Origin of the sequence: Denitrobaculum tricleocarpae (assembly GCF_007004665.1) — a bacterium.
GTDB lineage: Bacteria > Pseudomonadota > Alphaproteobacteria > Kiloniellales > Kiloniellaceae > Denitrobaculum > Denitrobaculum tricleocarpae.
The window spans coordinates 563,449-618,857 of sequence record NZ_ML660054.1 but is presented as its reverse complement, the minus strand read 5'-3'; the positions used below and the strand labels follow the sequence as shown (position 1 = coordinate 618,857).

Genomic DNA, 55,409 nt, shown 5'->3' with positions numbered 1-55,409 from the left:
CACTGCCAGATTTCGACTGCGGCGTCTTTAACCGGCGTGCCATCCGCGAATCGTACCTGGCCATAAATGTGCGTAGGTTGGCCGAGAGCCTGGCCTGGTCTGCCCGCGACGAACAGAAGATCGTTGTCACTGTCGAGCGGCAGTTTGTCCGGATAAAAAGGGCCTAAGGGTTGTCGCGGCGTAGCCGGTGCTGTCATTGCCGAGGCTTGCAAGCCGACGGTCAGGGCGGCAGAGCCGACCGCAAGCCGGCCGGTATGTTTGAGCAGGCTGCGTCGGTTTAAAGGGGCAAAGGCAGGTGTCATTCGAATTCCCCGTATCTTGGTCGCGTCTGCATGCGCTAGCCGGCCGTAATCGGCAACACGATTGAAATGGGGTGAAGACCTGCCGGAATCAATCGATAGAGCTCTGCGATGCGGTTCGCACTTGAACTTTCGGGGGAGCTGCCCAATGCGTATCGCCAACGGTTATCGGTAGTGATCGTTGGCCATAGTGATTGAAGACACTTAGAGCAAAGGGGGGGGCGATGACGCAACCATATGGGGGATGATGGCACATCGTACAACAACCCAAAGCACCTTGTTTTCCCCGGGGACGCTAGCGGGAAGTACGAGCGAGGTAGTTGATAGTAAATAGAATTTTAGCGGAAAAGCGCCGAGAGATGATGATCCATGGGAATTGCCCGAAATTTATATAAAATTCTATTTACCTTTCGGTCATAGATCGCTGTCAGACTTGCTGTCCTACGCGAAACCGCAGGAAACGCAACATGTCAGTTATGCTGAAAAGCCCTTTGCCGAAACAGCCAGAAGCGGTGGGTTCCGACTCGACATCGCTTTCTGAACTGGAAGTGGAGCGTTTGACGGCGATGGGCGATAAGATGATCGCACTCGGACTGGCGGGCCATTGTGTGCCGCTCGCGACGGATGCGGGTGAGCAGGTTGTTGCCATTCTCGATACCGAGGGCGAGCGGATTCTTTGCGCGTTCGGCAAAATCGGTGCGGTCTATTGCGCAATCGACGCCGATTCCAAGGTTCTCGGTCACGGCGAAACTCTCGAGGATGTGCTGGCCGTCTTCCCTTATGTTTTCGGCCCGCACCCTGAGTTGGCCGACATCCCAACATAGCGCCGTCGAGGGGGGGGCTGGGGCCCTGAGATAGAAGTCTCTGAAGTCCCAGTTTTGCGGTGGCTGGTCTATCGCAGTCTTAGCGATTTGTTCAAGCTCTCGAGCGCTTGCAGATTGCGGAGTTGAGCTGCGGATGTCTGGGCCTTCCGGTAACGGTGCCACCAATGACGGCAATCGTCTTCGTATCGCCGGCGTGTGGCCCGGTCGATAGGCCGATTGCTTCTACGGGCGCGCTGATTGGCCCGGAACATTCTGCGGGCAAAGACAATCTCGCCTCTCAGTGCGTTGTGGCGAACAGAAAGTACATCCGCGCGCCCGTTACGAAACCTCTGTATAATTTCGGGTGGCATTGCGTCGTAACGTGCCTCGAGGGTTTCAAGTTCATCCATCTTGGTCTTCCTCCGTTTAACGATACTCCGCCAGTCATTTGTAAATTGAAAATACAATTAAATGGCGAATTCAACCGAAGTAAGCTTGCTAAATTCCTGCAGTGAATTCAACAAAAGATCCAAAATGGGTACAAATTGTGATTTGGCGTAAAACAGCCAAGGACGTCGCCGTATCTCATGATGCGCCGCTTCAGATGACGGCAGTCGCATTCAAGGCCGGCAACTAAACGCCCAGAAGTTCCGACGCGGTCAGGATTCGGTACATTGCGCGGATATTGTCGTTGTCGAAGGAGATATCGTCCCGGGCCGGATTAAACTGCTGCAGTACAGTGCGTGTCGGGGTCTTCTTGACCAGCCGTTTAATGTAGCATTGGCCGGGGTCGCCATTGTGGCCGTGCAGCTCCACAATCACATCGCAGCCGCTTGTGGCCGGACGGCCGGGGTGTACAAAGACGATTTCACCCTCTTCAAAGCGCGGCGACATAGACTGCCCGACAACATAGATTGCAAATACGTTTGACGCCCCGGCAATTCCGGGAGGACGGCGCACGCGATCAACGACTTCACCATTGAATTCAAAGCAACTTTCGTTTCCGCCGACAGCTACGCCCCGAACTTCGACATCCCGGAGCAGGCTGGCTGTCGAGGGGACTGAAACCGATGCCGGGGCCGCCTCACCGGAATGCGGTGCGAACTCTGCTTCCATGCCGTAAGACCCCGACGTATGTGCCTGAACGTGCCGGTCGAAAACGCCACTCTCACTGGAACGTTCCAAGGCAAACGAAGCGTCAGCTTCGGTCTCACCGAAGCCATCTGTCATGGGCTCATCCAGGAGAAGGTCTGCCGGGTGACACTCAAGAGCCCTGGCAAGGCGGCGCATCCATTCGACCGTCAGGCGCCGTTCGCCGCGCTCAAGTTTGACAATCTGAGAACGGCCCGTGCCCGCCAGCTTTCCAAGGTTGTCCTGAGTGAGGCCGCGCAGGCGCCTCAATTCTTTGATGCGATTGCTCATGCGGTCACTATAACGGATCTCCAAAGTGGGTACAATGTGCAAAATGGGCACAACTTCATCTTGTGAAATCACCACATAATGGGTACAAATTAATTCTATCATATGTAGTAAAAACCGAAAGGCTTCACATGATCCGTTTTGCGCATGCAAATCCCGGTGCCGCAGTGCCAATCGTTGCTCAGGACTCTGGTTCTTGTGTTTCAGGCATCGCTCCCGGGGCAGGCGTCCCGCAGCCGCGCCGATTGGGAGTTTCTGATGGTTGGGGAGTTTCTGGCAGTGAATGATGATTCGGTGCTGCATTCCGGACTTTTCCTGACCAAAACCGAGGCCTTCGTATTGGAGTGCCGGGCGCGGGGGATGAGCAATACGGCCATCCGGCGTCTGCTCCAGTTGTCTGCCGCGGAAGCGGCCGCTGTGGGCGTCATTCCAAGCCAGGCGCCGGATAGATCGTCATTGGAGACCGCGGGAGACGCTGGTCAATCCAACAAGTGCTGGCCGGAGAGGCAGGGGAGGTGCCGTGTTCACCCTCGGCGAGCGCGGATATCGGCTAACTCGGCAAAGGGTTCGTCGCGCGCCCGGCGAGGCTGCGCGCAGAGGCGTAGACAGGAACGAAATCCATTGCGCCAGGGAGCGTCGCGGAGCGGACAAAAGATAAAAACCAGAGGAGAAATTGTATGAGTGGCTATGAGCAGGATCGGTACAGTTCAAGTGATGGGCGGGCGACGGTCCGGATCGGGGGGAGTACTTCTTCTGCCGGATACGCGGGACGCGCAGCCATTGTTACGCCTGAACGGATCTTGAGTGTCATGGCGGAGGAGAGCGGAATCTCGCTTGAGCTTCTCTTGTGCGCCCGACGGGACCGTAAGATCGCCCGTCCGCGTCAGTTGGCTATGTATTTGATGCGTAAACTCTGTTTTGAGCTGTCACTGGCGAAAATCGGTGCAAGCGTGGGCGGGCGGGATCATAAGACCGTCATGCATGCCTGCGATCTGATGGACTATTTGTTGACCCGGGACCGAAATCTGCAAGACCTGCAGCAGCGGGTTCTCAACCGGCTTTATGGCTCCGCACAGTGAAAACCAGGCCCTTCCAGTCCATTTCATAAAATTGCGAGGTGAACGCTGAGCTATGAAGAAGAGCAGTGACAACGAACCGTCATTTGCGAGTGACCGAGACCCATCGGTTTCGAACAAGGCAACTCGAGAGAAACACCTAAACACTGATGTCCTGGCAGTGAGTGACTTTGGGTCGCGGAGCAGGGCTCGTCATCATGGCGGTATTGTCGTCGAGACCCGAGAAGTGTCCGTTCAAGGCAACATCCTTATGCTGGGGGCGAGAGCAAAGTACGAGTGCCTGTTGGATCAACTGCTGGACCAGGAGGTGATTGCGCCGGAGCTTTATGATGCGGGTGTCTGGTTGCGCTCGCTTTATCTCCGGACACGCTCAAATGAAGGAGTCGCCCGCTACGGCGATCTCGGTTTTGATCGCGACGGCGGACGGTCGAGCTTCGGACCGGAAATGTCGGACGAGCTTGCCTGGAACCTGCGCGCAATGCGCGACACTATGCTCAGCCTAAAGGAACACTGGTTCACGCTCCGCCGGCTCTGTTGCGACGATCGCATGCCGCGGTCGCGCCGCGCGGTTATCGAAGGACTAAGTGCTTTGGCAAAGCTCAGAGGTTTTGTTTGAGTCGTACCCCTATCGCGCTTAAGTCTGTAAGATAGGCATAAGCGTTGCGCGCAGGCGCCGAGTTTCAAAAGGTAGAGCGATGTCCGATGGAGATGAGACTGACGGATTAGATGAAGCGGGAGAGGATCGTGAGGGTGTCGTATTCGCACGTATCATCCGCGGCGTCGCCGATCATTTCTCAAAGCTGAACGTCGACGAGGGACCCCAGGACATCGAGCAGATGCTTAGGGTGTTCTCCGAGTTGGCCGACGCGTTCGATACTACCAACGGGTTTGAGTTTGACCGTGAGCAGGCTCTGCCGCTCAGTTACGCCTTCACCATGCTGGAAGCAGGCATGCGTGTGATGTCGGAGCAGGCCACCGAGGGTGGCTACTTCAATGCTGCGGCCAAGATGGAGTGGGCTGCCATACAGGCCAAGGGTATGATCGGTGAGTTGGAACGCCGGCACCAGTCGAACGAGGGTGGCGTCATTACCTTCGACGATGCAGACGAGATGATCGAGGAGGATTTTTTCGATCTGGACGGCGAAGGGATGACAAAGCACTAAGCCGTTGCCGGTTTTTCTGCGGCGTTCGCTGCGCCGGTAACAAATCTGTCGGATCTGGGATTAACGTCGATGAAGATGTCCGGTTCGTTCGTCACTCTGTGTGCGTGGATCTCCTGGTGCTCGCGCGTCTTGGCCTTGTCAGCTTGTCTGGCTTTTGCGAATGGCTCACTGCAGGCCGATTACTACGCCGGTGTGTCGGCCTATGACAGCGGCGATGTCGCCCGGGCGGTCGCCGAGTGGCGCGAGAGCGCGAACAGAGGTGACGCGCGGTCTCAGACGGCGTTGGGTAACGTCTATGCCATGGGCCTTGCGGTCGGGGTCGATCACCGCGCAGCATCGGAATGGTACCGGAAGGCTGCGGATCAGGGGAATGCCGCAGCGCAATACAGTCTGGCGACGAATTTTGCTGCCGGGCTTGGCGTCAAGCGAGATCTGGCAAAGGCGATCGAATTGTTTCGCGCGGCTGCCGAGCGCCAAGAAGTGCGCGCTCAGTTCGAGCTCGCCCGGCGTTATGAAAAAGGAGATGGCGTCGCAGCGGACGCCGTTCGCGCGACGAAGTGGTATCTCGCTGCCGCGACTCAGGGGCATGTATTGGCGCAGATCGCGGTCGCGAAGCGCTTTGAGCGAGGCAGTGTCGGCCGGATCAGTCTTACCGAAGCCTACACCTGGTATTACATTGCCAGCCGCAGGGACACGACCTTTGCCCGACAGGTGGCGGAACCTCTGAGACAGATTGAAGAACGTCTTGCGCAGGTAGATCTCGCCGATGCCCGGGAGCGGGCAGAGACCTGGTTGCGCGAAAACCTCTAGGATGTGTGCATTAACGAATTAATCGCTATGTAGGCATATGATATTTGGCTGTTTTTATATTCGCGGCTGTAGGCAGCGCCAGGCTGCCGGTGGTATAGTAGGCAGGATTGCCATGAGAACGGCGCATATCTGAAATACAGCGAGATCGTCATTCCTGAGACCTTCACAGATGCCGAGCGGGACCGGTTTCACAACCTGTTGATGCTAGCGGCCGAGAGCCCTTTCGAGGGTGAGCGGGAGAATGCTCTGGCCGCGGCAAAACGCATGGCCGAGCGCAAAGGTCTGACACTCGATGAGGCGGCGGCAATGCGCGAGCAGGCCGCCAAGGAAAAGCCGAAGCAGGAAGCAAAGGGCCCGTCGACGGAGGCGGAGCGGGAGTTCGCCAATCGCTTTGCGACCGCGACCCATTTGATGGATCAGGAAATCCGTCGTGAGAAAGCCCGGCGGGAAGCGGCGCTGAAAGCCGCCCAGGAGCGTGGCCTGGATGCTGAAGAGCGACGTGCCGAGGAACGCCGGAGCCGGCAACGCAGCTCAAATCGCTCGAATAGCAAGGCGCGGATGAATCCCTATCGGCATGCCGCCGTTCTGCTGGCGGAGACGTCCCTGCCGTTCCGCGAGGTGGCCAGTATAACGGGTTTGGATATCTATCAAATCGTCGGTATGAAGTTGAAGATGCGGAACGTCGCGTGAAGTTAACCCCCATCTTCTGCGGTCACGCAAAATTATGACGTTCATCCACCAGCTAACGCTCGTCGAATTTCTGGCCTTGGATGTATCCGGCAAGCCAAAGCCCGATCAGCCGATAGATCAGGATATGGGGGCATTGCGGGCGGCCTATGCGGATCACTGGCGGATCGACACTCTTGTTCCGATCCAGGGGCGCGACGGCCGCTATGCCCTGGCTGCCGACTGGTTCAATGCCGCATTCCTGCTTGTCCGTGGCCGATGGAAGGGAAACCCGCCCGCCGATCCTCGTGAGTCCTGGAGTGTGGCCGGGATTTTCTCGGACAACCTTTTGTTCCTCGATCGACCGCATCGCGGGGCCTTGCTTTCAGCCGAACTGCAGATTTTTGGGTTCGAGGTCCGTGGAGGACGGGTGGGCCGCCTTCCGCCTTGCACGCCAATCGGCTTGATCTCGCGAAAGTGCGCCTTTCGTGTCGCCATCCGTCGCGCAATCGCCGCGGGCGCGGAGATTTCAGAAGAAGTACTGGCGGATTACCGCGATCTGGTAAACGAAAAGAAGACGAGGGATGAGACCGGTTTGTCCTCTCTTCAGGACACGCTTCCGTTAGCCTGATGGAGCCAGAAAGCAAGGTGTGACGGGGGCATTTGTGCTCTGATGTTATCGATGACAACAAAGTGTGTACGCCAGGCCGAAACAGCGGCATAGACTTGGGGCGTGATACGGGGTTTCCTTTGGGCGGTGAATCCGATCAGACATAATAGAAGATCCAGGGGCAGCGAGGGGCGTGCAGGATGACGAAGCAAAGGTTTGAACGCGGGGATATCGTGTTTCGTGAAGGCGGCCTGAGCGACAGCGTATTTCGCGTTATATCCGGGGAAGTCGAGATCGTTAAGGAACTGCAGGGCCGCGACATTGCACTCGGGCGCGTTGGACCAGGCGAATACTTTGGCGAGATGGGTGTTATCGAGGGGCGTCCGCGCAGCGCCACCGTGAAGGCGGTCTCGAATCTGGAAGTCGAGACGATTGAGCGCGACGATTTTCTGCACCGGGTGAGTGAGGATGCGGACACTGCATTCGAACTGATGCAGCGGTTGAGTGAACGCCTACACACACTGGACGATGCCTTCGCGGCTTCCGTCGTCGTGGGCGGCCGCAGAAAGACCGACCCGAAGGTCGAAGACCTCTCGAACGACCGTCCGGCAACGGGGCAGGTTAAAATCCTTGCCGATTCCGATGCGGTGACTTCGGTTCTGCCTGCTGAGGGTCTGACACCTCAGGTTTTGCCGTTTTTTGTGGGGAGGCATCCTGTAGGCGATGAAGCCCTGCCACCCATTACAATTGACCTGCCGCTGCACGACAGCGAACCACACAGGCTGGCGAAGGTTCATTTTTCAGTGGCAAAAACGGCGAAGGGCTTTGCTATCAGGGATTTCAGAACCGAACTGGGGACAAAGGTCAACGAAGTCTCGCTGGGCGAGCACTTCTCGCGTGACGTCACTCTGTTGAATCCGGGGGAGAACTCGATTGTCGCCGGCGGCGGTGACTCGCCTTTCCGGTTTCGAATCGTCGTTGGAGAGAGTTAGCTGCTCGCTGGGACAGGTGCCCGGTTCGCCGCTGGAGCAATTCACATTTAAATGGACTCAAAATTCACTGCCTCTCGATCAACAAACGGCTGATCTTGAACGCGATTTTTGAGGAGCTACGTTTCAAGATGAATGTGAAACGCTCTCATTCCCGTCGCTCAGATGGTCTTTGTATTCTTCGCGCAAACGGTTTTTAAGTATCTTGCCCGTCGCACCGAGAGGCAGAGATTCCACAAAAATAATATCGTCCGGGAGCCACCACTTCGCGACCTGGCCCGCGAGGTAGTCTCGAACCGCATCCTGATCGGGTGTTGCGTCCGCCTTCGGCACGATCAGCAAGAGTGGCCGCTCGTCCCATTTATGATGATGAACCCCGATCACGGCTGCCATCATGACGTCCGGGTGTCCGGTCGCCGCGTTCTCCAGATCGATTGAACTGATCCACTCACCCCCTGATTTGATCATGTCTTTCACGCGATCGGTGATTTGCACGTAGCCCTCTGGATCGATGGTCGCGACGTCTCCGGTGGAAAACCAACCCTCCTCGTCGTGCCGGTTTCCCTGATCTTCACCACTTTCTGCTTTAAAGTAGGCGCTACAGACCCAGGGGCCGCTGATTTTCAGTTCACCCTGTGCCTGGCCATCATGGGGCAGAGCAGATCCGTTTTCGTCGACGATTTTCAGGTCAACGCCGAAAAGCTTTCTACCTTGCTTGATCTGGATTTCATGGCGTTCGTCGTCGGGCAGGTCGAGATGGGACTGCTTGACGACGTTTATCGTACCGACCGGGCTGGTTTCGGTCATTCCCCAGCCTTGCCGGACTTCCACGCCGAAGTCTTTTTCGAAGTCTTTGACCATCGACTTCGGCGTAGCCGAGCCGCCAATGACGACAAACTCCAAATTCGCCGGTGCGCGGCCTCTCTCGCGCATGGCCCTCAGGAGGTCCAGCCAGATGGTCGGAACTCCAGCCGATGCAGTCACGCCTTCCGTTTCCATGAGCTCCCAAAGGCTGTCGCCGTCAAGCTTCGGTCCCGGATTGACAAGCTTGGTCCCGGTAAAGGGGGTGGCGTAGGGGATACCCCAGGCGTTGACGTGAAACATTGGAACAACCGGCAAAACAGCGGCTTTCTCCGAAAAATTCATGATGCCCGGTAAAGCGATGGCCATAGAGTGCAGCAAAGTTGAACGGTGGCTGTAGAGAACGCCTTTGGGGTGACCCGTCGTGCCCGAGGTGTAGCAGAGCGAAGATGCAGAGTTTTCGTCAAACTCCGGCCAGTCGAATTGGTCCGAGGCGTTTGCCAACAGCTCTTCGTAGCACAACAGTCCCGGGATCTTGCTCTCGGGCATGTGCGCATGATCGGTCATCACAACGATGCCGCGCAGAGATTCAAGCTGTCCTGCCATCGCCTCGATCAAAGGCATGAAGGTCAGATCGATGAAGAGGTACTTATCTTCCGCATGATTCAGGATATAGGCGATCTGTGAGGGATGGAGCCTCGGGTTTAGTGTGTGACAGACCGCGCCAAACCCGGAAACCGCGTAATAGATTTCAAAGTGCCGGTACCCGTTCCATGCCAGCGTGGCGATGCGGTCGCCACGCTCTATGCCAAACCTGCCAAGAGTGTTTGCCAGGCGCTGAGCACGTTTGTGAGCTTCCTCATAGCTATAGCGGTGCAGGTCCCCCTCGACCGCGCGGGACACGATCTCCTGCTGACCGTAAATCTCGGCGCCATGTTTTAATATAGACGAGATCAGAAGGGGCTTGCCCATCATCAGACCGAGCATCGTTTTGTCTCCGGAGACTTCTTTGCGAACTCAAGCACAAACGCGCAACCGGCCTTCATCCGGTTGCATTAACTTCAACATGGAACACCGATCCGCTCAAGCCTCGAGCTGTTTCGGGCCGGCATCTGATGTCGAACAGGCTCAAGCGCTCTTATTGTGCGCGCGGAACCAAGCGCCTGCCAGTTGACGATGCTCTTCATCGGCGGAATTTGCGTAGATGTGCGCTTGGGCATCGCAGGAGATCTCGCTCTCATCAATCTGGTTCAGCGTCTCCGTAACGATGGCTGGAAAGACTTCGCAAAATTCTCCGAAATCCGGGATCATTTCCTTCAGGTTTTCATGAAATTCATTCATCAGCAGGATGCGTTCTTCCCAACCCAAGGGTTTGAGTTGGCGTGCCCAGATCTGGGCTAATTCCGTTGGTAGTTGCTCTGCTTGCATCGTTCCCCCAGCGATAAGCGCTCGAGTCACAATGTAACGAGGGCGGTGCCACGGCAATACGCCAAGCGTGACTGATCCAATGAACCCGCATCGGGGCAGTGTTCGCCGCTGCCGCAATCGTTCAAGAGAAGAACGATATCTGCTGTTCCGGTGCCGCCGGTCAAACCCTCGTTTACACTGCTTCTCACAAGGACAGACTACAGTGTATCACAGTCTTGACCAATGGTCGTTAACGGCGCTGAATCAACAGGTTGTAGGCCTATTCAATTTTTGACGGGCTTTGTGTTAACCAAAAGAGCCGCTCTATCGCAGTTGAACGACAGGTCATCGCCGCCGCCAAAACGTGAGGTCTGAGGCTGCAGTCCTCAAACGGCTTTGGGGCAACTTAGCCCTTGGCGAGTGCAACCAGATGATCAAACATCAGGAAGAGTCCGGTATAGCCCAGGCCCGCGATCGCAAAGAGTGTGCAAAGAGCGAAGTACCCGCGCAGCCGGCTGGCCTTTACCTCACCGGAGGCAGCTGCAAATTCGGTTGTCGGCGATGACTGCGTAGATCCATCGGCAACAGCTTCGAACTGGTCTAAGTCAATGGCCTGTAAAGTGGGCATAGTCGCCAGTCCCCCCTTTTGTCACGCTCGTCGCGGGACGAGCCCAACGCTCAAGTCAATTCACATGGATGTCTGATTAGAGTCATCGAACACCTGATGATATTAGTGCTCGTTTGTGACCATACGATGGCGGGATGCAAAAAATCCTGTGACATTGCAGTGACATAGTTCCCGTGCGGCGCGCTGAGTGAGGCGGGCGTGCGCCGGAGGATAACCGGATGGGAGATGGTCCCGGCTATTGCGAGCTTGTCGGCCCTGAGTGTGACGAGAGGACCGACAACCAGTTTTCTATGCCCTCAGCTGCACAGGCGGCGGTTGCAAAGGTGCCTTGCAACAGATAGCCACCGGTCGGTGCATCCCAGTCCAGCATCTCGCCGGCAACGAACACGCCGGGCAGGTTCTTGATCATGAGCTCATGGTTCACAGCGTCCAGTTCCAGCCCTCCCACGGAAGAAATTGCCCGCTCCAGAGGCTGACTGCCGGTCAGAGCAACAGGAACGGCTTTCACGGCTGCTGCAACCTGCTCCGGCGAAGAGAGCTCGGTGCCGGCATGACACTCGCGTAACAGCGCGGCGGCGGCGGGGGCAAGTTTTATGGACTTACGCAGTCTGCTGGACAGGCTGTCTTTAGTGCGCTGCGATGAGAGGCGTTGTTCTATTTTGTCACGGTCGAGGTCCGGTTTGAGATCGAGGACAAGGCGAGCTTGGGTGTTTTCCCGAAGTTCGGTGCGGAGAGCCCGACCCAAAGCATAGACGCCGCCGCCTTCGACTCCGTAATCAGCGATCATGATCTCACCCTTGGCATGGGCGCCTCCTGCGGTCAGACCAAGGTTTTTGAGAGCGGTCCCCGCGTAACGCTGCTTGAAGCTCTCGCTCCAACTCACATTGAAGCCGCAGTTGCTTGGCTGGAACTCTGTACATGGCACACCCATCTGCTTAAAGCTCTGGAGCCATTTCCCGTCTGATCCCATCCTGGGCCAACTTGCTCCTCCGAGAGCAAGCAGGATTGCGTCCGCAATCACCGTAAATTCAATGCCGTCACGGTTCAGAATTCTGAGTTCAAGCGGCGCGTCTCCAGGCTTTGCGTCGCGCGGCGGCAGGCTTTTTATGCCTTGCCATCTGCAGTCAGTTTGTAAGACGACACCTTGTTCCTGCAGGCGTCTCAGCCAGGCGCGCAGGAGTGGCGAGGCTTTGAAAGTTTGGGGGAAGACACGACCACTGGAGCCGACGAAGGTCTTGATGCCTAGATCTTCGCTCCAGCTCCGCAGGTCATCCGGCGAGAAGCGAGCAAGCTTTTCTTGAAAGAAAGTGGCCGACGGACCGTAACGCGCTATGAATTTTTTGGAGTCTTCGGAGTGCGTAAGGTTCAGGCCGCCCCGACCTGCCAGAAGAAACTTACGGCCAAATGAGGCTTTGGCTTCGTACAGTGCAACATCGAAGTTTTTGGCAGAGAGGCGTTGCGCAGCCATCAATCCCGCGGGTCCACCTCCGACAATGGCGATCCTCGGTCGCGCGGATTCCAACAAACTATCTCCAAGAACGATTCTGATGTCCCGGCCTTGTGGCGAGCGGATCAGGACGATTGGCGGACTGATATTACCTCTTGTTACACTCGCACGCGCTTACCGCGCAAGCGTTAGAAGCATAGTCTCCTTGCGACCTCACGAATGATCAAATTGACTAATAAGAACAGTAAATAGCCACCCCTTTGACACAGCTTTCCGGCTTAGTACTGGTATCTCTTTTAGTGTGCCGATGAGATTTAATACCCGCGGGATTTTATTGGTGAGGGTTCAACATACCGCACCTTGTTTTGGACCCGGTAGCTTAGGGACAGTTATGAAGCTCTTGCGCTTTCTCAAGAGTTGGTGGAACGAGGTACCGGACAGCCAGCCCGGTACCGAGGCGCGTGCTCCAGTCCAGAGCGCTCAGGCAAGGCCGCGTGTTCATCGCAAAATGCTGCCTGTCGTTCGATATCTCGAGAAAATTCGTAACAGCACCGGTGATTTGAACTTTCGCTACGTTGGGCCGAATCAAATGAATGGCGATGCAGAGGAGATACAGATCTTCATTTTGGACCAGAACCATGAACGCGGTGTCACAGTCCGCTATCTAGATCACCTAGAGCTCTACTTCATTGATGGTCCAAGCGCTCAGAAACTTCATCAGAAGACGGCGCGGGAAGTCCTCGCAAGCCTATCGGAGATTCTGACTGATGCCTTTCCGGGGCAAGAGCTGTGGGGGGCTCCATCCGCCCAGGACCGAAAATATCAGAGTTGACAGCCACACCTGCGGAGGTATCGCAAGCGGAAACTCCTGCCAGCCCCCGTGTTACGGCTGTGGTGCGGTCTTGGCTTTCCGGATGCGGGCGTGTGCGTGGATCGATGTGGCGATGGCACTGGTTGCAAGGATGGTGAGAATCATTGGAAGCGCGCTGTCGCTCTGCAGGTAACCGACAAAAAGAGTGATGCAGGCCGAGAGTGTCATCTGCATAAATCCGGCAAGACCGGCTGCGGCACCGGCGATTTTAGGATTCACGCTCACGCTTCCCGCAGTTGCGCTTGGCAGGCTGAGTCCATTGCCAAAGGTGATCAAAGCCATCGGGCCAAATATCGTGACCAGGTTGATGTTGCCTGTGAGCGCAAGGAGACACATTGTAACCGCGCCGGCAAGGGAGAGGCTGCTGCCCAGCGTGATCATCGTATCCGTACCCATGCGCTCCGCCAGACGGCCGGTCAGGAAATTACCAGACATATAGCCAAGCGCGACGAATACGAAACAGATCCCGTAAACCGATGTTGGCTGTGCCATCAATTCGATGGCGATAAAGGGCCCCCCTGAGAGAAAGGCAAAGAAGGCGCCCGACGTAAAAGCTGCATTAAACGCGTAGTGCCGAAATTCGCGCGATTTCAGCAACCCGCTATAGCTCAACAGTATTCCTCTGAGACCCGGTATGGGGCGCAGGTCGAAGTTGGTTTCAGGTAGTTTCAGGAGCGTCGCAAGCAGGACGATAAAGCCGGCTGCAGTGACAAAGAGGAAACCCGCCCGCCAGTTGAACCATTGATCGAGAACGCCGCCAATAAGGGGAGAAATCATTGGCACGACGACCATGCCGACGGTGATGTAACCAATCATGCTTGCTGATTTTTCGCGGCTATGCATGTCCCGTACGATGGCCCGGCTCAGCACCAAACCCGCGCACCCGCCAACCGCTTGCAGGGTTCGGGAGATCAAGAGCCAGACTATCGAGGTTGCGAAGGCCGAGGCGATGCTGCCCAGCAAAAAGAGGCAGAGGCCGATCAGGAGCACGGGCCTGCGGCCAAAGCGGTCGGAGAGGGGGCCGTAAAGGAGTTGCGCGACAGCCGTACCAAAGAGGTACAGCGTAATTGTCAGCTGGATCGTGCCATAGCTTACGTCAAAGACGCGCTGCATGCCCGGCATCGATGGCGTGAATATATTTAACGCAAGCGGACCGACCGCCGCGACGGCGATCAAAATGGCAAGGGCCGGGCGGGGTGGACGAGACGTCACTGTGCGCAGGAGCCTCCCTGGCAAACGCGGGTTGGGCGGACAAAGACTGGGAAGAGGTTATTCAACTCGGGACGTATCAGATTACATGGCACGGATTAACTTGTCGCCCCAAACGTCAGGCTGCAGTGCGAATTTCCGCTTTGAGATCGTTCCGGTGCGCGTTGCGTCACTGGGGAATTGAAATTAGTTCCTCAATTTAAAGTCGATATGTGCGCAGGAAATAAAATTTTTACTGTGTTAAGAGTAAAAGTGCGATCATGTATTATATGTTTCACTTCTTTGAAAGGTAGTTCAATACAGGATTAATGAAAAATTCTTTGCATTTCCTCATGTAGAGTGTATAGCCGACTGGTTTGGTGATTTCCTATAAAGAATTTCTATGTTTGACGTCAAACAATCGGCAAGTGCATTTCGAGATACGATCAAGTCTCAACCATTAGCAAGACTCTATGATTATTGGGTGTCCAAGTCTCGTGGGGGGCGCCTACCGAGCCGTGCTCAAATCGACCCCTTGGACGTTCCCGAATTGCTTCCCATTATCTTTCTCGTCGATGTGGCTTGGTCGAGGGGCGAGCCGGATTTCCGCTTCCGGCTGGTTGGCAGCAAGATCACGGAGATCGTTGGGTCTGATCCGACGGGCCGGAATTTCTCATCCTTTTACGACGACGCCAACCTGGCGCCCATGACAGAGCTCTACAGTCGTGTGGCCCGGCACGGAGAGCCCTTCGTTAACAACTCCTCTGCGCCCTTCTCGGATAAGGACTTTGTCAAGCTCGCGCGTTTGTTGCTGCCGCTCTCCGAGGATGGCGAGCAGGTCGACATGATCCTTGGGGCACTGGTTTTCGAGAACGTTTAAGTCTAGAGAAGCTTCTCGATCACTTCAGTGAGTTCGTCTTCTTCGACGTGAGTCTTTTGAGCGCCTTCGGCATGGACGAAGTTGAAGGCGAGAGCACCTTTCCTGTCGAATACGAAGACGGACGGAATACGGCTTACGGTGCCGAAGTCGGCTGATATCTCTTCACCCTTTCCCAGAGTCTTGAAGCCGGGGTTTTTGAGATCAAGGAAGCTCTGCAAGCGGGCGTCACTGCCCAGGCCGGAGAAAGACTCGAAGATGTTTACCGCGAGGATTTCAACCGCTTCGCCGTCGAACTTGGTCCGAACAGCTTCAAGATGATCGAACTCCGGATTGCAGGGCGGGCACCAGCTGGCGAAGAACGCGACAACGACAACCCGGTTTTCCAGGTCTTGGGCCTCGATGCCACTGCCACGCAGGGTCGGAAGTGCAGCAATTGCTTCACGCTTTGGCGCGTCCAGAACGGTCGTCTCCGCCTGTGCCATCCGATCAGTAAAGGGGCCGGCCAGGAACCCTGCCAAAAGGGCAATAGCTGCGGTGTTGCGCAATTTTTTCCAGGAGTACTTTGACATACTGCAAACATGGCCGCTGAGAGTTTGTCGATCAACATGGCAAGGACTTCCCTCACGCAGAGTTTATGCGCTGTGACAGGAGAGAATGACGTCATTCCTAATTGTTTCGCACGCCTCTTAAGCTGGTTTCCGGGCACCGGCAGCAAGGAACTGCAGATAATCCCGGGCTACGGCCGCCGCAGCCACGCTGATAAGCTCTGCTCCGTGGGCGGGCGTTGCAAGCGCCGAATGGGATCCCACCCGTCCATCTGGAAAACGCTTTCTATGCTCGTCCGGAGGGCCATGCCGGTCGCCTGAGTGCGCTTGCAGGAAGCCATCGGGCAGGGGCTCGGGCGGCGTTTCAGAGAGCGGATGCGGCGGCACAAGACGGTGCGCTGCCTGGGTGATCGCAACCTCGGAAGGCGTCCCGTGCATTCCTTCCCAATGACCGTAGTATCTGTCTCGCAGAACGTTCACGTCATCGAAGTCCCACCAACTGCGGATCCGGATACGCGCGTTGGCGTGCCGCGCCGCCACGGCTTCAAGAGGCGCAAGGTTTGCGCCATGACCATTCAAAAAGTAAATGCTCTCGAAGCCATGGTGCATGAGCCCTTCCATGATCTCACTCACCAGGCTTTCGAAGACATCTGCGGAGAGCGAAAGGGTACCAGGAAAATCCATGTTAAAGGGCGCCGGTGTGAGTGCCAGTGTGGGGGCAACGATGGCGCCGGCAGATTGCGCGGCGGTTTCAGCGATTTTTTCGGCACATAGCGCGTCCGTTCCTATCAATCCGATCGGGCCATGCTGCTCGGTTGAACCGGCCGGCATGATGATACCGCGCGACCTTCTCAAGTAGTCCTCTACCTCGGGCCAGGTCATCATCTGCAGTTTCATGGCGCAATCAGCTCATCCGTGTCTTTGCGGCTTACTGAAACGAAAAAAGGGGGCTTAGCCCCCTTCTTTTGCTATTCGGTCAAACGCCATTTCTTTCCGAGCTCTTCAAAGAAACCCGACTCTTTTTTCAGCGTGATCCAGGTGTTGACGTAATTGATCCAGACCTGATCGTCCTGTGGCAGAAGCATCGCGATCGGTGTGCGCGCCCGCGGCGCAGAGACCGGCACGATTTTCAGGTCCGCGTACTTTTCGACCAGCTTGAAAGCTTCGACGTTCGAGGTGATGTGTGCATCCGCACGACCGGCCAGAACCTCTTGAAAGTCGCGGGCCGGCGCCTCAACGATCCTGTGGCTGGCGTTCGGGAAGAAGCTTTTGACCTGTTTCTCCTGGGTCGTGCCGAGCGTTGCCGCCACGGTGACACCTTCCACGTCCAGATCAGCCCAGTCTTTGAACTTGTCGCCGCTCTTTGCGTTCACCAGCGGCACGGTTGCCAACGCGAAGTAACTGGCGGAATAGCCCGCGGCCTTTGCCCGGGACGGCGAAACCGAAGCCGATCCGGTGATATGGTATTTACCGGCGGTGACGCCGCTGACCAGCGTTTTCCAGTCCGTCGGCACGAACTCAACCGTGACCCCAAGGTCTGAAGCGAGCTGAGTCATGACGTCAATGTCGTAACCGGTATAGCTGTTGCTTGCCGGGTCTTTCATGGTCATGGGATTCCAGTCACCGGTCGTCCCGACCTTGAGCACGCCTTCGCTCAAAATGTCTTTCAGAGCCGATTGTGCCTGAACCTGCGTTGTTGCCAACAGCAGCACGACCGCTGTCGATGCCAGTTTAAGAAACTTCATTGCCTTCTCCCAGTTTCCCTGTGCCTAAAAGGATGTCCTGCAGCAAAACTCAAGTTATCGAGCCTTAAATCCGGGTTGCACGCCAGCAAAATTTGCGTGTTTCTCACGTCTTAAGTTGCCGAGCGCTGCGATCACAAAGCAGGACCAATCACATTGCTTCCGTAACGCGATATCATCCTGTCGAAGTCTCGAAATTGCAAGAAAATGAATTTATTGCGTGTGGCGTTATATTGCAGATAGACTTTCCGCGAAAATAAATCCCGCGAGAAGCGCAGGAAAAAGGGGGACGAGCCGTGGGAGAGGGTGCGGTGCCGATTATCCGTTTCGAAGCGGTCGACAAGTTTTTCGGCAGCTTCCAGGTGCTCAAAAAAATTTCACTGGAAGTCGCGCTGGGGGAACGTGTTGTCGTCTGTGGCCCGTCCGGCTCGGGAAAATCCACGTTAATCCGCTGTATCAACGGGCTGGAGCAGCATGAGTCCGGCACCTTAAGCGTTGAGGGCACGAAACTCGGCCACGACCATGCAAGTCTGAATAAAGTGCGTTCCAGCGTTGGAATGGTCTTTCAGCAGTTCAATCTTTTTCCACACCTGACAGCGATCGAAAATCTCATGTTGGGACCCGTCCGGGCGCGCAAGCTGCCCCGCGAGGAAGCCCGGGATCTCGCGCAGCGCTATCTGGAGCGGGTACGCATTCCCGAGCAGGCCGATAAGTATCCCCGGCAGCTCTCAGGTGGTCAGCAACAACGTGTGGCGATTGCTCGGTCTCTTTGCATGGAGCCGCGCATCATGCTGTTCGATGAACCGACTTCGGCACTGGACCCGGAGATGATCAATGAAGTCCTCGACGTGATGACGGAACTGGCCGAGAGCGGGATGACGATGATCTGTGTGACCCATGAAATGGGGTTTGCCCGCCGTGTCGCCGACAAAATGGTCTTCATGGACCACGGCGAAATCGTTGAGGAAGCCGGTCCCGAGACCTTCTTCAATACGCCCAAGAGCCGGCGCTGCCAGGATTTCCTTCAGAAGATTTTGCAGCACTAGGAAGGCATGAAGATGTACCGAGCAATAATCTGCCTTTTGATGCTGACACTGGTCTCCGGCTGCTCCGATCAATGGGGTTGGTACGTGGTCGATCCGACCACGAAGAACGGCGCGGTCAATCTGCAGTTTCTGCTCAGTGGCCTCTACTACACCGTCCTCCTGTCGGTGACCGCGATCAGCATATCGGTCGTTGTCGGCTTGCTGATCGCGCTGCCCGGTCTCTCCTCCAATCGGTCCATGCGTGTCGTCAGCCGCACTTACGTCGAGGTGGTTCGGGCGGTCCCGATTCTGGTGTTGATCCTTTGGGTTTATTATGGTCTGCCTCAGCTCTCAGGTCTGACCATCACCGTGTTCTGGGCCGGTGTAATCGCACTCGCTCTATCGGATAGCGCATTCGAAGCGGAGATTTTTCGCGCGGGTATTCAGTCGATTGCAAAGGGACAGTACGAGGCCGCGCATTCAATTTCCCTGTCCTACGCCGACACCATGCGCTTCGTGATCCTGCCCCAGGCCATTCGGCGGATCCTGCCGGCTTTGGGCAACCAGCTTGTCTATATGCTGAAGATGTCGTCGCTGGTCTCGGTGATCGGCATGCAGGAACTGACCCGTAAGGCCAATGAACTGGTGGTCAGTGAATACCGGCCGCTCGAGATCTACACCATCCTGGTGCTTGAGTATCTGGTTTTGATCCTGATCGTCTCGGCCGGCGTGCGCTGGCTGGAGCGGCGGATGCAATCGGACGAACGCAATTAGGGCGTAGGAATTGAGGAACGAGAAATGTCGGCTTGGATAAAAATGACTCCCGATGAAGAGGCGGACGAGGCGTTGCGTGATGTCCTCTCTCTGGCGCGGACACCGCATGGTACGGTCGACAATGTGATGCGGGTGCATTCCTTGCGGCCCAACACCATGCGCGGTCATGTCATTCTCTACCGCGCGGCCCTGCACGACGAGGCAAATACACTTCCGATGTGGCTACAGGAGACAATCAGTTCCTATGTTTCCATCCTCAACGACTGCGCATACTCGCTCGCCAATCACTGGGCAAACGCCCGTCATCTGATCGGCGATGAAGCGCGGGCGGATGCCATCGGGGAAGCCCTGCGGGCTCGCCGTCCCGAGACGGTTTTTGGGGGCCGCGAGCTTGCGCTTTTGGAATACGCCGCGAAATTGACATTGAAACCTGGCGAGATGGTGGAGAACGACGTCGAGGCTCTTCGAAAGCAGGGTATCGATGATGGAGAGATCCTCGAAGCCAATCAGATCGTCGGTTACTTCAACTATGTGAACCGCCTGCTGAACGGGCTCGGCGTGACCACCGACGGCGATACCGTCGGCTATTACGCTGAATCTTGACATATTGCTTAAAATGCAACTATTTTATTTATAAGCAATAATTTGAGTCCAGGAGCACCCCGATGAACTACGCCCAAGCGAAGCGGTTTGACGATGATCTGATCCCGGTCATCGACATATCGCCGCTGCGCGACGGCAGCGATCCGCTGGCTGTGGGGAAGGCGCTTCATGCCGCCAGCAGCGGCCTCGGCTTCATCTATATCAAGGGGCACGGGATTCCTGACAGCGTCATTGAAACCGCGCGAGAGACGGCACTTCGGTTTTTTCGCAGCAACCCTGACGACAAGGAAGGCATCCGGATCTCGGCGCATCACCGGGGTTGGCTGGGGCAGGGCGGCGCCAAGATGCAGGATGATGCCAAGGCCGATCTCAAAGAGAGCTTTATCTGGGGATATCAGGCTGAAGACGGCAGCGTGCCGGGCGATCACCCTTTGCGGGGTCCAAACCTCTGGCCGGACTTTCTGCCTGACATGCAGTCGCACGCCATGGCCTATTTCGCTCATGCACATGAGGTCGCGCATCATCTCATGAGAGGCTTCGCCCTGGGGCTTGGTCTCGATCCCCGGTTCTTTCTCCGAAATAGCGAGCGCCCTCTGAGCCGCGCGTCCTTTGTCTATTATCCGCCGCAGCCGGAGGAGATGGGGACAGCACAGTTCGGAGTTGGACCACATACGGATTTTGGTGTTCTCACGGTCCTTTGCCAGGATTCCGTCGGAGGCTTGCAGGTGCAGGACGTCAACGGCGACTGGATCGAAGCACCGCCAATTGAGGGCAGTCTGATCGTCAATGTCGGCGATCTTCTGGCCCGCTGGACGGATCACGCCTACACCTCAACACCGCACAGGGTGGTCAACAGCTCCGGCAGGGAACGTTTGTCGCTTGTCCTGGCCTTCGATCCGGACCCAGAGACGGTGATCGATGCGCGGGAAATCTACGGGGCCGCACATGAGCCAAGAGAACCGGCCACAACCTGTGGCGACTATCTTGTCTGGCGCTTTGAAAAAGCCTTCTCCTACCGGAAAGCATGACAGGGATGCGGGAACCCGAAACCAGTGAAGCTACGGACCTGGCCATCGGCGTTGCGTTGAGGGCCTTGCGCGAAGAGCAAGGGTTGTCGGCGCGCAATCTTGCCCTGGCATCAGGTGTTTCCGCATCCATGGTCAGCCGGATCGAGAGCGGTCAGGTCTCGCCGTCGATCTCAACATTGAACGCGCTGAGCCGGACACTGAACGTTCCGCTGGTGAGCCTTTTCCGGGAGACGACGACAAACCACACCGACTTCACTTTTGTCCGAAGCGGTGAAGGTCTGCGCTCGACCCGTATCGTCGAACAGCACGAGCACGAATTCATCAACCTGGCGTTCCACACCCGCCACGATCTGCAGTTCGAAGCCCGGCGTGTGACCCTGCGCCGTCAAACGGCGCGGCCGCCTATCTACGTCGGCCATGGCGTGGTCTTCATCTATGTTCTGGCGGGCGAGGCGGTCTACGGTTACGGCGACCGGGACATGGTCATGAAGGCGGGCGACAGCCTCAGTCTCGATTCCGAGCTCAGTCACGGTTTTCGCCGGGTCGTGAGTGAGGAGTTCACGTTTCTGACCGTGCAGGCGGAGCGGAGGCGATGACGAAGAAGAGCGTGATCGAGGACAGGCTCGAGAAAGCGGCCCGGAACCTCTTGCTGCATTGCGGCGGCTTTTCACCCGGCAGTGAGATTTTGATCCTTCATGAAGATCCGGCCCTGGGCTGGTATGACGAGGCTCTGCCGAAGACAGTCGCACGGCAGGCGGAGCGTCTCGGACTGAAACCGAAGTGTGTGATGGTCGGCGCACCATCCGAACTGCTGGACCCGGTCACTGCCGAACTCAGCGAGCGCTATGGCAATGTCATCTATTTTGCCCGTATCGGCGACCAGGATCGTTTCGCAGAGGTCCAGCCCGGCAAAACGAAAATTATGTGCTACCTCCGAAATGCCGAGATGCTGGCGTCGGATTTCGCTACTGTGGATCATGGGGCCATGCAGTCTCTGAAGAGAGCGGTCGACCAGGTTCTTCTGAACGCCCGCCGGATCGAGATCACCTGTCCGCTCGGCAGCCGGATCGAGGGCGCGCCCGCCGATGTGACACCGGGAGAATCCGCCGAGGTTTCCATTCGCCGCTTTCCGCTCGGCGTGCCGCAGCCGCTCGACGCGCGTGGCTTTGGCGGGCGCGTGGCTCTGGCGCGCTACCTGACGCCAACAGGTTCAAAAGCTTATGAGCCAGCCTTTCTAAAGCTTGAGACGCCTGTCTTCGCGCAGATCGAGGCAGGCCGTATTGTCTCATTTTCCGGTGACGCTGCTGCCGTGGACCCGGTCCAGCGGCACTACGATCATGTCTCCGGGCTTTTCGCGATCGATCCGGCTGCCGTGCACTCCTGGCACGCGGGGATACATCCTGGTTGTTCTTATGGCTGGGCCGCGGAAGACAACCCTGACCGCTGGTCGAACACGGTGTTTAACAACCCGCGGGTTCTGCACTTCCATACCTGCGGGGCCTATGCCCCCGGAGAGATCTGTTGGATGCTGCTGGACCCCAGCGTGCATGTCGATGGAACGGCGCTCTGGGAGCAGGGACGCCTGCGGCCCGAGAGATTTCCGCAAACACAAGCGAGCCTGGATGAATGGCCCGTCTTGCAGAGACTGATTGATAATCCGTCGATGAGGATTGGAGTGTAAGGCTTTTCGCCGGATAGCCCTTTCAGTCTGGCAATCCGGCGCGTTGGCGCAAAATCTCGTCCCTGATTGAGAGTTCATGGCCTGCGAGATCCGCTGCCGCCGGAGAGCAGAGGTATGCGATGACTTGGGCGGGCACGTCGGCCGGCGCGTGCTCTTCCCGGTTCATCTGACTGACCCGATTGATTCCCGATGCCTTGATCGTCACCTGCATATCCGTATCGACGGTACCGGGTGCGAAGCCGAAGACCCTGACGCCGTTCGTAGCGTATTCCAGCGCCGTTGCCTGAGTAAACATGGCAACAGCCGCTTTGCCGCTGCAGTAGGCGCTCCAGCCCTTGAGCGCGTTGTGGGCCGCACCCGAGCTGATGTTGATGATCACGCCATCTCTGTGCATCAGATCGCGCAAGGCTGCGCGGGTGCAGTGGTAGACCCCGAGAAGATTGATGTTGATGTTTGCGGCCCAGTCCGCCGGGTCGCCATCCAGAATACTTCCGATCGGCTCGATAACGCCGGCATTGTTGATCAGGATCGACGTGGGTCCGAAAGCCTCTGAGGTCTTCTCGACCAGTGCCGTGACGGCTGCATAGTCCGAGACATCGCATCCAACCGCCAGGGCGTTACCGCCCGCGGCCTTGATCTCTTCCGTGATGGCTTCGCATTTCTCAAGGCTTCTGGCCGCCAGAACGACTTTCGCACCACAGCTGGCGAGCGTTTTGGCGGCGGCTTCTCCGATCCCTTTGCTGGCACCCGTGACGATGGCGACCTGGCCTGAAAGATCCTGCATTGACAATCATTCCCTGATTTCTGACGTGTCGATTCTGAGTGACGGATACGATTGTCATCATTCCGCACTCCAGGGCAAGCCGGAGGTTCAGAGTGTGATTTGCTTAAAGCGCTTCGGTCCTGACCTTGTTGCCGGGATCCGTGACCAGGACCGTGGAGGCGGGAACCTGCTGCCACTCGCCGACAGCTGTATCGAGCGGTTCGGATACGATTAGCGTATGTTCCGATCTCTCTTGCCAGAAAAGGCTTGGCGGATGCGCGTCGGTCGAGAAACGAACCGCATAGTTGGTCCGGCCGTCGGTCAGCGCAGCGGTGCAGCGGAAGGGTTTCCTTGAACCAGACGCTTCTGTGGATCTTGCCACTTCCTCGAGGGTCGCGCGCAGGGCCTTGAGAGGGTTTTCTTCCAAACCAAAGTGGAACAGCAGGTAAAAGATCAGCTCGCTATCGGTCGAGCCTTCACGGCGCGCATAAAGATCGTCATGCAACAATGCCTCCAGCCGGCGGCGCTGAAGTTCGTAATCACCGATCTGGCCGTTGTGCATGAAGAGCCACTTGCCGTAGGTGAAAGGGTGGCAATTTCGGCGCGAGGTCGCGGTGCCGGTCGAGGCGCGGATATGGGCGAAGAAGTGACCGCTGCGGATGCTGGAGGCCAGACTGCGCAGATTGCAGTCGCTCCAGGCCGGAAGGACTTCACGGTAAACGCCCGGGACATCGCGTTCCCCATACCAGCCGAGCCCGAATCCATCCCCATTGACGCTTACCTTCGCCTTGCAGGAATGAAGGCTCTGAGCTGCCAAGGAATTGTCGGGCGTGAAAATCAGATCCTCAGGGAAAATCGGGGATCCGCTATAGGCCAACCATCTGCACATGCCGGGTGTCCTCGCATGCTCTAGTCTTTAAGAGCTGCGTCATTTAACCGGAAACCCATGATGTTTCGGTTAACTTGGAGGGAGGGGATGGAAGCGGTGAGCCGGCGTTATTCGGCTGCTACGGGTTGAATGGGCGCCTGTTTCGCCGGCTGACGAGCATCGCCGGAAAGCCGTACCCGGTTCGTGACCATGCGGTCATGCAGGCGCGTGATAATTGCGCTGCCCGTCTTCTCAAAGAGGAACGGGAATACCGCATGGACCATTGCGGCGAAAGCGCCACAGAGCATGGCAACGCCGAAGGAGGCGCTCATAACCATGTGCTGCCCGTAGGTTTCGTTGACGGAATTGGGATGCTCGGTGAAAAGCGTTTTCATGGTGATCCATAGCTCGTTTTGTCACATTCGAATTAAAACGATAATGCGCCTCTCTTGAAAAATGGTTCTTAATATGCGCTTATATGGCTCTAATTTCCGTATTGTGTACTCAATTTAAGTGAAAAAATGGAACAAAATTCCTTGAATTCCATAGATCGAAAAATTTTGGAGTGCTTGCAGGAAGATGCCGGCCTGCCGGTCGCAGATATTGCCGAACGAGTCGGGCTGTCCAAAACACCCTGCTGGCGGCGGATCCGCCATCTTGAAGAGAGCGGTGTTCTGCGGCGCCGCGTCGCCCTGTTGGATCGGGACAAACTCAATCTTGGTGTAACGGTTTTCGTCGGCGTCAAGACGAGCAAGCACGATGTTAAGTGGCTGGAAGAATTTGCGAAAGTCGTCGTGAACTTCCCGGAGGTCATGGAGTTTTATCGCATGAGCGGCGACGTTGACTACATGCTGCGCGTTGTGGTTCCGGATATTGCAGCCTACGACGCCTTTTACCAGCGTCTGATTCAACGCATTGATCTGACCGATGTCAGTTCCAGCTTTGCGATGGAAGAGATCAAGTACACGACGGCTCTGCCGCTCGCTTATGCCGGGTAGTGCCTTCGCAAGGCGAGGAGTCTTGCGGCCACGCCGCTCCCTCCGCTAATACTATCATCTGATTTGCTGATCTATTCCGGATGATTGCCCAGGGCGGAGGTTTTGGTGCGATTGCCGGGGACTTCATTTTCAACGAGAGAAACAGGCGCAGTCGAACCTGCAGGCATCGGTTTGTGTTGCGCTAAGGGAGATATTCATGAGCAAGAAAGTCGCTTTCCTCGGCCTTGGCGTAATGGGATTTCCAATGGCCGGCCATCTGGCCAACGACGGTTACGATGTGACTGTTTACAATCGCACGCCCGCAAAGGCTGAGGCCTGGGCAGAGAAGTACAAGGGAAAGACCGCGGCGACTCCCCGTGAAGCTGCGCTGGATGCTGAGATCGTCATGGCCTGTGTCGGCAACGATGATGATCTTCGCTCGGTTGTCCTTGGCGAGGATGGCGCTTTCAGCGGCATGGGCAAGGGCACTATTTTCGTCGATCACACCACGGCATCCGCAGACGTCGCGCGTGAGCTGGCGGCGGCGGGTGAAACCCTTGGCATCGGCTTCATCGATGGCCCCGTCTCAGGCGGGCAAGCCGGGGCGGAAAACGGTGTTCTGACTGTCATGTGCGGTGGCGATGAGGCCTCTTTTTCCGCTGTGAAAGGGGCCGTGGAATCCTACGCACAGGCCGTGACATTGCTGGGTCCGGTCGGCGCGGGGCAGCTGACGAAAATGGTCAATCAGATCTGCATTGCCGGCCTCGTTCAGGGGCTGTCGGAAGGTATGCACTTCGCTCAAAAAGCGGGTCTGGATGCCAAGCAGGTCGCCGGAGTGATTTCCAAAGGCGCGGCACAGTCCTGGCAGATGGAAAACCGCTACGACTCCATGGTGGACGACAAGTTCGATTTTGGGTTTGCGGTCGACTGGATGCGCAAGGACCTGGGTATCGCGCTGGCCGAAGCGGACCGCTTGAACACAAGTCTGCCGGTTACCGCGCTGGTCGATCAGTTCTACGGTGATGTTCAGGCTCTGGGCGGTGGCCGCTGGGATACCTCCAGCCTGATCCGGCGCTTGCGGCAGTTGGGTAAGAGTTATAAAGCTTGAGCGTCGTTGAGGTTTGGTTCAGGGAGACTCTGTCATGGGCGAGACGATAGAACTCACCACGTCGGACGGCCACAAGCTCGGCGGGTATCGCGCGGAGCCGACGGGTGAAGCTAAGGGCGGTGTCGTGATCGTTCAAGAGATCTTTGGTGTGAACGGGCATATCCGTCACGTCTGCGACAGCTACGCCGAAGCGGGTTATGTGGCGGTGGCGCCGGCTCTATTCGACCGCATCGAGCCGGGTCTTGAGCTGGAGTATGACGAGGCGGGCACCGCGCGGGGGCGCAAACTGCGCCTGGAAATAGCCTGGGACGACGCGGTGAAGGACATCGAAGCTGCGATGGCCAGTCTGTCACGCCACGGCAAAGTCGGTGTTGTGGGGTATTGCTATGGGGGCTCGGTGGCCTGGTTGAGCGCCACCCGTCTCCGGCCCGCAGCAAGCGTATGTTACTACGGCGGGCAAATCCTCGAGTTCAAGGACGAACCCCCGAATTGTCCTGTCCAAATGCACTTCGGCAGCACGGATCCGATGATCCTGCCCGAACATGTCGAGGCGATAAAAGAGGCGCAAGCCGATGCTCAGGTTGAGGTGTTTCTCTATGATGCCGGACACGGTTTCACCTGCGATGAGCGCAGCGGCTTTCACGCGGAAAGCACGGCGCTCGCGAAAAGCAGAACCCTGGCGTTTCTGGACCGGTTTATGACGTAGCAGCTCTCGGCCGGTAAAGGCGATTAACGGATCTTTTGCCCTGTGGTTTTAAAGTCTACGGGATGCGGGTTTTGAAATTGGGGCCTGGGCAGACACGTGACCTTGCAGCTTGGAGAAATGCTCGAAACGCTCCGCCGTGACGGTGTCTCGGTGCATGAGGGTTTTGTCTCATGTGATCTGCTGGACGGTCTTCGGGAGGAGTTCGAACGCATTCTCAAAATGCCTGACGACGGCATCGTGCACATCGAGCATCAGCCGGGAAGAGCCTTCCGCATCGCTTTGGATGATCCGGGGCTTCGAACAGGCAAGCTGCAGAACTCGTCCCTTGCCTCCGTTTTCTTCAATGAGACTCTGGAAAAACTCGCGTCGGCCTATTTGCCTGGTTCAGATTTCTGTAACGCCGTGATTGGGACAAAAGAGTTCCAAGCCATGCCCTTATCCGACATCCATTTCGATACGCACCGCAGCCTGAAATTCATGATCTATCTTGATGATACGACAGCCGCGAACGGCGCGTTCTGTTACGTCAAGGGATCGCAGAGGCAAAACACCAGCTACCGCAAGCGTTTTGCCCAGTTGGGCGGTGTTCCGGAGTTGATCCCCAACGCCTTGCCTGAGGAACACCGCGCGCATGCCACCAGCATCGAAGCCGTGGCCGGCACTCTTATTGTATTCGACACGGATGGCTTTCATGCAGGCGGCGTTCTGCAGCCCGGAACGACCCGCCGTGTCTTGCGCGCTCAGTGCAAAGCAAGCGCGTCTGGCAGCTGGAAGGTGATGAAGTTGCTGCCTTACCGGATCAGGTACAGTGATTTCAATCCGGCCATGCTCTTCAGCAGAATTGCCGCACCCAGCTACCGCGCGACGAAAGGCACCAGCCGCGCACAGCCTGTTGACTAAGCTACCCTGATTTGGTCTTCATATCCGGATCTCCAGTTTGTCTTAACCCAATTTGTCTTAACGCTGTGGGAACTTGATTAATCATGACTCAAGCTTTGCAACGGCAGTGTCGTCGTATTCTTGAGTTCGTCCAGGAAGATGCTGGACCGCACAGTGGCGATGAAGGGTAACGCCAGAAGGCGGTGCATGAGAAAGTTGGAGAAGGCCTTCAGGTCCGGCGCCACCACCCGCAGCACGTAGTCCGCATCACCTGATACAGCGTGGCATTCCAAGACTTCGGGATAATCGTGAATGGCCGCCCTAAAGGCCTGGACCGGATTATCACCATGCTTCTCGAGCGAAACATTGACATGGGCCATCACGCCGAAGCCCAGGGTGCCGGGCTCCAAAAGAGCGGTATAGCCCCTGATGATGCCGGAATCCTCCATGCGTTTGAGCCGTCGGTAACACTGAGAAGCCGAGAGGTTGACCTGCTCGGAGAGCTCCACGTTCGACAGGCGGGCATTGGCCTGCAGGCTTGAAAGTATTTTGAGGTCCATGGTGTCAAAATGCATGAAAATACCTTATGAATCATGATTTACGCATGTTTCGTGCAAGTTATAGCGTTTTCCTACAGCAATTCGCAAGGATCTTGTGCGCTTTTTGGTGGCATAATCATAGGATAGCCAAGGCTTCGCCGTGTGCATCCAAAAGGTGCCAAAGGAAAGAGCGATGCATGGCCGAAGTCATGCGGTGCATCTGCCGCACAGCCAAATCGAGGAGAGAGTGATGAGCGACGTTTGGGAAAACCCCATGGGGACCGACGGTTTTGAATTCATTGAGTATGCCTCGCCGGATCCGAAAGCGCTGGGTGAGCTGTTTGAAACCTTCGGCTTTACAGCGGTTGCCCGCCATCGCTCAAAAGACGTCACGCTCTATCGCCAGGGGGACGTCAATTTCATCATCAATGCAGAGCGCGAAGGCTTCCCGCGCGCCTTCAGCCAACTCCATGGCCCCTCGGTTTGTGCCATTGCCTTTCGTGTTAAGGATGCCGCGGCAGCCTGTAAGCGGGCGGAGCATCTGGGCGGCTGGGTCGTAGAGAGTAAAGCCGGTCCGATGGAGTTAAACATCCCGGCGATTAAGGGGATCGGCGACTCTCTGATCTATCTTGTCGACCGCTATGGAGAGCACGGTTCGATCTACGATGTCGATTTCGTTCCCATCAAAGGTGTCGACCAGAACCCCAGGGGCGCCGGCCTGACCTACATCGATCACCTGACCCACAACGTGCACCGGGGCCGCATGGATGAGTGGGGCGGTTTTTACGAGCGGCTCTTCAATTTCAAGGAAATCCGCTACTTCGACATCGAAGGCAAACTGACCGGCCTGAAGTCCCGCGCCATGACTTCGCCCTGCGGTAAAATCCGCATCCCCATCAATGAGAGTTCCGATGACAAGTCTCAGATTGCCGAGTATCTGGAGCAGTACAATGGCGAAGGTATCCAGCATATCGCGCTGGGAACCGACGACATCTACGCTTCAGTTGAGGCTTTGACAGAGCGCGGGATCGACTTTCAACGCGACGTACCCGAGACCTATTACGAGAACATCGACGAACGCCTGCCTGGTCACGGCGAGGACGTCGAGCGCTTGAAGAGCAACCGGATCCTGATCGACGGAGCGCCCACCGAGGATGGCGGCCGTCTGCTGCAGATCTTCACCAAGACGGTCATCGGTCCGGTGTTTTTTGAGCTGATCCAGCGTAAGGGCGATGAAGGGTTTGGCGAGGGTAATTTCAAGGCGCTGTTTGACTCGATTGAACAGGACCAGATCCGGCGCGGTGTCCTGGACGTCGCGTAGACCTGTCTCGTGTACTGATCGGCCTGGAGGACGCTATGCTGCCACTGCCGAATTCATCATCGCTCAACTCGGAGAGCGCGTTGCCTTCAACCGGCGTCAGGGCTGACTTCACGGTCGATCAGAATTGGGAGAGCTACAGCGATGAAGATCACGCCATCTGGCGTGAGCTCTTCGAGCGTCAGGCCGCGCTCCTGCCGGGGCGGGTTGTGCCCGAGTTCTTGGAGGGGCTCGATTTCCTCTCCGTCGCTGCGGACGGTATTCCCGACTTTGCGCGCTTGAACGAACTCTTAAAGGACGCCACGGGCTGGACGATTGTTGCGGTACCCGGACTGGTGCCGGACGAGGTCTTCTTTGATCATCTCGCCAACCGGCGTTTTCCTGCGACCCACTGGATCCGGGATCGTGCGCAGCTCGACTATCTGGAAGAGCCCGATCTCTTTCACGATGTTTTCGGACATGTGCCGCTGCTCGCAAATCCGGTCTTCGCCGACTACATGCAGGCTTATGGAAAGGGCGGTCTGCGTGCCTCGGGAAAGGGCGCTCTGCAATATCTGGCGCGTCTCTACTGGTACACGGTCGAATTCGGTTTGATAGAAACGCGCGAGGGTTTGCGGATTTATGGTGCCGGTATCGTTTCCTCGAAAAGCGAGAGCATATTCGCCCTCGAATCACCCTCTCCCAATCGTATCGGTTTTGACCTGGAAAGGGTGATGTCGACGCTCTACCGCATCGACGATTTTCAGGAGACTTATTTTGTGATCAAGAGTTTCCAGAGTCTCTTCAACGCGACAGCGCAAGATTTTGCGCCTATTTACAAAGAGTTGGATCGCCGCCCTGATTTCGATCCCGGTGTGATCCTGGAAAGCGATCGTGTGATCTTCAGAGGTAATGGCAGCTATCACCGTTAATTGCCTTCTCCTTCCGTTCCGTGATCCCGGTACCCCAGGTGTAAAAGAATTCTCTTCAGGCGATTGGCATTCTCGTCTTTCGGATTTTCGAATTCGAAGAAGCGTTTTGCTCCGTGCGGCTTATCGGGGCCTTCGTCGTAGTGTGGAATGATGGCCAGCGCGGCAGGGAAGGTCGCGTGATAGTCACACACCTCCGTCGAATGGTGACGACCTCGCCTCGATCCTGTGCCGGCGTTGATCCGTGCAACAAGAACCCGTTCCAGACCAGCGTCGCTCGTTTCAGAAGTGTCTTCGGCGCCTTGCGACGGGGGGTGGTCGACAGCAGGAAATTCTGCTCGGACTGTGCGAGCTCTGCCCGCCCCGTTGGGAACCCAGGTTATTTGGAAGTCCAGCTTAGACTCCTCGATGCAGAAGAGTTTGAAGGCAGTGCTATGGTTCGCGATGCTGGCCGCCCAGATCCTTTAGAACGTCATGGAGCGGGAGCAGCGCCGGAAAAGGTTCATCCATCCGATGTGGCTCTTGCCTGACCTGTTCCTCTGGTCATCGAGCCGCCACCCGTAAATCCCTAACCGCGATTTGACGCCTCTGCATAAAGCAATCGGCGTTCGGGAAAACATTCGATTTAGACCTTTATTTCCCTCTCTCACCGTGACAGAAGAAGAGCCGCTTCTTTCGTTTAAGGCTGCTCTTAAAAAGAGAAACAATGGGCCGTGAAGCAAAAAATATGAGTTCGATTCATATGAAATTACTTTGAAGTTTAGCAGATTATTGGCGGCGAAGATGTTTCGAGCTTCCGTGATTGGACCGCAGGTGTAGAGACGCCACCGCGGTGCTAAAGATCATGCGATCTGTTAATATGAAGCTTGTATTTCAATTCGCTGTCTCTGTGCGATGGCTTGAATATGAAACGGCAGTGTGTGCTTTCTTGCTGATTGCCGAGGTGTAGAAAATACAGGGTCATGTGCGATCCTTTGTGGAAAACTAGAAAGATCCAAAGCCAGATGACACTCACCACCCAGGGTGTAAACCAAGACAATGAAATGATGGGCCGAGAGACGCCGAAACGGCCGCCTTCCTCAACTTTCCCTGTCTCCCTGGTTTTGGCCGGCAGCATGGCCGTGCTGGTTCTGAGCGCCGTGGTGTTGGTGCTGTTTATCGGCCTGTGGACCAGCCAGCGAAACACCATCGATCTCCTGAACGACCGGTCTGAACTGATACTCGGGTCAATCGAGAGCGATGTGCGCGCATATCTGAACCCAGCTCAAGCACAGGTCGAATTCATCCGCCGGCGCATCGCGACGGGGCAAGTCGACCCCGAAGATCATCAGCGGTTGTCGGATCTCTTGTCCGGAAGTCTCGCCGCGGCGCCTCAGATCGAGGTGATGTCCTACTGGCATTCTGATTTTCGGCAACTGGTCGTGCTGAACGATAGTCCTGGTGCAGCAGCACAGGTACTTGAAATCGAAACAGACGCAAGCGAAACCGCGCAAATCAAGGATGCGCGCGCCCGCAAGGCGAACGGCCCCTTTTGGGACGATATTGTCTTCGCGCCGGAAGTTGGCATTAGCTACGTGAACCTCGTGCAACCGATCCGTAAAGACGGCGAGTACGTTGGGTTTCTTGCGGTCGGTGTTTCTCTGCCGGAACTCTCGAAGTTCGTGACCGAAGTCGGCGACCTTTTCGATACCAATGCTTTTATTCTCTATGGCAGGGACCGGGTTTTGGCGCATCCGCTTCTTACACAGCCGCACCCTGAGCAGACGATCGACAATCCGGTGGTTGCGCTCCAGCGGGTCGGGGATATCGTGCTGGAAGAAATCTGGTCCGGCGAGCCGGCGGAGCTCTTCGACCGCGCGGCGAAAGCCGGGGTCAATGTCGTAGTCATGGAAGTCGGCGATGTCGAGCATGTCGCGATCTATCGATGGATCAATGAGTTCGGCAGTCCGCCCTGGGCCATTGGCGCCTGGTTGGTCTCAGATGACGCGGACGCGGAGCTCGAGCGTTTGGCCTTTGCGGCTGCCGCCGGCCTGGGGATTGCGATCCTCGCTACTTTGATGGCGGTCTGGCTGGGCCGCAGGTTGTCCCGGCCCATCAGCCTGCTGGCCCGGAGCGCGACACAGATCGGAGCGTTGGACCTGTCGCATGTTCGCAGCCTGCCCGGCAGCCGTGTGAGGGAGTTGAACGATCAAGCCCTGGCGTTCAATTCCATGCTCGCAGGTCTGCGCTGGTTTGAGACATACGTGCCGCGGACGCTGGTAACCCGCCTGATTCAAACGGGTGATGCCACCAGTCTGGAATCTCAGGAACGTATCCTGACGGTGATGTTCACGGACATTGTTGGTTTCACGGCTGAGTCGGAACGTTTGCCCGCCGGCGAGATCGCGAGCCTGCTTAACGAGCACTTTGCATTACTGGGCGGCTGCGTCGATTCTGAGGGCGGTACGATCGATAAATTCATCGGCGATGGTTTGATGGCATTCTGGGGTGCGCCCGACGAGCAGGCAGACACCGCGGTGCGGGCCTGCCGGGCGGCGCTCAAAATGGTGCGCGCTGTAGAAGCGGAGAACGCCAAGCGCGCGGTGAACCGGCAGACGCCGATCCGGGTCAGGGTCGGCATCCATACAGGTCCTGTTGTCGTGGGTAACATCGGAGCGCCGGGCCGGATGAACTATACTATCGTCGGCGATACGGTGAATAGCGGTCAACGGCTCGAAGCGCTCGGGAAGGACTTGGATCGTGGTGACTATGTGACGATTTTGGCTTCGGATGCCGTTGTGTCGCAGGCTGAGGACATTGACGGAACCTTCGAGGCAGCAGGTAGTTTTCAGGTGAAAGGGCGGGTCCGTGAGATCAGCGTCTACCGACTGCTTCCAGCCACCACGGTCACTGAGTAGACGCGAGATCCGATCCTACGGTCTGCCTGGCGCTGTAAGCGTCAGGTTTTCTGTGATGCCGCACAGCGGCCCGTACCTGTAAAGACAGCATTTTGAAGCGGTTCGCCTCGTGCGAGCCGGTCCAGGTTGGCGGCAACGAAACGCCAGCGGCGCTCAATCGTCTCTTCGGTCCAGCCGGAGTTATGGGGCGTCATGATGACATTGTCGAGCTCGTGGAAAGGAAAGGCCGAGGGCCGGACCGACGGATCGTCGGGCGTCGGATATTGATACCAGACGTCGATGACGGCGCCCCGGATAGATCCGCTTTTCAGACTGTTGAACAAGGCCTCTTCGTTTACGATCGGTCCGCGGGCGACATTCAGGATCACGGCGTTGGATTTCATGGCCGCAAAAGCGTCGGAATTGATGAGATCGCGGGTTTGTTCGTTCAAGGGGCAGCAAATCGCAAGATAATCGCTCTCGCTGAGCAGGCGCTCCAAGTCCTTATGGGTGCCCAGCCAGTCAATACCGTCCTGGGCAGGCTTGGATGAATTGGCAATCGCCACAATACGCATGCCGAAGGCTGACGCGCGGCGCGCAACCTCACGGCCGATGTGACCATATCCCAGGATGCCGACGGTTTTGCCTTTGAGTTCGCCATGAGTTGGGCCTGCGCCTGCCGTTCGGCCCTGCCAGCTTTCCTGCCGAAACTTACTGGACACTTTGCAGAGCCCGATTTCCCACTCCAGCATGGCAAGCAGAATGTATTCGGCGATCGCCGGTTCATGCTCATAGGCGTTGCAGAAGGTGCAGCCTGCCGGCAACTCGTCGGGCGTTATCCAATCGTAGCCGGCAAAGGGAATCTGAAAGACTTCGAGCTTGGGAAGTTGGGGCAGGGTACTGTCCGGCCGCCCGCTGACCATAGCCCGTGCTTCAAGAGCCCACTCGCGAAGTTGCGCCTCGGGTGTTTCCTCAGGGACGCAACCAATAACGTCCCAGTCCGTGGTCAGGAACTCCCGTAATTGAGTGATTTTACCGACAGCCTTCCGGCCGTAGAGAATAACGCTTGGGGGCTTGATCAAGGCTAAAGCCTTCCTGCTTCAAGAGGTTCAGGTTCTGATCGTTTATCGTTGGATCGACAGATGAATACAGATCAGGCGTTGAAGAGTGATTGTTGACGAAGACTCGCGTTCTTGACGGACTCCGTCAAGAAGGATCGCGCAAAAAAGGACCCCAGCCGGATCTCTGGAATCCCGGACGCCCGACGGGCGGGGGTGATGGGTAAAGAACGCTTTGGGGGAGCCTGCTGTGGCCGCGAACTGCCGCTCTTCCTCTCCCCTGAACAGGAGGCCTGAAGTCAGCGGCCCTTGGGAAGGGCCGGCAATACCTGTGCAGGCTGCTGGCTAACGGTGCGATCGCGCGGGCGGGAAGGCCTTTTGCTTGCCGGTTTCCGGCGTGCGTAGGTTTTGGCGTGTGCCAAGAGTGGATAACAGGTGCAAATGCTGGGATGGCGTTTACAGTTTCGACAGTCATCGATAGATGCGGGGCGATTGAACAAATGCCATTCCTTTCAGCGTGGGAAAGTCTTGCGATCCTCAAACAATCGCCTGCTCAATCCCGTTGTTGTCACTACCTGTGGTTCACAACCTGCGAAAAGATGCTGCCGAGGTGAACACTCTTTCGATAAAATAGTGGCCCAGGACATGCCCGGGCCACTTCGCCGTCACTACATTTGTCGGCTGAGTTGGTTTTCCCTGTAACTTCCATAGACTTAGAAACACAAATAAACATGCTTCTAAGGGCTAGTGCCACATCGTTTGGTAGCAAGGGCCGTGCCAGTTTTAGGGGTAAGGAACTTCTGCCGGATATTTTTGTACTGAATCCAACAAAAAACAGGCAGAATTGGGTGGTTCTGCGAACGTCATGCTGATGAGAATTTCGCTATCTTACTGAAGGCTATCGAAGATCAGTAAGTTCGCATTCGCAGGTTTTTGTTGCAAAATGCAACGCAATTTGCAAATTGCGACTGCCGAAATGATTGTTACTTGCAATTAGTGATTTAATTTAGCTTGTTCAAGGCAAGAATTTGATTGAGTGGGGAGGCGTTTCGTTGATGGGGATTGCCACCACAGGGACGTGTAACTTCCAGGGAAAATTCGTGGGTTCGTAATTGAAAGATTTTTTTGTAGGGGGGGCGGGAGGGTGTGCCTTGGCCTTTGTTTTTCAAGCTCAATTTTGGCCTGGAATGCGAAGAACTGGAAGGAAATCGCCTCGTAAACCGGCCTTTAACGCCTTGTTAACCATGGATTTTAGAAAGTCTTAACGCTCGTCTGTCATTCTTGTGACATGGCCGGTCGGGTTTTCATGCGGTCAGGAACTGATGAGAGGAACAGATGATGCGTATGGTGTTTCCTTTATTGGCCGGTCTGATGATGGCTTCTTCGCCGGCCCTTGCCGCAAAACAGTGCGATGACCGCGACGCGATCTTGAAGACGCTTGCGTCCAAATATAGTGAGGCGCCGGTCGCGATTGGTGTGACGAATAATGGCGGTCTGGTCGAGATTCTGACCACCGGGGACGGCAAAACCTGGACACTGATCATGTCTTCGCCGAAAGGCCCGACGTGTCTCGTTGCCGCGGGGCAGGGATGGAAAAAGCTTCAGCAGGCTGACACCAGCAAGCTCGCGCCGATGATCGACGAGCCTGACGTCTAATCGTTTGCGCCGTGAAGCCGTAATGTGGGGCGTCTCCTTCCGTTGAAGGCCTTTTCAATGCGGTTGGGGGGGGCTTGGTGCCTGGTTCGGTGGCTGGACTGAACCGGCAGACGCCTTAGTTTAAAGTTGCTGTCTCAGCCTGTCCGTTGTCCGGGCTCTTCTATCAAGTAAATACTTCTTCTGAATTCTCTCTCTAACTGACCCGGTTCTCAAAAATTTATTTCAAAATGCTTGATTTATACGCTTCCTGTATTTGGGAAAGTGTTATCCGTTTGTTAATTTAAGTGCGCTATTCAATCTGCGTGAGAATAAACCGAACCTCGGCAGCTCAAAAGATGGCTTCGAGCAGGTTTTGATGGGAGACACGCAAATGCTTAGAAAAACCCGCATTGCCCTGGCGACACTTGTTGCAATGAGCCTTACAGGCCCTGCGATTGCTTCTGTACCCTACAGCGCAGTGGACCTGGCGGCGCAGATGTCGTCGGGCGCAGAGATCGCCAATCCCTACCCCTCAGCATCCGGCAGCCCCTTGAAAGTGGCGTATCACGATCTGAGTCACGCGCAGTCCGTGGACAATGCATATGGTGCCCGGGCCTTTAAGCGCGGAGAGTTGCGCATCGACCGGCGTTTGAACTGTTTCATGGCAGGTACGGGGGATCTCATCTGTTTCTCGGCAGGTATGGATCAAAAAGTGGTGCCGCCTCAATCTGTTACGCAAGAAGACAAGACGGCACCTGCGACCCAACAGCGTTAGTCTTCGGCCGGCGCGGCCAGAGTTCTCAAGACCAGCCGACCTTTCCGTCCCCGATGCCGGGCGTTACCCCGCCCGACCTGGTGCCATGGATAGAAAAGAACCGCGGTTTTGCCGCAGGTCCGCTGAAGACTGTAGTCCACTAAGATCCGGAAAATCATAGAAAACACCGCCGGCAATTAGCGATGCGCGGCGTGAATTTCATCAAGGTTCGCTTTGAAAATACGGGTCTGGCTTAACCGTCACCGGGATAGCGCGCGATCAATGTGTCGGGCGTCGCGTCGGCGGTCGCGCGCAGCGGCCAGGCGGCGCCGAAGCCGTGCTGATCGAGGTGCTTCTGCACCGACTTGATCGAGCGATCGGCAAAGGGGCCGACGAGAACACGGCTGAAGTGGCGCCCATTCACGTAGACGTGCTGGATCCTGGGGGTCCAAAGATTGAACTTCCGCGCGACCTCAATGGCCTCGTGAGGCGTTGTGAAATCACCCAATGCGACGTAGCGCCGCTGAGACTTAGCTCCGGCCTGCGGTTGATAGCCTTCCGGCTGCGCGCTGGGCGCCGAGAATTTTGCCGAATTATCTAGTATTACGCGCGAATTAAACTCGTCTGGGCCACGTGGTGCTCGTGCCGTTACGTCGCGCGTGTCTGTCACTCTGGGAAGACGGGCCACCCTGGAGACGCTGGCAGCCTGCGGCTGACCGGCGGCAGACGGCTCCGATGCAGCACGTCGCGCCGTGGTCTGGGGAGCACGATCTCCTTGAGCTTGGGGCGAACCGCCCGGCAGCAGGGACAGCGGCCCTTGAGAGCGGCCTTTACCGTTTTTCCGCGGAATCGGTTCAAGCGTGACCGGCGGCGTATCGACAAAGGTGTCCGATGTCAGGCCGAGCGCATAGTCCCGCATAACCCGTTGATCGTGGCAGAGATTCTGGGCGGTGGAGGTCGCATTGAACGAGCAGTCGCCGGCGGCATCGTTTGCCGCCAACGCCGGGAGCGAGGCGCCCATCAGAAGGGCGGCCAGAACCGGTAGTTTATGTTTCAACATGACATACATTTGCCACAAGATTAGGGCAAATAAGTAAACCGGAAGTTAAGTTCTTTTTAAGATTGGTTTTTAGGAAATTTTTACTTGTTTTTTAGACAGAAGAGAGTGATCTGTCGATGGTATTGCCCCATGCTCCGGAGACGAGGATTCCCTTTATGCGCCTCAGATCTCATAGGCTGGATTATGCGATAGCTGATCACCCGGCAATCCTGCCGGGCGTACTTCATTTGCAGCAGGGCCCGAATTACTTCAGCAGGATATTGGCGACCTCTTTGAGCTGCGTGCGGGCACGCAGCAGATAAAAACCCTGAACCGCGAGGTGGCTCGGCATGAGAAGACCGTCGTTGTAACCATTCGAGATGATCAGGGGATCCATCTCGGCGGCGGTCCGGAGGTTGTCGAGCATCTTTTGCCAGACAACGCCGACGCGCTTTTCATTGATCGTGTCCTGGTAATCGATCCCCAGTTCGCGCAGGATCATGTAGTAGCCATAGAGCCGCCCTTTGGTGGCGTAAAAGACGTCGTCGGCGGCAAGGTCGAACCAGCCTGCCGAGGAAGCGTTGGCGCGCAGGTCCAGTGAGGCCGAGGAACTTCCGAGGTCCGCGCCGACCCGGTCGAGGAAAGCAATCAGATTGTCGGCGCGCCGGTCGAAGACAGCCTGACCCTGGGCCAGACGCCGGTTATAGCTGACCAGCGCGTTCTTGCCGGCAATGTACTGACGGTCGGCACTGGCTGTCGGCAGCAGGGAGGTCGAGGGCTCCCAGATCCAGATTGTGCCGTCGTACTTCAGCAGACCGGAGGCCTTGTCCAGGTCAGGGTCGACCTGGCTGGAGCCGCGCGAGCGCCCGAGTTCGTCGGTCATCTCAATGGAAAAGCGCGACATGGCGTACATCAGGCCAATCTGGAAATTCGGCATATTGTCGAGCAGGGAGGAGGGAAAGGGAAAAGGCTTGTTGGCCACCCAACCGGTTTCTTCCACCTCGCGCTCGATCAAGGCGATTGACATGGCAACGGCGCGGCTGCCACCCGGCGTCAATTCTTCTTCGGCCAGATTGAAGTCCACGTCATCGTTGATCTGATGATTTAGCATCATGCCGACCGGATAGAAGACCAGCAGCAATGCCAGGATGACCACGCCGATCACCAGCTTTTTCTTGCCGGTGAACCATTCGTGGAGGGTGTATCGCATTTCGGCGCTGATCACGTGCGGGCTCCTGGTGTGTTGGACCTGACTTTCCGGTGGTGCCTCACAGTAACCTACTCGAGACATGCTTTCCTCGCATTTAGTGCGCCTCACGGCAAGTGCGAGGGGTGTCTAAATAAAAACCGCAGGGCTACCCATGACACGGGCGAACATCCCGGCGCGCCATCTGTTGCGTTTCAGGTCCGAGAGCTTTCTGCTATTTTATTGCGTCCTGAGCTACCTCCCGATGCCTCGTCGACGCGACGGGCCAAAATTCAGCAGGGGAGTTACGAATGACGGTCTATCTTGACGAGGATGACGTTGGGCACGACCTGCACAGCGTCGCCTATCCCCACCTTCTGCTTGCATGGGCGTTACGATGATCATGGGCGACGGCTCTGTTGCCGGTGCGCATATCACCACCCACGATACGGAAGAAAAGGTTCTGGCGAGGCTGGTGGAACTGATGTCGCTGGTTCCGGCGCCGCCTCGCAAACTTCTGCTGACAGGCAATTTCGAGATTCACCAGTTTTTCAAGGACACCTTTACACCTGCCGAAAAAGCCAAGGCGATTGGTTACAAAGGCAAGATCATCTGCTTCGATGCCTCGAGCTTCAAACCGAAGGATGGTGCTTTTGTCCGCATCATCAGTAACGGGCCGGTCAACGACCCGACCATCGAGTTCAAACGAAACGAGAAAGTCAGCTATAGCATGACGGTGACGAACCCCGTCGGCCATCTGGACTCGCGGTTCGGTGTCTTCACCGCCGATCATGCAATGAAGAAAGGCAGCTCCATCAACGTTGCCGGCCCCAAAGATCTAAATGTGATTGAAGTCTGATTGCGCCCAGGCGATGGCCTGCGCAGTCCACTGCTATTCCGCTTTTTCTCCGGACATTGCCGTCAGTTCAAGTGCTCTCAGCGTTCGGTGCGTTCGGGAAAAGATTGAACCCTTTTCCGATTGCCGCCGACTAAGCAGCAACGTGGGCGGCGACCATCCTTACCAGACCAAATGGACACCAGTGAAGGTCAACTGTGCCGGTAGCCATTCGGGTGGTTTCCAGACGGCGCCCAAGCCCAACACCCATTGATAGAGGCCTTGTGGCTCCCAATTGCGCCGGCGCTCTTCGAGAGGGCCGGCGTCTTGCTTTTACACACGGCGGATCGGCTTTCCAGCTGATCAAGAAAAAACGCCGTTACGGGCAGAATGTGCAAATTCTCGCAGGGCTTATGCGTAGGGGAGATAGTCTTACAGTTTGGACTTGGCCAAAATGACGAGAATTGTGCTTGAGTTGTAAGCCGCTCGAAACACTGCGTGATTTCCTTGTCTTGCAATCAGATTGCGTGTTTCTAAAAATAGGAAAATATGACAAGAAAATGAAAAATCTTCGTTGTTGCGATTATTTTGCATTAACAGCTGCTTAACCAGTTCTTCGCGTTAAGTTTACTAAGATCTGTCACCGTAATTTCACGCGCCGACACAGATATTCCTCTACCTCCGGTGCGGAAAGGAGCGCGTGATGTGGAAATCCGTAACCCTGGGTCTGAGCCTTGCGATCGCCGCGTCGATCGCTTCGACGCCGGCCCTCGCGCAGGCACAGTGTGACAGCCGCGATAAAATTCTGGCAACCCTCGCAAAGAAATACAGCGAAGCCCCTGTCGCGGTCGGTCTGACCAGCAAGGGGGGGCTGGTTGAGGTGCTCAGCACCGGCGATGGCGATACCTGGACAATCATTATGTCGACCCCGGACGGCAAGAGCTGCCTGGTCGCAGCCGGTGAAGGCTGGCGTGAAAAAGAGGCGGTCGCGCTGAACTCGGATCCCGAGATTTAGACTTTGATTTTGCGCGACAGGTCTTCAGCTTGCGTTTGAGACCGGCCCTTCTTCCGGTTTCGCGCACTGCCCGAGTGCGATGTCCGTTCTTGATAGCCTTCATCAGGAACGATCGCTCTCAGCGGGAGCTTTGGCTCGATGCTCCGAGCTTCGACTTCTTACCTGCCCGAGACGCTTCTCTCGAGCGCATTGCCCAACAGACGCGGCGCTCGGTCACTCACCGAAAGCGGTCCAGGTTGCTGGTCCGGCGCCTTCTCTTCCCCTCGTTTCCTGAAAGCCCGTCACATCTGGATGGTGCGAGCGCGGCACGCGGCGGCACCCTGGCAGACTTCGAGCCTGGTCAAGGTCAGGAAAGCTTCTCAGCAGCGCTCTGCCACAGGGCATTAGGCACAACCCCATTTGCGCGTTCGCGCAGCTATTCGCGGTGTCTGCGGCGGACGGCAACATACGTCCCGCGTTACCCCCCAAAATATGCCCGGCGTGTATTTCCGCGCGGGCGCCGCACGGTAAAAATTCACCCGATCCCGGGAATCTATCCGAGAGCCTGAGAGGGGCGAGACTATGAAGCTGAGTGTAAAAGCCGCTCTGATTATCGCTGTTTCCATGGCTATTTTTACCCTGAACGGCGCTATCTTCTGGTCAGACGATTTCCGGTTTCTCATGACTTCGGCCATCTTTGGCGCGCTGGTGGGCATCATTGCCTTGCCGGAGTTCGATAAGCGCTGCCGGAAAGGCGCCGGTGTCAGGAACCTTTTGGCCGGGATTTTATCAGGCGCGGGGATCGCCGTTCTTCAGGAGATGTCCTTGGAATGGGCCGCGGTCACGGTGCTGGCAGGCGGCGCACTGGGATATTTGGGTTTGAGATGGGTACGGCATCTGCAGTTACCATAACAGCTATCATGGCTTGACCTCCGGCACCGCCAGGTAAAGCCAACTCCACACAGCGTTTTCCTTATCGAAACAGCGAAGCTTCGTGAAGACCCGCAAGCGGTCGAGAGGCTGTGGCCTGGTCAGGTAGAGGCGTGTGGTCTGACAGTTTGAAAAGTCAGAGAAGGCGGTGTCGGTGAGGGGATCGTATCCCTCCTCATAAACCGGCAGGGCCACACGGGTCGTCTGCAGGCTTGCTTCGATTCTGGTTTTGAGCTTTGCGAAGCTCAGTTCGAATTCCGGCTTTCCGACCCATTGACCGACGGCGTAGCTGTCTTTGCTGTACCACTTTTGCAGCCTTGCGTCCGACACCGTCCTGGCCGCGCTGTCCTGAAGAGGGCGCGCTTTTTCTTGCGCCAGAACGTCAAAAGGATTGATCTGATCCGCAATGGGAATGTTCTTGATGCGCTGGTTGTGTTCGAGCGTGACGAGGTCCCCGGTCTCCAAGGTGCGTTGAACCGGCCAGGCTCTTTCCTCCCGGCCGCTCTCGATATTTATGGCGACCAGAAGCGTGTCCGTCAGCGCGGTCATATGTGTTTCCAGGTTATCCGTCACTCTGCGCAGAACAAACAACTCCGTCGCGCTCTCGCCGAACAGCATGTCTTCGACCGAGAGGCTGCGGGGAGGTGTTGCCTCTGCCGTAGTTGAGGATAACAAGCTGACGAACAGCAAGAGGGCGGAGAGGTTGGAGGGGTATTTCATGCTTTTGCCGACGAAAAGGGGAACCCGTTTGCGGCCCGATTTGAAGTCCGTCGGAACTCATCTGCAGGACCGCTAGAGTGTCAGTCGGATCAACTCGTCAAAAGGTTCAATTTTTGAGACGGGTTCGTGAGCGACAGCGTCTCGCCGCACTCAGTATTTTGTCAGCATCCCTTTCGGCAGCCAGAAGCCGATCGAAAAAAGAATGGTGATGATTAATCCGATTGCGAGCTGAACGCGGAAGATGGTCCAGACGTCCTGAGCAAACTCGGAGTTCCCGGCAATAACCGCCGCCGGGTTCTTTGCGAGGTAGCGAATGTCGACCTCGTCGCCGATGCTGTGCCCGAGAGAACGAAACTCGGCGACGGCGCGCTGCAGCCGGCCGGCGTTATCTCTAAAGACGACAGTGGCGAGTTGAACGCGTTTCTGATCGTCGATGCAGTAGTCGGTCAGGCTGCAACTGCGATCACTCACGGCAACGATTTCACCGCGCGCCGAGAGCGATTCTTCGGCAAAGGCGTCAGAGATATCCGTGTAGTGCAGATACCAGTATCCGAACGCGCCCGCCGCGAGCAGAAACACGATCGCGGCAGCGCGGCGGTCCAGGTGACGTTTCGCCCTGGGCTGAGCCGCGAAGTTGACAGCCATGCAGTAACCATTGGCAGTTAATCCAGCCTGCAACGAGTACGGTGGGATCCACTAACATACTGTTAAAGATGAGTTTTTCATCGAATGCCGTGAATTAGGAAGGAGGTCTATAGCCTTGTTCCGGCGCAGGATTAACCCTGTCCAAAAAAAAGTGCCGGCGTTTCACTTTTCGAGAGGCCGGTCCGAGGGTTTCCGGTCATCAGGCGTTCTTGAAGAGGGTTTCTGGAGATCAAAAGTACGATGTTATGCCCATCGAGCGCATTTGAGACAAATTGAGTCTTGGACTCAAAACCGGTCGTAAACGAGCCGATGAGGTGAGACGGCAAGGCCGGGAGCAAAAGTGAGCGCACGGAAATGACCGAGATCAATGGCGCAGAGATCTGATGGCTCTATTTTGGTTCGACTGAAGACCTCTGCTTGTTTTTGTACAGGATTGGGAGACGCACATGTTGAAGCGCGGATTCAAGGCGCTGCTGGCTGAAGCGAATGCCGCGATCGAGACGGTTTCGGTGCAGGATCTGCCCTATCACCTGGAGGATCCCAATACGGTTCTTGTCGACGTACGCGGTGTACAAGAGCGGGAAGAAGAGGGGGCGATCCCGGGTTCGCTGCATGCGCCGCGTGGGTTGCTCGAGTTTCTGGCCGACCCAGAGAGTCAGATTTACATTGCTGCCTTGAAGCCGGAGTGCAGGGTTATCTGCTACTGCGGTACAGGGGGGCGGTCTGCATTGGCTGCCAAGACACTGCTCGACATGGGGTTCCGCGAGACGGCATCGCTTGCTGGCGGCTATGCGGCCTGGAAAAGCGGTCGCTAGAGCAGATCCGGTTTAGATGGAATCGCCTTCGGCGATCCGTCGTACCGGTGAATCTCCTCTCACTATACGATTTAGAGCGGGTTCACATATCTTAGCGAAAACACAGAGTGTTTCCGTTAAAACATGACGCGCTCTAGCAGCCTGGCTGTTCATCTGATGTGCGCATCAGTCCTTGATCAGCGTGCCCTTTGGCAAGCAATAACCGATTGTTAGAAAAGCACATATAAGTGTGACGATCGCAAGTTTGATGCGGAAAATCGTCCAGATACCGGTCTCAAACTCCAAATCGCCGGCGATGACGGTAGAGGGATCGCTTGCAAGATAGTGAACATCGAGTTTCTGTCCAGCCTCATAGGCGAGCGACCGGAACTCTGCTTCGGATTGCCATTGCCTGCCAAATCTGTCCTTGAAGACAAGTGTGGCGGTATAAATTATCGCCTGGTTTTCGATGCAATAATCGGTAAAGGCGCAGGCGCGTTTATCCACAGACAAGACCTTTCCGCGGGTGCTGACGGCTTCTTGGGCGAAAGCTTCGGACAGTCCGGTGAAGTGCAGGTACCAGTAGCCCGACAAGCAGGTAAAGAGGAAGGCAATAACCGCTACGACTTTGCGATCCAGATAGAAAAGAGGTTTACCGTCGTATGCCCAGTCGTCGTCCATGTCGCAGCGGCTCACGTAAATTCGTCCTTGAGCCGGGATAGACATGTAAGGCTAACATCTTCTTAAAAGTATTCTTTCGGCTAAATGCGATATAAAAATCAGGCGGCTGTACGGCTTCTCTTTTAAGCTCACCTTCACTGTAGTGGTACTTTCACGCAGGTTTGCGCCTTGCGGCATGCGGTCAACAGACCTTTGTATTCTGAGGTACGGGTGGAGCCGAGGCGTGGGAGGCTGTCGGCTTGAGTATCTTAAGACGAGGAGGCAGCTCTACAATCGTCCCGTCAGATTCGGTCTCAGGCTACACGTTAATGCCTGAAACTGTTCCGGTCGGCAGGGGCGCCGCTGGACCGCATCGTCTCTTTATAGCCCTCGAAGAAATACATCATGGGCACGTCGAGCACTTCGCCGGCTTCATACAGACTTTGCGCTCCGATGGGGGCTTCGCCTTTTTCCGCGAGGCGGATGGCCTGTGCGGGGAGGCGCAGCGCGCTGGCCAGATCATTCAGTGTGATGTTCTTGCTCTCGCGTTGCTGCTTAAGGCGCTGCCCGATGAACTGATCGACCCGGCGAAGGGGGCTCGACAGAGTCGTTGGGGGCTGTTTTGCGTTTCCCATCTTTTGCTCTCCTGACGCGGTTTTGTTTGAACCTGCCTTTTTTGCGCCTAGCAGCGTCTCGAAGATGTGGCTGCGTTGGGAGCATAGATCTCAGAAAGTGGTGCTTTGCTCAATTTAGGAAAACTACTTACGCACGATGGCTTTGAGTCTTTGGGGCTGTCAGCTGAATGATAAAAAACGATTTTTTCGATTGAACACCCTTGGGATGCGTACGAGATCGCTTTTGAGGGGAAGATGCCAGAGGGAAATGGTGCGTCACTCCATGTCGGGTGGATAGGTTGCTTCGGTGCTTTTCTCGCCGTCGGCCGACGATCCATTATGCAGGTCGTCGCATAATTTGCGGCGAACTATAGAGACTGAATCACATTAGATTCGAAGGGACACTCGGGTATGTTTAAGTTCAGGATATCGCCGGGGCGTCGTTTTTCTATGAGGGACACTATCGATGCTCAATCTAAAGAAGGTTGTATATCAGTCTTTTCCCCTTGTCATGAAAACGCAATCAATGAGAGAAAAAATTTCCATTTGATGGCGAAACAGACAATGGTGCCGTTCTCGCGACGTCCGCAAGTCGTGGACAGACACTGGCTGTATCTAAATACAACCTTTTCTAGAAAATTTAATTGTCGCAAATAGAAAAATATATCTATAACAGTGTATTAATTTTCAACACTTCCTCTGTATTTTCCTGTTTTCGAGTTTAATCGAGCTTCGAAGCCTAGAGTCTTGTCCTGATTTGAGTTTCATTTGAAGTAAAAATATCTCGTAAAACGAGAAAATTCTCTTCCTAAAAATTAAGATTAACCATAACATAAATCAACGTCCGGTCGCTGCGTTCGTTTCGAAAAATGCAACCAAAAATACTGGTTTGGAGTTTTCGAAAACCTTCGCGGTGGGGAATGAATGAGGCCGTTCGAACCACTTTTTTAGGGGTACTATGATGAATACGCGGGAAGAACACGACAGCCAAAGCTCAATTGCAGTCGATGCGGCGTCCAGAAGCGATGTTACCCATTCGATTGAACAGCACGCTTCAGGCATGCAAGGAGTTTCCGAAGACGTTTCCAGTGGTGACGCAGTCCATACGGAACAGGCCAGCGCAGCACCGGCAGCCTCAAGTAATCTGGCGGGGCCGCCTGTCGCCCTTGACGCTGTCGCGGACGTTGGAGACGACGGTCTTGTGTCCTGGTCGCTCGGTGCTCAATTCGGCGATGGCGCGAACGTCACTTACAGTCTCGAAACAGACGCGACAAACGGTGCCGTCACGGTCAATCCGGACGGAACCTATAGCTACCAGGCCAATGCGGACTACGCCGGCGCAGATACCTTTGTCTGGCGGATTACGGACAACGACACAGGCCTGACCTCAACCGCGACGGTTACACTTGATGTGCGTGACGATGCAATTCCGGTTTTCACAGGCAGTGCCGAAGCATTGGTGAACGATGAATTTACGACGGGAGACCAAACCGGCATTGACGTTGCTGCTCTTCCTGACGGAGGTTATGTCGCTGTCTGGACGACAGACAAAGGAACCGGCACCGGCTTTGACGTCTATGCGCAGCGTTACGATGCGCAAGGGGCAAAGGTCGGTGGCGAGTTCAGGATCAACAGCCATACAGCCAATACGCAGTTTGCGCCTCGTGTGGCGGCGTTTCAGGATGGCGGGTTTGTCGTTTCCTATGCGTCTTTCGCACAAGTTGGCACACACTATACAGTCCATGCGCGACGCTTTACGCCAGATGCATCAGATCCAACGACGCTTATCGGCCAGCCGGAGCAACTTGTTAGCGATGTGGGCAACAACCATCGCCGCTATTCACACATCGATACGACTGATGATGGTGGTTTCGTTGTTTCTTGGACGCATGAGGGGGAAGGCGAAAAGAATCTGCATGAAGTCTTCAAAAAGGTCTTTGATGCCAATGGAGATGAGGTGCAAGGGTCTTTCAGTCGTGTTAACGGCCCCAATAGTAACCAGCAAGCGGTCGAGGGTGTTGCCGTGCTTGAGAACGGCGATAGCATCATAACCTATCGGTCGAACAATTCAGGACACCGCGGGCTCTTCTACACACGCTTCGATTCTGACGGTGCGCCAGTTGTAGGTGCAAACGATCAAACCATTGAAGCTGGCACGGCGAGCAGAACCTATTCTCATGGTTCGGTAGCTGCCCTCAAAGACGGCGGTTTTGTTGTGGCGGTTACGCGTACCAAGAGCTCTAACAACACAAAAAAAGTGAAAGCCTACGTCTACAGCGCGGACGGTACTCGTTTCCCGATCGTCAGCGTCACGCTGACCGGGGAGCACGTCAATATATTCACCTATGATGTCGTTGGTCTGGCAGATGGCGGATTTGTCGTCGCTTACAGAAAAAACGATGGCAATGGCGTCGGGGTTTATACGCACCGATTCGACAGCAACAGACAATCTGTTGGCGGAGAAGTCCGTATAAACGATTACACAGTCGGCTCTCAGGATTACATTGAACTTGCTGCCTTGGCTTCTGGCGGCTATGTGGCGACTTGGGTATCAGATGGGCAAGACGGTAGCGGCACCGGTGTTTACAGTAAGGTTTTTCATGCGAACAGCTCGTCCGTCGGCGGTCCCGGCAACGACGTGATCACGGGCGGGACCGGGTACGATACCCTGTCCGGCGGCGGCGGAGACGATCTGCTGGAAGGTCAGGGTTCCGACGATTTGATTGACGGCGGAGATGGTGTGGACACCGCGGTCTATAGCGGGAACTACGCGGACTATACGGTGAGCGTCGATCAGGTGACCGGTGTGATTACGGTCACCGACAATGACGTGGTTCTGGACGGAAACGACGGCGAAGATACGTTGACGGACGTCGAGATCCTGCGGTTCAAGGATCAGGACATTTATATTGGCGATCAGATACTGGTCGGTACGCCGGGCAACGATACGTTAAGCGGCGGTTTCGGGAACGATACGGTGACCGGTGCCAAGGGCAACGACGAACTTTCCGGCGGGGCAGGCAACGACACGCTCGACGGAGGGCCGGGCAGAGATACGCTGGACGGAGGTGCCGGCGACGACGTTCTTATTCTTGGGAATGACGTTCAACCTTTTGAATACAACGTGGTACAGGGCGGTGCCGGCCAAGACACGATACTGGGAACGTCAGGCGACGATATCCTTCGGGTTGCCAGCCTGACGGCAGCCAACTCGATCGAGACGATTGTCGGGGGTGATGGTTTCGACACACTGATATCCTGGGGCACGGGTGATCTGGACCTGTCGGGCGTTACGCTCGTCGGGGTCGAGCTGATCGAGACGGGTTCGGGTGGCGGAAACGTGACCGGAACATCCGGAGCCGATACCATCAAGGGCAATTCGGGAGGGGACAGCCTCTTCGGTGCCGGTGGTGACGACACCTTTCTTGCAACCAACAACTCCACAAATCCGGACACCTTCAATGGCGGCGAAGGCAACGACCGTATTCTCGGCACCGCGGGCGACAACACCATCGCGGTCCGCAGCTTAACCGCTGCCAATTCGATTGAGACGATTGATGGCGGAGCCGGGTACGACCGGATCGTTGGTTCCGTCTTTGCCGATACAATCGATTTGAGTTCCATCAGTGTCACCGGCATCGAAGAGATCGACGGTGGCGGCAACAAGGATACCATAACCGGCAGCTCAGGTGCTGATTTGATCAAGGGCGGTGCCGGGAGCGATACTCTGACTGGCGGTGGCGGAAATGACTCGCTTGTGGGCGGAGCAGCCAACGATTTGCTGAGCGGCGGTGCGGGCGACGACACCTATGTTTTTAGTACTGGGGATGGTCAGGACCTGGTTCGCAATGACGATGCGGTCTCAACGAATGACCGTCTGCTGTTCGGCGGTAGTATCCTCGCCGGTGATGTCTGGTTCGAGCACAGCGGCGACAATCTGGTGGTTTCGGTTCTGGGCACGACGGACGAGGTGGTGTTTGAGAACTGGTACACGGACCCGGCCCGCACGGTAGACAAGATCGAGGCAAGTGACGGCTCTGTCCTGATGGAGGCCCAGATTGATCTGCTGGTCAATGCGATGGCGAGCTTCACACCATCGGATGGCACGGGTGGCGGCGTTACCTCCGGCAGCTTGCCGCAATCGGTTGCCGACGTGATTGCGGCAAACTGGCAATCCAGCAACTAGGTTAGGAACTCCTATTCTTTGACGATCTTGACGACAAAATTATGTTTTCTGGCAAGGAGTTGGGAATGGAGCGATGCTGTAGCATCGTGACCCCATAGCTTAGAGACGGGCGACACGACGCTGCCCAGAACGTGGTTCCCAGAACTCATAATCTTGCCGCCCCTTTGGGGTCGTATTTTGCCGGGTTTTAGGTGCGTTGACGCCTCTTACCGGGCCTTCAGGCCCGCTTTCGAGCCCTCGCCTGCCTAAAAACCCGGCAAAATACGATCAAGACCATCAAAGAATATGAGGCCTCAACCTGGGCTACAGAGTTGAAGGCGGGCGCTCTTTCCCTTGGCGCCCGCCTGAGGTTTCGCACAGACCGTTGTAGCTTCAGAGCAGTGTCCTAACCATTGCTCGGGCACCGCCTGGAACCGGTGTGTTCAGACTGCTGTCACGTCTTACTTCCAGGCAACGTCATGTATCGGAGTTATGGGCAGACGGCGCGGGACAGACACTTGTCCCCAGCCTCTTGACCTAAAACAGTAAACTTGCGATTTTTGCGACGGGCCAATAGGTCCTGAACCCGCAACGGCATCAGCCGGGGCGGGATTTTTTTTTGCATGATCGCAGCGCTGATCTTTAGCCAGACCGATCGCGTCGTTCCGGGTCGCTTCAGCCTCGTCGCTTCTGTTCTGTAGTGAGCTTGCGGGCGTTTTCTATTCAGGCTTCAGGGCCACCCTCCAAAACATCGCGAGGAGTTTTATGCCGCGGTTTCCGGTTCATCCGCAGCGGACGTCTGCGCCCGCTGCCTTTTCCAACGCGCCCCGGGCTCAGGCCGCCCGCTTCGGCTCCGAAATCGGGCGCAGTCTTGCCGGCCTGGGCGCAGAAGCCACCGCGCTCGGTCAGACGGTCGAAGGGCGGCGGGACCGGCAGGTCAAACAGCAGCTTTCGCAGTTCGACCTAAAGCTCGCAAAACAACGCATGGAAAGCGACGCGCAGGCGCCGCCAGACGAGGAAAGCGAGGCCCGAGTTAAACGGCATCGTTCAATCTTCGACTCAAATGCCGAGGCGTTGTCGCGAAGCCTTGATAATCAGGGATCGCGGAATCGATTGACTGAAGGAATCGACGCCCGGCGCGCGACCTGGGACCGGAAGTTGCTCGAGGGGGAAGCACGCCAGCGGCTGCGGAAAAATCTGCGGGATACCCATGAGTTGATTGAGAGCTGGTCCAGGCGCGTGGCGTCTGATCCGGCGGAGTTTGCGGCAGCATTCCAAGAACTCTTGGGAGATGAGGCAGTAGGAGAGACGGGACTGCTGGCCGGTCTCGGTCTGCGTCCTGAAGCTCTGGCGGCTTGGCGAAGTCACACCGTGGTTCAGTTGCTGGATGCCCGGATGACACGCGATCCGGCCGGTCTGATCACCGAGCTGGAACAAGGACGCTGGCAGGAAAGCCTATCGGACGAGCGCCGTCAGCAATTGCTTGAAGACGCGCGGGACAGCGCCAGGCGGGTCACGTCACTGGAACAAGAGGAGCGCATGCGACAGGGCGCGCAGAAGGCTCTCGAACTGTCGCACAGCATCGTCAAGGGCGCCGCCGGCGCTTCGGACGTTCGCCGGGCAGAAGACGAAGACCTGCTCTTGCGCTCTCAGACCGAGGCTCTGCGCGCCGGGGCGAAGCAGGCCGAGATCGCGCGGCAGGCGCAAGAAACAGCCACCTCGAACCTCGCAATCTCCCTTGGCACCGGCATGGGATTCGATATCGAGAAGCCGCAGAACCGCGAGGCGGCGGAGGCCTTCTATGAGACGACCTTCCGGGATGCCGTGCGAGCAGGTGCCGACAGAGTCACACAGGAACGCATCGCCGATGCGGTGGTAAAAACCGGCTATGTTCCCAAGGGGCTGGCGCGGGATCTGAGCGGGAAACTCTTAGGCGGCGATGAGGCCGGCCGCTACCTGGATTGGCAGCGCAACGACATCCTGATCGACCTTAAGACCGGCCTGGTTATCCCGCCCGAAGAACGCGGACGCTATCTGAGCCCGCCGCTGGAACCGCAATCCGGACAAGAGTTCGATCCGGGCGGCTTCGGCGAGGGCGTCGAGGTCGAGCAATCCGTCACCACCGGTGGGGAGCCGGCGGATCACACTTTGCTGAACGGACAGCCGGAAGGTCTGGTTCCGCCGGCCCGGATCGGGGACCGGCTTCCCGGGTTTCCGGATCAAAGCGACATCGTGAACGGGCCGCTGGTTGCGGAAAGTCGAAAGAGGGGGGAACCCTGGCCAACGGGATATGAGATCGACGCTCGGACTTTCTATCCGGATTGGCAGGGCCTGCAGGACGTCGTGCCGAAAATCCCGCAGGAATAGGGCGTGAAGCCATACAAAAAGGCAGCCCAGCCGGGTCGAAAAGAGAAGCCAGGGGTGCGTTGGGAGGACCCGAGTAATGACGGAAATGGTGTGCGTGTGGATAAAGGTGATCCTGACCATACGAACACGACACAGCAAGTTGACCATGTGATTGTCCGGTATGGTGGCACCGTCAGGGGGCGCGACGGACAGCCGATTGAAGGCAGAGTGAGAGGCAATGAAGACGCCCACATACCTCTGATCGAGTACCTGAATTGGGAGACATGGTATGCACCTTAAGGTGATGTCCTGGATCTTCGACTTCACTCAAGGTTCTGCAGCCTATGCCTGAATAGGCCGTTGACACTTTAGTGATTTTAATGAAATTTGTTCTCTAATTGTTCTTTTATGTTTCGGTTGAGTCATACGACAACCATGAAGAGGTACGTTCTCAAGCTGTCAGCATGCATTGAGTTACGCCTCAATCCTCGAATGTACTGCACGGTTGGTCTGTCTTATCTGCCGGAAAGTAAGAAGCGGAAAAACCTATATGACTGAAAACACTAAGCTTAAGTATCCCAACATGCGCGACGAGTTGATCGACTGCCTGGAAGCGCTCAGTGATCACGAATATCAGCGGGCAGCTTGGGTTAGGGGGGAATTGCCGCCTGGTATTGATTTCGACGACATGAATGAGACCCTGCACTTTCTCTACGACGATACGCGTTTGTCGGAAAATTCGGACCACTATATAGGCGTTTTTCTCAGAAACCGGGAAGAGACAGCCGCAGTGGACAAACTCGTCGATGCGATTGAGGCTTTCTTCCAAAAGTACAATACGGAAATGACTGATGGTGAATACATCGAGAAACCGGAGTGGCAGTCGGTGCTTGCGTCGGCGAAAGCCGCCTGTGAGCTGATCCGGGAACAGCCGCTCGAGGCGTCTTCATCGACCAAGGAGAACGTCAAACCTTAGTCACTTGGCCAGATCCTTCATGCTTCGAAAAACGGCGTCCACATCGTACCAGCGAGGCCTAAACAATGAGCCTTAATGATCTAAGAGTAAGCCTTCTGATCGTGTTGCAGGCTGGGTTGCTGCGGATGATCACACCTAACATTCGTGGTGTTACTTGCGCGGTGAACGAGCAGAAAATACAACTGAAGTTCGTTTATGAAGGTCCTTATTCCGAGGAGGATGAAGAGGACTGCGATGACGTCGCAACAGAGGTCATTGCGTATTTTCCAGACCACCAAGTGGACCTGCAAATCGTCTCGATGGAGATCAGTGACCCAATTGATGGGCAAATGCTTGGAGACTGGGCTTACCTGAGAAAGGAGTAGATGCGATAGGCTGATATGACTGAATGCAATAAACTGCAGATATCCCCGATGCGCGAGACGCTTATTCATTATCTGAATAAGTTGAGCAATCATGAGCTTTAGCGCAGGACCTGGACCGAAAGTGCCCAACAACCGGGTACGGATTACGATAATCTCTAATTCCCTCTGACGTTCCTCTATGACGACACCGATTTGGCGACGAATTCTGAGAGCTGGATTGGCGTCATCCTTAAAAACGAAGAAGAGATGCTTGCGGTAGACGAAGTGATCGGTGCCATTGACGATTTCTTTGAAAAATATAGTGAGGAAATGCGCGATTCGGAGTACATCGAAAAGCCTGAGTGGGAGAACGTCGTGAGTGCCGTCCGGAAAGCTTACGAATTGATCCAGGAGCAGCCCGCCGCGACACCTTCACTTTGAGACAAGAAGGATTCGGCGCTCGTTGCAGATGGGGCATTATGCTTCTGTGGTTTGTTTGTTGGGGCATAAGTCTTGTCCCCAAGCTATTGACGCAAATAAGCTGATTTGCGATTTTTGTGTCGGGCCAATGGGTCCGTATCTCGTGACGGTGAAGACCGGAGCGGGATTTTTTTTGCTCTGACGCAGGGGCTTCAGGTCGGAGAGGTTTTTCGCTTTCTGGAGCTGGAGCAGAAGACCAAGCAGTCTTTCAAATACCCAATGACAGGTGGAATGCAAGCTTCCGGGCTTGCGAAAACCGTAGTGGGCGGTGCGCACGCTTTGGCGGCCGGCACGCGATACAAAAGGAGTTTCATGCCGAGATTGAGAAGCAACCGCCAGGAGGCTTTTGCCGACCTGGTGGCGTCGGGCATGCAGCCCCGGGACGCGGTCACGGCGGCGGGTTACCGGACTGAAAATCCCAAGGTGCGAGCGCAGCAGCTGCTCACGCGTGCCGACCTGCTGGCCCGGATCGATGAACTGCGCGCCGATAGGGCGGGCAGCAGTGATGCGCTTGAGAGCCATGATCCCGACGCCGGTTCAGGGATGGAGAACCCAGAGGCCGCGCTGGAAGACCTGCTGCGCTCCGGTGGCGGGCGCGCCGTCGACAAGGACTGGATCGTCGAATGCCTGGTGGAAAACATCGAGCGTTCCCTGGGGCTGAAACCCCTGCGCGACCGCAGTGGGCGCACCGTGGGCAGCTACAGTCAACAGGGCAGTGTCGCCAACAAAGCACTGGAACTGCTCGGACGGCAACTCGGTTTGTTCGGCGAAAAACGGGATAGGAAAGGCGGCGGCTTCGATGACCTCAGCGACGAAGACCTCGACGAACTCGAACGGGATCTTGAGCGGCGGATTGCGGCACTTGAAGGAATCCAGGTTCGCGTTGAAGCGCGAGAAGCTGAGGCGGCTGGAAAAGAATGAACTGAGCCGCTACCGGCCCTACGACAAGCAACGCCGGTTTCACGATGCAGGTGCGGCGCACCGCGAGCGCCTCTTCATGGCAGGCAATCAGTTGGGTAAGACACTGGCTGGTGCGTCGGAGTGGGCGATGCATCTGACCGGCCGTTATCCGGATTGGTGGCGGGGGCGGCGCTTCGCGCGACCCGTGCGTCTTTGGGCGGCGGGCGTGACGGCGGAATCCACGCGGGACAATCCGCAGCGCATGCTGCTGGGGCCGCCGCAGCGCAGGGACGCCTGGGGCACGGCGGCGCTCCCCGGGGACGCTATCCTGAGCACCAGTGCCGCGCGGAGCGGTGCGGATACGGTCGATGGCATCGTGGTTCGGCACAGCAGCGGCGGAGCGTCGACCCTGGCGTTCAAGTCTTATGAAAAGGGCCGGGAGAAGTGGCAGGGCGAGACCCTGGACGGTGTCTGGTTCGATGAGGAGCCTCCGCTCGATATTTACTCCGAAGGCCTGACCCGGACCAACGCGACCAGCGGCATGACCATCATCACCTTTACGCCCCTGCTGGGCATGTCCGAGGTTGTGCGGCTGTTCCTTTCGGACTCCGAGCCGGACGGCGACACAATGCCCGCTGACGGCTTTACTCCAGGGGCGAGGAATTAGCGCCCATGTCGCGGCACGTCACCACCATGACCATCTGGGACGCGGAGCACTACGACGAAGATCAGCGCCAGGCGATCATTCGGAGCTACCCGGCACACGAGCGCGACGCCAGAGCAAAGGGCATACCGGTCCTGGGTTCCGGTCGCATCTTTCCGGTCAGCGATGAAGCAATAACCAGTCCGCCCTTTGAGATCCCTGCGCACTGGCCGGTCATTGGCGCGCTGGATTTCGGGTGGGATCACCCCACAGCCGCGGTCAAGCTGGCCTGGG

General features: G+C 56.4%; 59 protein-coding genes (2 of these 59 only partly in view). 37 read left to right on the top strand and 22 right to left on the bottom strand.

The features are described from left to right. Positions 1-302 carry the start of a dioxygenase family protein gene (locus tag FKG95_RS11990; protein ID WP_142896577.1) on the bottom strand. The gene continues 358 nt to the left of window position 1, outside the view, so 302 of the gene's 660 nt are visible here — the first part of the coding sequence; it begins with the start codon at positions 300-302; its stop codon lies beyond the left edge, outside the window. A gap of 464 nt (positions 303-766) precedes the next feature. Here FKG95_RS11990 and FKG95_RS11985 point away from each other — a divergent pair, with 464 nt between their 5' ends. Beyond that, positions 767-1,123: a hypothetical protein gene (locus FKG95_RS11985; RefSeq protein ID WP_142896576.1), complete on the top strand. Its 357-nt coding sequence runs from the start codon at positions 767-769 to the stop codon at positions 1,121-1,123. Between the two features lie 612 nt (positions 1,124-1,735). On the opposite strand, the gene FKG95_RS11980 is transcribed toward FKG95_RS11985, so the two are convergent. After that, complete coding sequence (locus FKG95_RS11980) at positions 1,736-2,524, bottom strand: XRE family transcriptional regulator (protein ID WP_179954069.1); 789 nt, start codon at positions 2,522-2,524, stop codon at positions 1,736-1,738. Between the two features lie 674 nt (positions 2,525-3,198). Here FKG95_RS11980 and FKG95_RS11975 point away from each other — a divergent pair. The 7 genes from FKG95_RS11975 to FKG95_RS11940 all read left to right on the top strand — a co-directional run bounded on the left by FKG95_RS11975 (position 3,199) and on the right by FKG95_RS11940 (position 7,838). Continuing rightward, positions 3,199-3,600, top strand: a complete 402-nt coding sequence (locus FKG95_RS11975) for a helix-turn-helix domain-containing protein (protein WP_142896574.1) — start codon at positions 3,199-3,201, stop codon at positions 3,598-3,600. Positions 3,601-3,823: 223 nt separating this feature from the next. Further along, on the top strand, positions 3,824-4,213 hold the full coding sequence (locus tag FKG95_RS11970; RefSeq protein WP_142896573.1) for a hypothetical protein: 390 nt from the start codon (positions 3,824-3,826) through the stop codon (positions 4,211-4,213). Between the two features lie 79 nt (positions 4,214-4,292). Continuing rightward, positions 4,293-4,760, top strand: a complete 468-nt coding sequence (locus tag FKG95_RS11965) for a hypothetical protein (protein ID WP_142896572.1) — start codon at positions 4,293-4,295, stop codon at positions 4,758-4,760. Positions 4,761-4,829: 69 nt separating this feature from the next. Continuing rightward, entirely contained in the window at positions 4,830-5,570 is a 741-nt protein-coding gene (locus FKG95_RS11955; RefSeq protein ID WP_179954068.1) for a tetratricopeptide repeat protein, read from the top strand. A gap of 201 nt (positions 5,571-5,771) precedes the next feature. Further along, positions 5,772-6,260 (top strand): hypothetical protein, encoded by a 489-nt coding sequence (locus tag FKG95_RS11950; RefSeq protein ID WP_142896569.1) that lies wholly within the window; start codon positions 5,772-5,774, stop codon positions 6,258-6,260. Between the two features lie 34 nt (positions 6,261-6,294). Then, on the top strand, positions 6,295-6,867 hold the full coding sequence (locus tag FKG95_RS11945) for a hypothetical protein (RefSeq protein WP_142896568.1): 573 nt from the start codon (positions 6,295-6,297) through the stop codon (positions 6,865-6,867). Between the two features lie 179 nt (positions 6,868-7,046). Continuing rightward, entirely contained in the window at positions 7,047-7,838 is a 792-nt protein-coding gene (locus FKG95_RS11940; RefSeq protein WP_142896567.1) for a cyclic nucleotide-binding domain-containing protein, read from the top strand. Positions 7,839-7,961: 123 nt separating this feature from the next. On the opposite strand, the gene FKG95_RS11935 is transcribed toward FKG95_RS11940, so the two are convergent. The 4 genes from FKG95_RS11935 to FKG95_RS11920 form a co-directional block, all read right to left on the bottom strand. Next, on the bottom strand, positions 7,962-9,623 hold the full coding sequence (locus tag FKG95_RS11935) for a 3-(methylthio)propionyl-CoA ligase (RefSeq protein ID WP_142896566.1): 1,662 nt from the start codon (positions 9,621-9,623) through the stop codon (positions 7,962-7,964). Between the two features lie 141 nt (positions 9,624-9,764). Next, positions 9,765-10,064, bottom strand: a complete 300-nt coding sequence (locus tag FKG95_RS11930) for a hypothetical protein (RefSeq protein WP_142896565.1) — start codon at positions 10,062-10,064, stop codon at positions 9,765-9,767. Positions 10,065-10,449: 385 nt separating this feature from the next. After that, the gene (locus FKG95_RS11925) at positions 10,450-10,671 is read right to left on the bottom strand and encodes a hypothetical protein (RefSeq protein WP_142896564.1); all 222 of its coding nucleotides are present in this window, start codon (positions 10,669-10,671) and stop codon (positions 10,450-10,452) included. Positions 10,672-10,906: 235 nt separating this feature from the next. Next, the gene (locus tag FKG95_RS11920) at positions 10,907-12,193 is read right to left on the bottom strand and encodes a BaiN/RdsA family NAD(P)/FAD-dependent oxidoreductase (protein WP_142896563.1); all 1,287 of its coding nucleotides are present in this window, start codon (positions 12,191-12,193) and stop codon (positions 10,907-10,909) included. A 316-nt stretch (positions 12,194-12,509) separates the two neighbouring features. Here FKG95_RS11920 and FKG95_RS11915 point away from each other — a divergent pair, with 316 nt between their 5' ends. After that, positions 12,510-12,950 (top strand): hypothetical protein, encoded by a 441-nt coding sequence (locus FKG95_RS11915; protein WP_142896562.1) that lies wholly within the window; start codon positions 12,510-12,512, stop codon positions 12,948-12,950. A 51-nt stretch (positions 12,951-13,001) separates the two neighbouring features. On the opposite strand, the gene FKG95_RS11910 is transcribed toward FKG95_RS11915, so the two are convergent. Then, the gene (locus FKG95_RS11910; protein ID WP_179954067.1) at positions 13,002-14,201 is read right to left on the bottom strand and encodes a multidrug effflux MFS transporter; all 1,200 of its coding nucleotides are present in this window, start codon (positions 14,199-14,201) and stop codon (positions 13,002-13,004) included. Between the two features lie 379 nt (positions 14,202-14,580). On the opposite strand from FKG95_RS11910, the gene FKG95_RS11905 reads away from it, so the two are divergent. After that, positions 14,581-15,057 (top strand): PAS domain-containing protein, encoded by a 477-nt coding sequence (locus FKG95_RS11905; protein ID WP_142896560.1) that lies wholly within the window; start codon positions 14,581-14,583, stop codon positions 15,055-15,057. A gap of 2 nt (positions 15,058-15,059) precedes the next feature. On the opposite strand, the gene FKG95_RS11900 is transcribed toward FKG95_RS11905, so the two are convergent. The 3 genes from FKG95_RS11900 to FKG95_RS11890 all read right to left on the bottom strand — a co-directional run bounded on the left by FKG95_RS11900 (position 15,060) and on the right by FKG95_RS11890 (position 17,347). Then, positions 15,060-15,626 carry a TlpA disulfide reductase family protein gene (locus FKG95_RS11900; RefSeq protein ID WP_142896559.1) on the bottom strand — a complete coding sequence of 189 codons (567 nt, stop codon included), beginning with the start codon at positions 15,624-15,626 and terminating at the stop codon, positions 15,060-15,062. A 117-nt stretch (positions 15,627-15,743) separates the two neighbouring features. Further along, positions 15,744-16,499 (bottom strand): creatininase family protein, encoded by a 756-nt coding sequence (locus FKG95_RS11895; protein WP_142896558.1) that lies wholly within the window; start codon positions 16,497-16,499, stop codon positions 15,744-15,746. Between the two features lie 71 nt (positions 16,500-16,570). Beyond that, a complete protein-coding gene (locus tag FKG95_RS11890) occupies positions 16,571-17,347 on the bottom strand; it encodes a transporter substrate-binding domain-containing protein (protein WP_142896557.1) in 777 nt (258 codons plus the stop codon). A gap of 293 nt (positions 17,348-17,640) precedes the next feature. Between FKG95_RS11890 and FKG95_RS11885 the strand changes: the two genes are divergently transcribed. From FKG95_RS11885 to FKG95_RS11860, 6 genes are all read left to right on the top strand, one after another. After that, the gene (locus tag FKG95_RS11885) at positions 17,641-18,390 is read left to right on the top strand and encodes an amino acid ABC transporter ATP-binding protein (RefSeq protein ID WP_281281448.1); all 750 of its coding nucleotides are present in this window, start codon (positions 17,641-17,643) and stop codon (positions 18,388-18,390) included. 12 nt (positions 18,391-18,402) lie between these two features. Continuing rightward, entirely contained in the window at positions 18,403-19,143 is a 741-nt protein-coding gene (locus tag FKG95_RS11880) for an amino acid ABC transporter permease (protein ID WP_142896556.1), read from the top strand. Between the two features lie 24 nt (positions 19,144-19,167). Beyond that, complete coding sequence (locus FKG95_RS11875) at positions 19,168-19,746, top strand: carboxymuconolactone decarboxylase family protein (protein WP_142896555.1); 579 nt, start codon at positions 19,168-19,170, stop codon at positions 19,744-19,746. 62 nt (positions 19,747-19,808) lie between these two features. After that, a complete protein-coding gene (locus FKG95_RS11870) occupies positions 19,809-20,774 on the top strand; it encodes an isopenicillin N synthase family dioxygenase (protein ID WP_142896554.1) in 966 nt (321 codons plus the stop codon). 5 nt (positions 20,775-20,779) lie between these two features. Beyond that, positions 20,780-21,370, top strand: coding sequence for a helix-turn-helix domain-containing protein (locus FKG95_RS30325; RefSeq protein ID WP_142896553.1), 591 nt, complete (start codon positions 20,780-20,782; stop codon positions 21,368-21,370). Further along, entirely contained in the window at positions 21,367-22,455 is a 1,089-nt protein-coding gene (locus FKG95_RS11860) for a hypothetical protein (RefSeq protein ID WP_142896552.1), read from the top strand. Before FKG95_RS30325 ends, FKG95_RS11860 begins: the two co-directional genes overlap by 4 nt. Before the next feature lie 22 nt (positions 22,456-22,477). Here the strand turns inward: FKG95_RS11860 and FKG95_RS11855 are convergent, their stop codons facing one another. The 3 genes from FKG95_RS11855 to FKG95_RS11845 all read right to left on the bottom strand — a co-directional run bounded on the left by FKG95_RS11855 (position 22,478) and on the right by FKG95_RS11845 (position 24,481). Continuing rightward, positions 22,478-23,239, bottom strand: a complete 762-nt coding sequence (locus FKG95_RS11855; protein ID WP_142896551.1) for an SDR family NAD(P)-dependent oxidoreductase — start codon at positions 23,237-23,239, stop codon at positions 22,478-22,480. 103 nt (positions 23,240-23,342) lie between these two features. After that, positions 23,343-24,107, bottom strand: a complete 765-nt coding sequence (locus tag FKG95_RS11850; protein ID WP_142896550.1) for a class II glutamine amidotransferase — start codon at positions 24,105-24,107, stop codon at positions 23,343-23,345. A gap of 107 nt (positions 24,108-24,214) precedes the next feature. Beyond that, positions 24,215-24,481, bottom strand: coding sequence for a DUF6356 family protein (locus FKG95_RS11845; protein WP_142896549.1), 267 nt, complete (start codon positions 24,479-24,481; stop codon positions 24,215-24,217). A gap of 126 nt (positions 24,482-24,607) precedes the next feature. Here FKG95_RS11845 and FKG95_RS11840 point away from each other — a divergent pair, with 126 nt between their 5' ends. From FKG95_RS11840 to FKG95_RS11825, 4 genes are all read left to right on the top strand, one after another. Then, positions 24,608-25,084, top strand: coding sequence for an Lrp/AsnC family transcriptional regulator (locus FKG95_RS11840; protein WP_218940165.1), 477 nt, complete (start codon positions 24,608-24,610; stop codon positions 25,082-25,084). 196 nt (positions 25,085-25,280) lie between these two features. Continuing rightward, positions 25,281-26,171, top strand: a complete 891-nt coding sequence (locus tag FKG95_RS11835) for an NAD(P)-dependent oxidoreductase (RefSeq protein WP_142896547.1) — start codon at positions 25,281-25,283, stop codon at positions 26,169-26,171. Positions 26,172-26,205: 34 nt separating this feature from the next. Further along, complete coding sequence (locus FKG95_RS11830; protein ID WP_142896546.1) at positions 26,206-26,877, top strand: dienelactone hydrolase family protein; 672 nt, start codon at positions 26,206-26,208, stop codon at positions 26,875-26,877. Between the two features lie 117 nt (positions 26,878-26,994). Further along, complete coding sequence (locus FKG95_RS11825; RefSeq protein WP_142896545.1) at positions 26,995-27,777, top strand: phytanoyl-CoA dioxygenase family protein; 783 nt, start codon at positions 26,995-26,997, stop codon at positions 27,775-27,777. 77 nt (positions 27,778-27,854) lie between these two features. On the opposite strand, the gene FKG95_RS11820 is transcribed toward FKG95_RS11825, so the two are convergent. Further along, positions 27,855-28,331 carry an Lrp/AsnC family transcriptional regulator gene (locus FKG95_RS11820; RefSeq protein ID WP_142896544.1) on the bottom strand — a complete coding sequence of 159 codons (477 nt, stop codon included), beginning with the start codon at positions 28,329-28,331 and terminating at the stop codon, positions 27,855-27,857. Positions 28,332-28,545: 214 nt separating this feature from the next. Here FKG95_RS11820 and hppD point away from each other — a divergent pair, with 214 nt between their 5' ends. Further along, on the top strand, positions 28,546-29,616 hold the full coding sequence (gene hppD / locus FKG95_RS11815) for a 4-hydroxyphenylpyruvate dioxygenase (RefSeq protein ID WP_142896543.1): 1,071 nt from the start codon (positions 28,546-28,548) through the stop codon (positions 29,614-29,616). A 35-nt stretch (positions 29,617-29,651) separates the two neighbouring features. Then, positions 29,652-30,524, top strand: coding sequence for a phenylalanine 4-monooxygenase (gene phhA, locus FKG95_RS11810; RefSeq protein WP_142896542.1), 873 nt, complete (start codon positions 29,652-29,654; stop codon positions 30,522-30,524). On the opposite strand, the gene FKG95_RS11805 is transcribed toward phhA, so the two are convergent. Continuing rightward, a complete protein-coding gene (locus FKG95_RS11805) occupies positions 30,521-30,715 on the bottom strand; it encodes a hypothetical protein (RefSeq protein WP_142896541.1) in 195 nt (64 codons plus the stop codon). The two genes, phhA and FKG95_RS11805, sit on opposite strands and share 4 nt — an antisense overlap. 810 nt (positions 30,716-31,525) lie before the next feature. On the opposite strand from FKG95_RS11805, the gene FKG95_RS11800 reads away from it, so the two are divergent. After that, positions 31,526-33,418 carry an adenylate/guanylate cyclase domain-containing protein gene (locus FKG95_RS11800; RefSeq protein ID WP_179954065.1) on the top strand — a complete coding sequence of 631 codons (1,893 nt, stop codon included), beginning with the start codon at positions 31,526-31,528 and terminating at the stop codon, positions 33,416-33,418. 41 nt (positions 33,419-33,459) lie between these two features. On the opposite strand, the gene FKG95_RS11795 is transcribed toward FKG95_RS11800, so the two are convergent. Next, positions 33,460-34,479 (bottom strand): 2-hydroxyacid dehydrogenase, encoded by a 1,020-nt coding sequence (locus tag FKG95_RS11795; protein WP_142896539.1) that lies wholly within the window; start codon positions 34,477-34,479, stop codon positions 33,460-33,462. Positions 34,480-35,790: 1,311 nt separating this feature from the next. Here FKG95_RS11795 and FKG95_RS11790 point away from each other — a divergent pair. After that, entirely contained in the window at positions 35,791-36,111 is a 321-nt protein-coding gene (locus FKG95_RS11790; RefSeq protein WP_142896538.1) for a hypothetical protein, read from the top strand. Between the two features lie 370 nt (positions 36,112-36,481). Beyond that, positions 36,482-36,865, top strand: coding sequence for a hypothetical protein (locus tag FKG95_RS11785; RefSeq protein WP_142896537.1), 384 nt, complete (start codon positions 36,482-36,484; stop codon positions 36,863-36,865). A gap of 232 nt (positions 36,866-37,097) precedes the next feature. Here FKG95_RS11785 and FKG95_RS11780 read toward each other — a convergent pair whose 3' ends face one another. Together FKG95_RS11780 and FKG95_RS11775 are read right to left on the bottom strand one after the other, a co-directional pair. Further along, on the bottom strand, positions 37,098-37,904 hold the full coding sequence (locus FKG95_RS11780; protein WP_142896536.1) for an SPOR domain-containing protein: 807 nt from the start codon (positions 37,902-37,904) through the stop codon (positions 37,098-37,100). Between the two features lie 244 nt (positions 37,905-38,148). Continuing rightward, positions 38,149-39,108 (bottom strand): DUF2333 family protein, encoded by a 960-nt coding sequence (locus FKG95_RS11775; RefSeq protein ID WP_246116745.1) that lies wholly within the window; start codon positions 39,106-39,108, stop codon positions 38,149-38,151. A 358-nt stretch (positions 39,109-39,466) separates the two neighbouring features. On the opposite strand from FKG95_RS11775, the gene FKG95_RS11770 reads away from it, so the two are divergent. The 3 genes from FKG95_RS11770 to FKG95_RS11760 all read left to right on the top strand — a co-directional run bounded on the left by FKG95_RS11770 (position 39,467) and on the right by FKG95_RS11760 (position 41,810). Next, the gene (locus FKG95_RS11770; RefSeq protein ID WP_142896535.1) at positions 39,467-39,928 is read left to right on the top strand and encodes a hypothetical protein; all 462 of its coding nucleotides are present in this window, start codon (positions 39,467-39,469) and stop codon (positions 39,926-39,928) included. Positions 39,929-40,607: 679 nt separating this feature from the next. Beyond that, entirely contained in the window at positions 40,608-40,919 is a 312-nt protein-coding gene (locus FKG95_RS11765) for a hypothetical protein (protein WP_142896534.1), read from the top strand. 561 nt (positions 40,920-41,480) lie between these two features. After that, positions 41,481-41,810, top strand: coding sequence for a hypothetical protein (locus FKG95_RS11760; RefSeq protein ID WP_142896533.1), 330 nt, complete (start codon positions 41,481-41,483; stop codon positions 41,808-41,810). Positions 41,811-41,816: 6 nt separating this feature from the next. Here the strand turns inward: FKG95_RS11760 and FKG95_RS11755 are convergent, their stop codons facing one another. Together FKG95_RS11755 and FKG95_RS11750 are read right to left on the bottom strand one after the other, a co-directional pair. Continuing rightward, positions 41,817-42,548 carry a hypothetical protein gene (locus FKG95_RS11755; RefSeq protein WP_142896532.1) on the bottom strand — a complete coding sequence of 244 codons (732 nt, stop codon included), beginning with the start codon at positions 42,546-42,548 and terminating at the stop codon, positions 41,817-41,819. 150 nt (positions 42,549-42,698) lie between these two features. After that, complete coding sequence (locus FKG95_RS11750) at positions 42,699-43,193, bottom strand: hypothetical protein (protein WP_142896531.1); 495 nt, start codon at positions 43,191-43,193, stop codon at positions 42,699-42,701. 446 nt (positions 43,194-43,639) lie between these two features. On the opposite strand from FKG95_RS11750, the gene FKG95_RS11745 reads away from it, so the two are divergent. After that, the gene (locus FKG95_RS11745) at positions 43,640-44,008 is read left to right on the top strand and encodes a rhodanese-like domain-containing protein (RefSeq protein ID WP_142896530.1); all 369 of its coding nucleotides are present in this window, start codon (positions 43,640-43,642) and stop codon (positions 44,006-44,008) included. A gap of 165 nt (positions 44,009-44,173) precedes the next feature. Here the strand turns inward: FKG95_RS11745 and FKG95_RS11740 are convergent, their stop codons facing one another. Both FKG95_RS11740 and FKG95_RS11735 read right to left on the bottom strand, forming a co-directional pair. Next, positions 44,174-44,668, bottom strand: a complete 495-nt coding sequence (locus FKG95_RS11740; protein ID WP_142896529.1) for a DUF3592 domain-containing protein — start codon at positions 44,666-44,668, stop codon at positions 44,174-44,176. A gap of 305 nt (positions 44,669-44,973) precedes the next feature. Continuing rightward, positions 44,974-45,282, bottom strand: coding sequence for a helix-turn-helix domain-containing protein (locus tag FKG95_RS11735; protein WP_142896528.1), 309 nt, complete (start codon positions 45,280-45,282; stop codon positions 44,974-44,976). 937 nt (positions 45,283-46,219) lie between these two features. Between FKG95_RS11735 and FKG95_RS11730 the strand changes: the two genes are divergently transcribed. The 8 genes from FKG95_RS11730 to FKG95_RS11700 form a co-directional block, all read left to right on the top strand. Next, the gene (locus FKG95_RS11730) at positions 46,220-49,447 is read left to right on the top strand and encodes an Ig-like domain-containing protein (RefSeq protein ID WP_142896527.1); all 3,228 of its coding nucleotides are present in this window, start codon (positions 46,220-46,222) and stop codon (positions 49,445-49,447) included. A gap of 744 nt (positions 49,448-50,191) precedes the next feature. After that, positions 50,192-51,793, top strand: a complete 1,602-nt coding sequence (locus FKG95_RS11725; RefSeq protein ID WP_142896526.1) for a hypothetical protein — start codon at positions 50,192-50,194, stop codon at positions 51,791-51,793. Between the two features lie 529 nt (positions 51,794-52,322). Then, positions 52,323-52,748, top strand: coding sequence for an SCO4402 family protein (locus FKG95_RS11720; protein ID WP_142896525.1), 426 nt, complete (start codon positions 52,323-52,325; stop codon positions 52,746-52,748). A gap of 65 nt (positions 52,749-52,813) precedes the next feature. Next, positions 52,814-53,113 (top strand): MafI2 family immunity protein, encoded by a 300-nt coding sequence (locus FKG95_RS11715; RefSeq protein ID WP_142896524.1) that lies wholly within the window; start codon positions 52,814-52,816, stop codon positions 53,111-53,113. 165 nt (positions 53,114-53,278) lie between these two features. After that, entirely contained in the window at positions 53,279-53,533 is a 255-nt protein-coding gene (locus FKG95_RS11710; protein ID WP_425456751.1) for an SCO4402 family protein, read from the top strand. Positions 53,534-53,884: 351 nt separating this feature from the next. After that, positions 53,885-54,493 (top strand): terminase small subunit, encoded by a 609-nt coding sequence (locus FKG95_RS29910; protein ID WP_218940164.1) that lies wholly within the window; start codon positions 53,885-53,887, stop codon positions 54,491-54,493. Beyond that, positions 54,456-55,139, top strand: coding sequence for a terminase large subunit domain-containing protein (locus FKG95_RS11705; protein ID WP_218940163.1), 684 nt, complete (start codon positions 54,456-54,458; stop codon positions 55,137-55,139). Before FKG95_RS29910 ends, FKG95_RS11705 begins: the two co-directional genes overlap by 38 nt. Positions 55,140-55,144: 5 nt before the next feature. Continuing rightward, positions 55,145-55,409 carry the 5' end (the start) of a phage terminase large subunit family protein gene (locus tag FKG95_RS11700; protein WP_142896521.1) on the top strand. It continues 476 nt past the right edge of the window, so only the first 265 of its 741 coding nucleotides appear in the window; the start codon lies at positions 55,145-55,147; the stop codon falls past the right edge of the window.

Excerpts from the sequence above, each read along its gene's own strand:
- FKG95_RS11800 (WP_179954065.1), top strand. The coding sequence starts at position 31,526 with ATGACACTCACCACCCAGGGTGTAAACCAAGACAATGAAATGATGGGC.
- FKG95_RS11760 (WP_142896533.1), top strand. The coding sequence starts at position 41,481 with ATGAAGCTGAGTGTAAAAGCCGCTCTGATTATCGCTGTTTCCATGGCT.
- FKG95_RS11985 (WP_142896576.1), top strand. The coding sequence starts at position 767 with ATGTCAGTTATGCTGAAAAGCCCTTTGCCGAAACAGCCAGAAGCGGTG.
- FKG95_RS11860 (WP_142896552.1), top strand. The coding sequence starts at position 21,367 with ATGACGAAGAAGAGCGTGATCGAGGACAGGCTCGAGAAAGCGGCCCGG.
- FKG95_RS11840 (WP_218940165.1), top strand. The coding sequence starts at position 24,608 with ATGGAACAAAATTCCTTGAATTCCATAGATCGAAAAATTTTGGAGTGC.
- FKG95_RS11900 (WP_142896559.1), bottom strand. The coding sequence starts at position 15,626 with ATGTCAAAGTACTCCTGGAAAAAATTGCGCAACACCGCAGCTATTGCC.
- FKG95_RS30325 (WP_142896553.1), top strand. The coding sequence starts at position 20,780 with ATGCGGGAACCCGAAACCAGTGAAGCTACGGACCTGGCCATCGGCGTT.
- FKG95_RS11930 (WP_142896565.1), bottom strand. The coding sequence starts at position 10,064 with ATGCAAGCAGAGCAACTACCAACGGAATTAGCCCAGATCTGGGCACGC.
- FKG95_RS11950 (WP_142896569.1), top strand. The coding sequence starts at position 5,772 with ATGCTAGCGGCCGAGAGCCCTTTCGAGGGTGAGCGGGAGAATGCTCTG.
- FKG95_RS11955 (WP_179954068.1), top strand. The coding sequence starts at position 4,830 with ATGAAGATGTCCGGTTCGTTCGTCACTCTGTGTGCGTGGATCTCCTGG.
- FKG95_RS11770 (WP_142896535.1), top strand. The coding sequence starts at position 39,467 with ATGATCATGGGCGACGGCTCTGTTGCCGGTGCGCATATCACCACCCAC.
- FKG95_RS11880 (WP_142896556.1), top strand. The coding sequence starts at position 18,403 with ATGTACCGAGCAATAATCTGCCTTTTGATGCTGACACTGGTCTCCGGC.
- FKG95_RS11830 (WP_142896546.1), top strand. The coding sequence starts at position 26,206 with ATGGGCGAGACGATAGAACTCACCACGTCGGACGGCCACAAGCTCGGC.
- FKG95_RS11730 (WP_142896527.1), top strand. The coding sequence starts at position 46,220 with ATGATGAATACGCGGGAAGAACACGACAGCCAAAGCTCAATTGCAGTC.
- FKG95_RS11735 (WP_142896528.1), bottom strand. The coding sequence starts at position 45,282 with ATGGGAAACGCAAAACAGCCCCCAACGACTCTGTCGAGCCCCCTTCGC.
- FKG95_RS11780 (WP_142896536.1), bottom strand. The coding sequence starts at position 37,904 with ATGTTGAAACATAAACTACCGGTTCTGGCCGCCCTTCTGATGGGCGCC.
- FKG95_RS11850 (WP_142896550.1), bottom strand. The coding sequence starts at position 24,107 with ATGTGCAGATGGTTGGCCTATAGCGGATCCCCGATTTTCCCTGAGGAT.
- FKG95_RS11870 (WP_142896554.1), top strand. The coding sequence starts at position 19,809 with ATGAACTACGCCCAAGCGAAGCGGTTTGACGATGATCTGATCCCGGTC.
- FKG95_RS11745 (WP_142896530.1), top strand. The coding sequence starts at position 43,640 with ATGTTGAAGCGCGGATTCAAGGCGCTGCTGGCTGAAGCGAATGCCGCG.
- FKG95_RS29910 (WP_218940164.1), top strand. The coding sequence starts at position 53,885 with ATGCCGAGATTGAGAAGCAACCGCCAGGAGGCTTTTGCCGACCTGGTG.
- FKG95_RS11935 (WP_142896566.1), bottom strand. The coding sequence starts at position 9,623 with ATGCTCGGTCTGATGATGGGCAAGCCCCTTCTGATCTCGTCTATATTA.
- FKG95_RS11715 (WP_142896524.1), top strand. The coding sequence starts at position 52,814 with ATGAGCCTTAATGATCTAAGAGTAAGCCTTCTGATCGTGTTGCAGGCT.
- FKG95_RS11785 (WP_142896537.1), top strand. The coding sequence starts at position 36,482 with ATGCTTAGAAAAACCCGCATTGCCCTGGCGACACTTGTTGCAATGAGC.
- FKG95_RS11875 (WP_142896555.1), top strand. The coding sequence starts at position 19,168 with ATGTCGGCTTGGATAAAAATGACTCCCGATGAAGAGGCGGACGAGGCG.
- FKG95_RS11980 (WP_179954069.1), bottom strand. The coding sequence starts at position 2,524 with ATGAGCAATCGCATCAAAGAATTGAGGCGCCTGCGCGGCCTCACTCAG.
- FKG95_RS11725 (WP_142896526.1), top strand. The coding sequence starts at position 50,192 with ATGCCGCGGTTTCCGGTTCATCCGCAGCGGACGTCTGCGCCCGCTGCC.
- phhA (WP_142896542.1), top strand. The coding sequence starts at position 29,652 with ATGCTGCCACTGCCGAATTCATCATCGCTCAACTCGGAGAGCGCGTTG.
- FKG95_RS11975 (WP_142896574.1), top strand. The coding sequence starts at position 3,199 with ATGAGTGGCTATGAGCAGGATCGGTACAGTTCAAGTGATGGGCGGGCG.
- FKG95_RS11945 (WP_142896568.1), top strand. The coding sequence starts at position 6,295 with ATGACGTTCATCCACCAGCTAACGCTCGTCGAATTTCTGGCCTTGGAT.
- FKG95_RS11825 (WP_142896545.1), top strand. The coding sequence starts at position 26,995 with ATGCTCGAAACGCTCCGCCGTGACGGTGTCTCGGTGCATGAGGGTTTT.
- FKG95_RS11965 (WP_142896572.1), top strand. The coding sequence starts at position 4,293 with ATGTCCGATGGAGATGAGACTGACGGATTAGATGAAGCGGGAGAGGAT.
- FKG95_RS11845 (WP_142896549.1), bottom strand. The coding sequence starts at position 24,481 with ATGAAAACGCTTTTCACCGAGCATCCCAATTCCGTCAACGAAACCTAC.
- FKG95_RS11940 (WP_142896567.1), top strand. The coding sequence starts at position 7,047 with ATGACGAAGCAAAGGTTTGAACGCGGGGATATCGTGTTTCGTGAAGGC.
- FKG95_RS11835 (WP_142896547.1), top strand. The coding sequence starts at position 25,281 with ATGAGCAAGAAAGTCGCTTTCCTCGGCCTTGGCGTAATGGGATTTCCA.
- FKG95_RS11790 (WP_142896538.1), top strand. The coding sequence starts at position 35,791 with ATGATGCGTATGGTGTTTCCTTTATTGGCCGGTCTGATGATGGCTTCT.
- FKG95_RS11740 (WP_142896529.1), bottom strand. The coding sequence starts at position 44,668 with ATGGACGACGACTGGGCATACGACGGTAAACCTCTTTTCTATCTGGAT.
- FKG95_RS11895 (WP_142896558.1), bottom strand. The coding sequence starts at position 16,499 with ATGAAACTGCAGATGATGACCTGGCCCGAGGTAGAGGACTACTTGAGA.
- FKG95_RS11890 (WP_142896557.1), bottom strand. The coding sequence starts at position 17,347 with ATGAAGTTTCTTAAACTGGCATCGACAGCGGTCGTGCTGCTGTTGGCA.
- FKG95_RS11765 (WP_142896534.1), top strand. The coding sequence starts at position 40,608 with ATGTGGAAATCCGTAACCCTGGGTCTGAGCCTTGCGATCGCCGCGTCG.
- FKG95_RS11915 (WP_142896562.1), top strand. The coding sequence starts at position 12,510 with ATGAAGCTCTTGCGCTTTCTCAAGAGTTGGTGGAACGAGGTACCGGAC.
- FKG95_RS11855 (WP_142896551.1), bottom strand. The coding sequence starts at position 23,239 with ATGCAGGATCTTTCAGGCCAGGTCGCCATCGTCACGGGTGCCAGCAAA.
- FKG95_RS11905 (WP_142896560.1), top strand. The coding sequence starts at position 14,581 with ATGTTTGACGTCAAACAATCGGCAAGTGCATTTCGAGATACGATCAAG.
- FKG95_RS11720 (WP_142896525.1), top strand. The coding sequence starts at position 52,323 with ATGACTGAAAACACTAAGCTTAAGTATCCCAACATGCGCGACGAGTTG.
- FKG95_RS11925 (WP_142896564.1), bottom strand. The coding sequence starts at position 10,671 with ATGCCCACTTTACAGGCCATTGACTTAGACCAGTTCGAAGCTGTTGCC.
- FKG95_RS11755 (WP_142896532.1), bottom strand. The coding sequence starts at position 42,548 with ATGAAATACCCCTCCAACCTCTCCGCCCTCTTGCTGTTCGTCAGCTTG.
- hppD (WP_142896543.1), top strand. The coding sequence starts at position 28,546 with ATGAGCGACGTTTGGGAAAACCCCATGGGGACCGACGGTTTTGAATTC.
- FKG95_RS11750 (WP_142896531.1), bottom strand. The coding sequence starts at position 43,193 with ATGGCTGTCAACTTCGCGGCTCAGCCCAGGGCGAAACGTCACCTGGAC.
- FKG95_RS11820 (WP_142896544.1), bottom strand. The coding sequence starts at position 28,331 with ATGCATTTTGACACCATGGACCTCAAAATACTTTCAAGCCTGCAGGCC.